This window comes from Nostoc sp. DedQUE07 (genome assembly GCF_034530975.2).
Lineage (GTDB): Bacteria > Cyanobacteriota > Cyanobacteriia > Cyanobacteriales > Nostocaceae > Nostoc.
On the sequence record NZ_JAVRCC020000039.1, the window covers coordinates 1 to 57,671 of the forward strand.

The 57,671-nt window shown below is 41.1% G+C and carries 48 protein-coding genes and 1 pseudogene (1 of these 49 running past the window's edge); 16 read left to right on the plus strand and 33 right to left on the minus strand.

Annotation, left to right across the window (positions count from 1 at the left end; genetic code table 11):
* Positions 1 to 134 precede the first annotated feature (134 nt).
* Together RMZ95_RS24500 and RMZ95_RS24505 are read right to left on the minus strand one after the other, a co-directional pair.
* The gene (locus RMZ95_RS24500; protein WP_322686892.1) at positions 135 to 470 is read right to left on the minus strand and encodes a XisI protein; all 336 of its coding nucleotides are present in this window, start codon (positions 468 to 470) and stop codon (positions 135 to 137) included.
* Positions 458 to 873 (minus strand): annotated as a pseudogene (locus tag RMZ95_RS24505) (XisH family protein). The gene RMZ95_RS24500 and the pseudogene RMZ95_RS24505 overlap by 13 nt, the downstream one beginning before the upstream one ends.
* 207 nt (positions 874 to 1,080) lie before the next feature.
* On the opposite strand from RMZ95_RS24505, the gene RMZ95_RS24510 reads away from it, so the two are divergent.
* Positions 1,081 to 2,442, plus strand: coding sequence for a DUF4157 domain-containing protein (locus tag RMZ95_RS24510; protein WP_409883688.1), 1,362 nt, complete (start codon positions 1,081 to 1,083; stop codon positions 2,440 to 2,442).
* A gap of 3 nt (positions 2,443 to 2,445) precedes the next feature.
* On the opposite strand, the gene RMZ95_RS24515 is transcribed toward RMZ95_RS24510, so the two are convergent.
* The gene (locus RMZ95_RS24515; protein ID WP_322686890.1) at positions 2,446 to 3,324 is read right to left on the minus strand and encodes an NAD(P)-dependent oxidoreductase; all 879 of its coding nucleotides are present in this window, start codon (positions 3,322 to 3,324) and stop codon (positions 2,446 to 2,448) included.
* Between the two features lie 79 nt (positions 3,325 to 3,403).
* Complete coding sequence (locus tag RMZ95_RS24520) at positions 3,404 to 4,147, minus strand: tetratricopeptide repeat protein (RefSeq protein ID WP_322686889.1); 744 nt, start codon at positions 4,145 to 4,147, stop codon at positions 3,404 to 3,406.
* Between the two features lie 641 nt (positions 4,148 to 4,788).
* On the opposite strand from RMZ95_RS24520, the gene RMZ95_RS24525 reads away from it, so the two are divergent.
* Complete coding sequence (locus tag RMZ95_RS24525; RefSeq protein ID WP_322686888.1) at positions 4,789 to 6,525, plus strand: trypsin-like serine protease; 1,737 nt, start codon at positions 4,789 to 4,791, stop codon at positions 6,523 to 6,525.
* Between the two features lie 85 nt (positions 6,526 to 6,610).
* Here RMZ95_RS24525 and crtO read toward each other — a convergent pair whose 3' ends face one another.
* The 4 genes from crtO to RMZ95_RS24545 form a co-directional block, all read right to left on the minus strand.
* Positions 6,611 to 8,305, minus strand: coding sequence for a beta-carotene ketolase CrtO (gene crtO, locus RMZ95_RS24530; protein WP_322686887.1), 1,695 nt, complete (start codon positions 8,303 to 8,305; stop codon positions 6,611 to 6,613).
* A gap of 104 nt (positions 8,306 to 8,409) precedes the next feature.
* Positions 8,410 to 9,171: a DUF2993 domain-containing protein gene (locus RMZ95_RS24535; RefSeq protein WP_322686886.1), complete on the minus strand. Its 762-nt coding sequence runs from the start codon at positions 9,169 to 9,171 to the stop codon at positions 8,410 to 8,412.
* Between the two features lie 102 nt (positions 9,172 to 9,273).
* Positions 9,274 to 10,650, minus strand: coding sequence for a cytochrome P450 (locus tag RMZ95_RS24540; protein ID WP_322686885.1), 1,377 nt, complete (start codon positions 10,648 to 10,650; stop codon positions 9,274 to 9,276).
* Between the two features lie 485 nt (positions 10,651 to 11,135).
* Entirely contained in the window at positions 11,136 to 12,518 is a 1,383-nt protein-coding gene (locus tag RMZ95_RS24545; RefSeq protein WP_322686884.1) for a cytochrome P450, read from the minus strand.
* A gap of 186 nt (positions 12,519 to 12,704) precedes the next feature.
* Between RMZ95_RS24545 and RMZ95_RS24550 the strand changes: the two genes are divergently transcribed.
* The 3 genes from RMZ95_RS24550 (at position 12,705) to RMZ95_RS24560 (ending at position 17,274) form a co-directional block, all read left to right on the plus strand.
* A complete protein-coding gene (locus tag RMZ95_RS24550; RefSeq protein ID WP_322686883.1) occupies positions 12,705 to 14,918 on the plus strand; it encodes a phosphoketolase in 2,214 nt (737 codons plus the stop codon).
* Positions 14,919 to 15,517: 599 nt separating this feature from the next.
* Positions 15,518 to 16,846, plus strand: a complete 1,329-nt coding sequence (locus tag RMZ95_RS24555; protein WP_322686882.1) for a GIY-YIG nuclease family protein — start codon at positions 15,518 to 15,520, stop codon at positions 16,844 to 16,846.
* A gap of 221 nt (positions 16,847 to 17,067) precedes the next feature.
* Positions 17,068 to 17,274 (plus strand): hypothetical protein, encoded by a 207-nt coding sequence (locus RMZ95_RS24560; RefSeq protein ID WP_322686881.1) that lies wholly within the window; start codon positions 17,068 to 17,070, stop codon positions 17,272 to 17,274.
* On the opposite strand, the gene treS is transcribed toward RMZ95_RS24560, so the two are convergent.
* Positions 17,243 to 20,629, minus strand: coding sequence for a maltose alpha-D-glucosyltransferase (gene treS, locus RMZ95_RS24565; protein ID WP_322686880.1), 3,387 nt, complete (start codon positions 20,627 to 20,629; stop codon positions 17,243 to 17,245). The two genes, RMZ95_RS24560 and treS, sit on opposite strands and share 32 nt — an antisense overlap.
* 356 nt (positions 20,630 to 20,985) lie before the next feature.
* On the opposite strand from treS, the gene RMZ95_RS24570 reads away from it, so the two are divergent.
* On the plus strand, positions 20,986 to 21,321 hold the full coding sequence (locus RMZ95_RS24570) for a PIN domain-containing protein (protein ID WP_409883711.1): 336 nt from the start codon (positions 20,986 to 20,988) through the stop codon (positions 21,319 to 21,321).
* Positions 21,322 to 21,326: 5 nt separating this feature from the next.
* On the opposite strand, the gene aroH is transcribed toward RMZ95_RS24570, so the two are convergent.
* The 3 genes from aroH to RMZ95_RS24585 form a co-directional block, all read right to left on the minus strand.
* Complete coding sequence (gene aroH / locus RMZ95_RS24575) at positions 21,327 to 21,737, minus strand: chorismate mutase (protein ID WP_322686879.1); 411 nt, start codon at positions 21,735 to 21,737, stop codon at positions 21,327 to 21,329.
* 103 nt (positions 21,738 to 21,840) lie between these two features.
* The gene (gene sppA / locus RMZ95_RS24580) at positions 21,841 to 22,662 is read right to left on the minus strand and encodes a signal peptide peptidase SppA (RefSeq protein ID WP_322686878.1); all 822 of its coding nucleotides are present in this window, start codon (positions 22,660 to 22,662) and stop codon (positions 21,841 to 21,843) included.
* Positions 22,663 to 23,207: 545 nt separating this feature from the next.
* Entirely contained in the window at positions 23,208 to 23,504 is a 297-nt protein-coding gene (locus RMZ95_RS24585; RefSeq protein ID WP_322671305.1) for a hypothetical protein, read from the minus strand.
* A gap of 436 nt (positions 23,505 to 23,940) precedes the next feature.
* On the opposite strand from RMZ95_RS24585, the gene RMZ95_RS24590 reads away from it, so the two are divergent.
* From RMZ95_RS24590 to plsY, 4 genes are all read left to right on the plus strand, one after another.
* Entirely contained in the window at positions 23,941 to 24,735 is a 795-nt protein-coding gene (locus RMZ95_RS24590; protein ID WP_322667978.1) for an MlaE family lipid ABC transporter permease subunit, read from the plus strand.
* A 139-nt stretch (positions 24,736 to 24,874) separates the two neighbouring features.
* Positions 24,875 to 25,261, plus strand: coding sequence for a DUF3119 family protein (locus RMZ95_RS24595; RefSeq protein ID WP_322671307.1), 387 nt, complete (start codon positions 24,875 to 24,877; stop codon positions 25,259 to 25,261).
* 140 nt (positions 25,262 to 25,401) lie between these two features.
* The gene (locus RMZ95_RS24600) at positions 25,402 to 26,679 is read left to right on the plus strand and encodes a DUF3086 domain-containing protein (RefSeq protein ID WP_322686877.1); all 1,278 of its coding nucleotides are present in this window, start codon (positions 25,402 to 25,404) and stop codon (positions 26,677 to 26,679) included.
* A 106-nt stretch (positions 26,680 to 26,785) separates the two neighbouring features.
* The gene (plsY, locus tag RMZ95_RS24605; RefSeq protein ID WP_322686876.1) at positions 26,786 to 27,469 is read left to right on the plus strand and encodes a glycerol-3-phosphate 1-O-acyltransferase PlsY; all 684 of its coding nucleotides are present in this window, start codon (positions 26,786 to 26,788) and stop codon (positions 27,467 to 27,469) included.
* A 79-nt stretch (positions 27,470 to 27,548) separates the two neighbouring features.
* Here the strand turns inward: plsY and RMZ95_RS24610 are convergent, their stop codons facing one another.
* From RMZ95_RS24610 to RMZ95_RS24665, 12 genes are all read right to left on the minus strand, one after another.
* Positions 27,549 to 27,806 (minus strand): hypothetical protein, encoded by a 258-nt coding sequence (locus RMZ95_RS24610; RefSeq protein ID WP_322686875.1) that lies wholly within the window; start codon positions 27,804 to 27,806, stop codon positions 27,549 to 27,551.
* Between the two features lie 63 nt (positions 27,807 to 27,869).
* Positions 27,870 to 28,109 (minus strand): hypothetical protein, encoded by a 240-nt coding sequence (locus tag RMZ95_RS24615; RefSeq protein WP_194043059.1) that lies wholly within the window; start codon positions 28,107 to 28,109, stop codon positions 27,870 to 27,872.
* 632 nt (positions 28,110 to 28,741) lie between these two features.
* Complete coding sequence (locus RMZ95_RS24620; protein ID WP_322671311.1) at positions 28,742 to 29,314, minus strand: hypothetical protein; 573 nt, start codon at positions 29,312 to 29,314, stop codon at positions 28,742 to 28,744.
* Positions 29,315 to 29,351: 37 nt separating this feature from the next.
* Positions 29,352 to 31,007 (minus strand): hypothetical protein, encoded by a 1,656-nt coding sequence (locus tag RMZ95_RS24625; RefSeq protein WP_322686874.1) that lies wholly within the window; start codon positions 31,005 to 31,007, stop codon positions 29,352 to 29,354.
* Positions 31,004 to 31,711, minus strand: coding sequence for a hypothetical protein (locus RMZ95_RS24630; RefSeq protein ID WP_322671313.1), 708 nt, complete (start codon positions 31,709 to 31,711; stop codon positions 31,004 to 31,006). Before RMZ95_RS24630 ends, RMZ95_RS24625 begins: the two co-directional genes overlap by 4 nt.
* Before the next feature lie 46 nt (positions 31,712 to 31,757).
* Positions 31,758 to 32,579 (minus strand): hypothetical protein, encoded by an 822-nt coding sequence (locus RMZ95_RS24635; RefSeq protein ID WP_322686873.1) that lies wholly within the window; start codon positions 32,577 to 32,579, stop codon positions 31,758 to 31,760.
* Positions 32,580 to 32,684: 105 nt separating this feature from the next.
* On the minus strand, positions 32,685 to 33,734 hold the full coding sequence (locus tag RMZ95_RS24640) for a hypothetical protein (protein ID WP_322671315.1): 1,050 nt from the start codon (positions 33,732 to 33,734) through the stop codon (positions 32,685 to 32,687).
* Between the two features lie 129 nt (positions 33,735 to 33,863).
* A complete protein-coding gene (locus RMZ95_RS24645; protein ID WP_322686872.1) occupies positions 33,864 to 34,715 on the minus strand; it encodes a hypothetical protein in 852 nt (283 codons plus the stop codon).
* Between the two features lie 264 nt (positions 34,716 to 34,979).
* A complete protein-coding gene (locus RMZ95_RS24650) occupies positions 34,980 to 37,727 on the minus strand; it encodes a hypothetical protein (RefSeq protein ID WP_322671317.1) in 2,748 nt (915 codons plus the stop codon).
* Positions 37,681 to 38,052 carry a hypothetical protein gene (locus RMZ95_RS24655; protein WP_322671318.1) on the minus strand — a complete coding sequence of 124 codons (372 nt, stop codon included), beginning with the start codon at positions 38,050 to 38,052 and terminating at the stop codon, positions 37,681 to 37,683. Before RMZ95_RS24655 ends, RMZ95_RS24650 begins: the two co-directional genes overlap by 47 nt.
* 14 nt (positions 38,053 to 38,066) lie before the next feature.
* Positions 38,067 to 38,687, minus strand: a complete 621-nt coding sequence (locus RMZ95_RS24660; RefSeq protein ID WP_322686871.1) for a hypothetical protein — start codon at positions 38,685 to 38,687, stop codon at positions 38,067 to 38,069.
* A gap of 572 nt (positions 38,688 to 39,259) precedes the next feature.
* Positions 39,260 to 40,450 carry a choice-of-anchor tandem repeat GloVer-containing protein gene (locus RMZ95_RS24665; protein WP_322686870.1) on the minus strand — a complete coding sequence of 397 codons (1,191 nt, stop codon included), beginning with the start codon at positions 40,448 to 40,450 and terminating at the stop codon, positions 39,260 to 39,262.
* Positions 40,451 to 41,386: 936 nt separating this feature from the next.
* Here RMZ95_RS24665 and RMZ95_RS24670 point away from each other — a divergent pair.
* From RMZ95_RS24670 to RMZ95_RS24680, 3 genes are all read left to right on the plus strand, one after another.
* Positions 41,387 to 41,521, plus strand: a complete 135-nt coding sequence (locus tag RMZ95_RS24670; RefSeq protein ID WP_322686869.1) for a hypothetical protein — start codon at positions 41,387 to 41,389, stop codon at positions 41,519 to 41,521.
* 258 nt (positions 41,522 to 41,779) lie between these two features.
* Complete coding sequence (locus RMZ95_RS24675; RefSeq protein ID WP_322671322.1) at positions 41,780 to 42,208, plus strand: hypothetical protein; 429 nt, start codon at positions 41,780 to 41,782, stop codon at positions 42,206 to 42,208.
* Between the two features lie 205 nt (positions 42,209 to 42,413).
* Positions 42,414 to 42,647, plus strand: coding sequence for a DUF3134 domain-containing protein (locus RMZ95_RS24680; RefSeq protein WP_322671323.1), 234 nt, complete (start codon positions 42,414 to 42,416; stop codon positions 42,645 to 42,647).
* A gap of 150 nt (positions 42,648 to 42,797) precedes the next feature.
* Here the strand turns inward: RMZ95_RS24680 and RMZ95_RS24685 are convergent, their stop codons facing one another.
* On the minus strand, positions 42,798 to 44,090 hold the full coding sequence (locus RMZ95_RS24685; protein ID WP_322686868.1) for a murein transglycosylase A: 1,293 nt from the start codon (positions 44,088 to 44,090) through the stop codon (positions 42,798 to 42,800).
* 135 nt (positions 44,091 to 44,225) lie between these two features.
* Entirely contained in the window at positions 44,226 to 45,581 is a 1,356-nt protein-coding gene (locus RMZ95_RS24690; RefSeq protein WP_322686867.1) for a proton extrusion protein PcxA, read from the minus strand.
* 78 nt (positions 45,582 to 45,659) lie between these two features.
* Here RMZ95_RS24690 and RMZ95_RS24695 point away from each other — a divergent pair, with 78 nt between their 5' ends.
* A complete protein-coding gene (locus tag RMZ95_RS24695; RefSeq protein ID WP_322686866.1) occupies positions 45,660 to 47,867 on the plus strand; it encodes a recombinase family protein in 2,208 nt (735 codons plus the stop codon).
* A gap of 312 nt (positions 47,868 to 48,179) precedes the next feature.
* Here the strand turns inward: RMZ95_RS24695 and RMZ95_RS24700 are convergent, their stop codons facing one another.
* The 7 genes from RMZ95_RS24700 to RMZ95_RS24730 form a co-directional block, all read right to left on the minus strand.
* Complete coding sequence (locus RMZ95_RS24700; RefSeq protein ID WP_322686865.1) at positions 48,180 to 50,153, minus strand: response regulator; 1,974 nt, start codon at positions 50,151 to 50,153, stop codon at positions 48,180 to 48,182.
* Positions 50,146 to 52,296 (minus strand): ATP-binding protein, encoded by a 2,151-nt coding sequence (locus tag RMZ95_RS24705; protein ID WP_322686864.1) that lies wholly within the window; start codon positions 52,294 to 52,296, stop codon positions 50,146 to 50,148. Before RMZ95_RS24705 ends, RMZ95_RS24700 begins: the two co-directional genes overlap by 8 nt.
* Positions 52,293 to 53,300, minus strand: a complete 1,008-nt coding sequence (locus RMZ95_RS24710) for an ATP-binding SpoIIE family protein phosphatase (RefSeq protein WP_322686863.1) — start codon at positions 53,298 to 53,300, stop codon at positions 52,293 to 52,295. The genes RMZ95_RS24705 and RMZ95_RS24710 overlap by 4 nt, the downstream gene beginning before the upstream one ends.
* Position 53,301: 1 nt before the next feature.
* A complete protein-coding gene (locus RMZ95_RS24715) occupies positions 53,302 to 53,700 on the minus strand; it encodes an anti-sigma regulatory factor (protein WP_322671330.1) in 399 nt (132 codons plus the stop codon).
* Positions 53,687 to 54,100, minus strand: coding sequence for an STAS domain-containing protein (locus tag RMZ95_RS24720; protein WP_322671331.1), 414 nt, complete (start codon positions 54,098 to 54,100; stop codon positions 53,687 to 53,689). Before RMZ95_RS24720 ends, RMZ95_RS24715 begins: the two co-directional genes overlap by 14 nt.
* A 10-nt stretch (positions 54,101 to 54,110) precedes the next feature.
* Positions 54,111 to 54,986 carry an STAS domain-containing protein gene (locus RMZ95_RS24725; RefSeq protein WP_322671332.1) on the minus strand — a complete coding sequence of 292 codons (876 nt, stop codon included), beginning with the start codon at positions 54,984 to 54,986 and terminating at the stop codon, positions 54,111 to 54,113.
* Between the two features lie 325 nt (positions 54,987 to 55,311).
* Positions 55,312 to 55,749 carry a YidH family protein gene (locus RMZ95_RS24730; RefSeq protein WP_322686862.1) on the minus strand — a complete coding sequence of 146 codons (438 nt, stop codon included), beginning with the start codon at positions 55,747 to 55,749 and terminating at the stop codon, positions 55,312 to 55,314.
* A gap of 128 nt (positions 55,750 to 55,877) precedes the next feature.
* Between RMZ95_RS24730 and RMZ95_RS24735 the strand changes: the two genes are divergently transcribed.
* Positions 55,878 to 57,320 (plus strand): hypothetical protein, encoded by a 1,443-nt coding sequence (locus RMZ95_RS24735; protein ID WP_322686861.1) that lies wholly within the window; start codon positions 55,878 to 55,880, stop codon positions 57,318 to 57,320.
* A 238-nt stretch (positions 57,321 to 57,558) separates the two neighbouring features.
* A protein-coding gene (gene msrA / locus RMZ95_RS24740; protein WP_322686860.1) for a peptide-methionine (S)-S-oxide reductase MsrA crosses the window boundary here: on the plus strand, positions 57,559 to 57,671 show its 5' end (the start). The gene runs 556 nt beyond the window's last position; only the first 113 of its 669 coding nucleotides appear in the window; its start codon is at positions 57,559 to 57,561; the stop codon falls past the right edge of the window.

Genomic DNA, 57,671 nt, shown 5'->3' on the forward strand with positions numbered 1-57,671 from the left:
AGTGCGCGAAACACCGAAACGTCTTGGCGGAAATTAATTCCGAGAAGGCAGAAGTGCAATCGCTCGATACTATAAAATGGGGTTCCCGAAAATTTAGACTTTCGACAAATTGTGTTACGAGTGCGATGTTGTCGTTAAAAAACTCCATAGCCCGTATATTCCCGCATTTCAGGAGATTGAAATCCTAAAACAATATCATCTTTTGGAACCCCTCGCTCTACAAGTTCTTGAGCCACTCTCATTTCCGTCATATTCTGCTCAATCGAAATTTTTCCCTGTTTAATATCCAAATGTAAAACACAATCATAGACTCGCCGATGACCATCCCATCCCACATTCATAACCATGTAATGGTCTTGTTTTGTATCAAAAACGGTGTAACAATCAATCTGACCATTTGCGATGGGGATAGCAGCATAAGCTGTCAACAAGGACTGAATGATATGGCGATTAGACTTTAGGATATCCATTGTACAATTACCTCTTGAATTGGGTCATAAATAATTTGTTTAATCTGATATCTGTCTATAGATATTTGGGCAAATTCCCGCTTAAAAAAAGCTTCATAAACACCTATAGGCACTGCCAAATAGAGAATGCGAGTTGGATCGCTGATTTCTAAGGCAAGCCGATAATTCAAAAACTGTCCTAACGCAGCATGATAATCTGTTAGTGGTAAATCACTCAGGAACGTTTTAATCTCAACTGCAATTTTTTCTTCACCCCGCTCTGCCGCTAACAGTTGTTCTGCACCTAAATCTATTTCAAACTTAGTTCCGCCAACTTCCAGTCGCAGAGGATCATCGGTTATCTTCCACTGCTCTTTTCTAAAGCAATTCTAACCACAGCATGAAATTTATCTTTAGCTGGCATCGTGAACTTTTTCTGATTTACTTAACATTTTAGTGCGATCGCCAATCTTATCGGTTGGGTTGAGTGCGATCGCCCGATACCATAGAATCAGGTTCCCGAAAATTTATACTTTCGATAAATTGTGTTACAAGTGCGATCGCAGTACTCTAGATATTATTAACAGTAAAATATTCATCTAGCTACTGCTTGGGCAATCTGGAGAAGAAAATGAGAGAACATGTCAGTCGGCAGAAAAAAACTACTACAGGCTTCTCAATTCCATCCCTGAAACAACCGATACGCGGCTTTGGTTTGGAGTCGTCGGCAATTTCACGCCAAGCAATTCCTAAAATACAACCACTCCATAAACCAGTTACTCACGATATCAGTCGCATACCACTGCGTACCCAAGCAAAACTCTCAATTAGCCAGCCTGGAGACAAATACGAACAGGAAGCTGATAGCGTTGCACAGCAAATAATGCAAACAATGGCGCAACCTGTAAATCGCCAGTCTATCCAACGAGAAACATTGCCAGAAGATGAAGAAGAATTGCAGATGAAACCTCTGGCAAATTCCATCACTCCTTTGGTGCAACGAGAAGAAGCGCCAGAGGATGAGGAAGAATTGCAGATGAAACCTCTGGACAATACACTGCAACGAGAAGAAGTGCCAGAGGATGAGGAAGAATTGCAAATGAAATCTCTGGACAATGGCACGCTGCAACGAGAAGAAGTGCCAGAGGATGAGGAAGAATTGCAAATGAAATCTCTGGACAATAGCACACTGCAACGAGAAGAAGTGCCAGAAGATGAGGAAGAATTACAGATGAAGCCGATGGTGCAGCGTCAGGCTAATGCTGGGATGGTTGGTGCGCCAGACCTGGAAGCGTCCATTAACCAAGCTAGGGGTGGTGGAGTGGCGATCGCAGACAATATCCGCAAACCGATGGAGGTGGCATTTGGCGCAGATTTCAGTAGGGTGAAGGTTCACACAGATGGTCAATCTGACCAGTTGAATCGGTCAATTCAGGCGCGTGCTTTTACGACGGGACAGGATGTGTTCTTTCGTTCGGGAGAATATAATCCTGGGAGTCGGGGAGGACAGGAGTTGTTGGCGCATGAGTTGACCCATGTTGTGCAGCAAAATGGGGGAGTATTAGATACCGCAAATGTGCAGCGAGTGTGGGGGAGTGGACTACCTGCTAGTGTAAAAGCACCCCCTACAGAAGACCAAAAAGCCAAGGCAAATGCCGAAGAGCAGGAGAAAAAAAAAGCCCAAGAGCAGGAGCAGCATCAACAAGAAGTACAGAGTTTCATCAATAAAATTGAAGACTTTATACTAAAGGATGATGGAACAGCTGATGGGACAAAGACGGGAAGATGGAATTATTTTCCAACCTTTAAGATTCCACAGAAAATTTGCGATGACGTGATTAACGTATGGAGGGGAAAAAGCGGACAGAACTACCATGTGCTTGACAGTCACAGAAATAATGAGGGTTATATAAATTTTTTAAGGAAAGATCCCAAAAAATCATCTTCTACAAAATCTGTAAACGCGAATATCCATGTATACATATCCAATTAACACCTAACCTTCACTGAATTGTATTGCCTCTAATTCTTCCCTTACAGATAAAGGCTGATACCCCAATGCAAAAGCTTTGGAACTATCCAAAGAAACATCAGTTGGTCTAGGTGCTGCCATTTTCACATCTTGTTGGCGGCAGGTTTTAAGTCTAGTGGCGGGAAGTTGCAATACTTCTACTAATATCTGTCCAAAATCATAACGTGAAATCCGCTCTTTGCCACCTAAATGAATGATGCCATTAACTTTTTCTAATGCTAGTAAGAGTCCTTTGGCGGCAGTTGTTCCACTTACTGGGGTGCGAAATTCATCAATAAATAAATTTAGTTCTTTTTCGGCTTGTAAAGTTTGAATAAATGGCTGAATAAAGCTTTTCGCTGTGGGTGTTGCTGCACCAAACATCAACGGCATTCGACACACTGCGGTCATGGGATACCTTTCTAGCATATCTGCTTCTGCGATCGCCTTTTGCTCGCCGTAAAGATTGACAGGACACACGGCATCTGTTTCTCGATATGGAGCATTTAAACCATCAAAAACTAAGTCGGTTGAAGTAAAAGCACAAGGAATAGAATTATCCGCGCAAAGTCCGGCAATATTGCAGGATGCTGTGACGTTAATTGCGTGCGATTCTTCAGGGTGGGTTTGACAAAAATTTGGTTGTGAATGTGCAGCAGTATGAATAACTGCTTCTGGTTTGACATCATTAAATATACGTTTCAATTCCTGAAAATTTGTTAAGTTTGCTTGTAAAATTTTCATACCAGGAATCTCTAAAGGATGGGATAAATAAGTGCCATAAATATCCCATTCTTGTTTTGCAAGCTGGCAAAGATGCCATCCTAAAAAACCGCTTGCCCCAGTGATTAACAATTTTTTCATGTATAATCGTAAACCGCTCAAGAAAAAATCCTTGTTACAGCAGGCTTATATTTTACACTGAGTAGTGGCGCATCAATTACTATTGCAGTAATTCCTGAAACTGCTTTTCACTACGCACTTTGCTAAAGTCTGGGTCAGTTTTTGCTAATTTCTTGTATTTATTAGGAACAAGCTTGATTGCTTTGTCTAGGTTCTCAATTGCTAATTCTAGATTGCTTTGTAAAGCATAAGAGCAAGCTTTGTTGTAATACGCTTGGTGCAAATCTTGCTTGATAGCGATCGCTCTATTATAAGATGCGATCGCATCTTGGTAGCGGTGCAGCTTTGTCAGAGCTATACCTCGGTTAATTAAAGCTTCATATTTGTCGGGTTTGATGGCGATCGCTTTGTTGTAAGATGTGACAGCATCTTTGTAGCGTTGCAACGATGTTAAGGCGATGCCACGATTATACCAAGCTTCATATTTGTCGGCTTTGATGGCGATCGCTCTATTATAAGATCCAAGAGCGTCTTGGTAGCGTTGCAATGATGTTAAGGCGATGCCACGGTTAATCAAGGCTTCAGGACTCTCAGCTTTGATGGCGATCGCTTTATCATAAGCTTTTATGGCATCTTCATAATTTTGTCTATCTAATAAATTATTACCTTGATGAAAGTAATCTTCTGCTTTTTGGGTAGCCTTCGCTTCTATGAAAAGTTGGGTTACATTGCTTTCTTGGACAACCTGTGTAGTATTTTCTACCGATGAGTTTCCCCCACCACTACAGCCAAATGTCAAGAAAGCTATCAAGCCAGATGCAACAAAGCAGTGCCGAAAAACCATGCTGTACCTACAAAAATTATTAGATAATGTTCAAATTTGTTAGTTTTTTGAGTATTATCAAAATACACTAGTTTTTACCCATTAATTTACTTATATTTATTTTGCCAGAAAATTTTATTGACGATGCATAAAACTTTATCAAAATCAAGCGTGTGTAATAATATCATATTAAGTACACATAAAGCAATCGCTTAGAACCTGCTTTACTCAAAAAACAATTTATTTGTGCTGCTATATATATTGCGTAGCTGTGACTCGTCGTAAACATCGCATTTGTGTAGTAATTCATCCTGATGAGAAGCTTCTTCAAACCGCCAATGCCGACGGTATAAATCAGCCAGGATCGCAGAGGTGAAGACAGAAGTAATATCAGAATAGTTAGTTTTTCCAACCTCTATCTCTATTAATTACTTTTATTTTATGCTTAAAAATAAAATTCAAAGTAAGCTCTAGATATTGATAAATCGTAGAAATAATTTATATTAAATATATGGCAATTTAAAGTTTTAATATTACTTAAAAACTTATTATCGGGAAAAATTCTCATAAAAATTGCTAGTGCATTCATAATGCCATGAAATAATTTTTGGCATTAAAATTGTATATTTTGTATTCATCATTTTTATTTAGGATATAAAAGTATGTCTCTTTTCTCCCCTGATGGTCGGACAAAAGTTAGCAACACGACAACTTCTCCATTTAGTGCTGTAGGAAAGATGAGAATAAGTTGGAAAGGCCCAGATGGGGTTATTAATACTGCTGATGATATTATCATTAACGGTTCTGGCGCCATGATTGATTCCTACCACTTTTTAACAGCAGGACATTGTGTATATGATACGAGATATGGAGGTTGGGCAGATAAAATTGAGGTGATGCTTGGTTCTAAAGGAAATATCATTGCTGGTACAAACCGGGCTGATTATGAATATTATAGTGAAGCAAAATCTGTTTATACACGTTCTTTTGATGGATGGACTCAAGGAGATCAAACTAAAAGCGAAACTTTTCAATACGATATAGGATTGGTTACTCTTGACCGCAATATTGGAAACTTCACTGGCTGGTTTAACTATGGATATGACGATAATCTCAGCAGTGGAACTTTAATGAATGTCACTGGATACCCTTCTGATAAATTTGATTCCAATAGCGATGGGAAATTTGACAACTATGATATGTGGACTCAGAGTGGAAAAATCACAAGTACAACTGACTCGATCTTGCGTAGTAATGAGCTAGATATCCTACCTGGAAATAGTGGAGGCCCTCTCTGGCTTAATAATTCCAACACAAATAAACCAACTATTTATGGAGTAGCTTCAAATGAGACAACCAGCAACAAAACTCCGCTTTACAATGAGTTCGCCCGAATTACAAGCACTCGATATAATGAGATTCAAAACTGGATCGACCAAGACAATACCGCGCGCCAACCCACTGACAAAGCTGATTTAGTAGATTCTGATGTGTGGTTTAACACCACTCTTGGAAGTTTTAATAATAAAACTATCAAATATGGGGAAAATTTCAGCATCACAGTCTATCCTCGCAACAATGGTACAGCCGCGACAGACACTTTCTCGGTTTCTTTTTATGCTTCCACTGATACCAATATCACTGATAATATTGGTTCTCATTACTTAATTGGTAATACAACTATTTCTTCGATTAATCCATTCAATTCGGGAACAGCGACTTGGAGCGGTGCGTTTCCTAATATCCCAATTGGAAATTACTATGTTATTTCATTTCTAGATCCAACTAATTCAATCCAAGAGTTTGATGAAAGTCTAAGCAGCAACCAAAAGGTATTTAAAACTTTACTCACTGTTACCAATAGTACGCCTACTTCGCCAGATATGACCGTTTCATCAACCGTTAGCTCTCCTTTATCAGCCAATGAAGAAAATCTTACCTTAACAGGTGCAGATGATATTAATGGGACTGGTAATACTAGTAATAACAATCTAAATGGTGGAAATGGCAATGACATCCTTATAGGGGGAAGTGGTAATGATACTTTCGTTGGAGGTTTAGGTAACGATACACTAACGGGAGGAACTGGATCTGATGTTTTTACTATTAATACCCCTGCTGAGGGTATTCATAACATTACAGGTTTTTCGTCCTTAGATGACACAATTTATGTTTCTAAAATCGGGTTTGGAGGTGGACTTAGTGAGGGTATACTTCAAGCCACGCAATTTTTTATCGGTTCAGTAGCAGAAGATAGTAGCGATCGCTTTATCTACAACAATAATACAGGAGGTTTATTCTTTGATGCTGATGGTACAGGCTCATTTAGTCAAATCCAAGTTGCTCAACTAGCAATAGGTCTAGCTATGACTAATACAAATATTTTCGTGATTGCCTAATAAGTAAAGACGCGATAAATCGCGTCTTTACATAAGGGTTTTGGGTTTATCTAAACTGTATTACTCTATTTTCTCTGTGCAAGGCTTAACTAATGCCAAACACTGACTCGACAGTTGACTTAATCGAATCCCGCGCATCTTTCAAAGTTTGGCTAATGGGATGTTTTGCTTGCAAAAATGCGCGCGCACAATTGCGTCCCGGCATTCCCGAAATTGAACCACCTGGATGAGTCCCTGCACCAGTCAAAAATAGATTATCAATTGGCGTTTTGTAGTTCGCTATTTCTGGCAAGGGACGGAAGAATACCATCTGATCTAGGGTCATGTCAACATGGTAATAATTCCCTTTGTACGCACCTAATCTTTCTCCTAGTTCGGCTGGACTTTCTACCCGACGGGCGATAGTTGCATTCTTGACATTGGGTGCATAGTCTGCCAATTTATCAATCACCCGATCTGCAACTTTGTTTTTCAATTCATCCGTCCAACCAGTACCTTTTAAACCAGTGCCTTCTGCACCAGCAATTTGATAAGGAGCAAAAAACTCAATCCATAGAGTGTGCTTACCTGGTGGTGCTAATGTGGGGTCTAAATAGCTAGGCATCACCAAGTACATTGATGGGTCAGCATCAGGAATTTCTCCCAAAGTACATTTACTATGAGCCTGTTCTACATGAGCCACAGAATCAGCAATCAAAATAGAACCAACCAGATATTCATCTTTGTGAGCGTGGTGAGGAAAGTGGAGTGGTTCGTCTAAAGCCAAATCTATTTTGAGGATGGTTTCGTTGTTGTTAACGATGCGGCGTTCTAATCTTTCCCATAAATTTGGGTCGGCTCCATCAATATCGCTTTTATCTGTCATTTGTAAGAACAACCGCTTGGCATCAATATTAGAAATAACCCCGTATTTAGCGCGATATTCTTTTCCACCAGCAACCCGCACACCTACAGCTTTGCCATCATCAATTAAAACTTTTTCAACGTGCTGATCTGTGAGAATAACGCCACCTTTACTTGTAACTAAATTCACCAAAGCTTGCACAAGTGCGCCAGTTCCGCCGCGAGGTCTGGCCATCCCTGGATTATGACGCATTGCCATCATAATTGCACCAATGGCAAGGGTTTTTTGTGATGGCGGCGCACCAAGTTCTGCTGATAGTCTGGCTAGTGGCGCTTTCAGAAATTCTTCATCAAACCACTCGTTAAGTAAATCCTCAGCGCTGGTCAACATCGTGCGAATAAAGTCCAGCGTTTTGTTTGGAGAACCAATAACAGAAAATAAATCTTTCAGTTTGGTGATGTCGTAGTTACCAAGGATGTCTATAACTGATTTTGGCGGTGCATTAAACATAGGAATCATTGCACCTAGCGCTCGCTGCCAAAAGTCTACAAATTCTGCATATTTTTTGGCATCACGTTGGTTGTAACGGGCGATTTCTGCACAAGTCTTTTCCAGCGACTTATGTCCTAAAAAATACTTCCCATCAGGATGAGGACAGAAAACAACTGGATCGCACTCCAAATAATGCAAGCCATATTTTTCTAGTTCTAATTCTTCAACAACTGGCCCTAAATGAATAAATTCATGGTCAATCGCACACAAATTGAATTTAAATCCAGGAGCTTCTTGCGGTAAGCATTCTTCAGTTGTTGCTGCGCCACCTGGTACAGAACGCTTTTCTAGTAACAGAACGCTATAACCAGCTTTTAGCAAATAAGCTGCGCAAACTAGTCCATTATGTCCAGCACCGATCAGCACAACATCATACTCTTGCATAGTTGGAATTTAGAAATAATAAGTAACTTTTCAAATGTTAGAAAATTTTTATGACATTGACATCATCCCTCAGTAACAAAATTTATCTTTATTAAAGATAAATTTTACTCAGGAGATGATAGACTTTCTGATGATGGTATTTGCCTCATTTGAGTTTCTACTAGAAGCACTAAACTACCAGTTTCTACTTTTACATCTTTAATATGAAATACCATATCTTCCCATTTAAAATATGGTATGTTCATTAATTCTTTGGCTTTTTGTATTAAAGCTGTAACTACTTCTAAGGATATTCCCCCTCCCTCAGTGCAGTTAAAACTCTCCAGCATCGCAGGTTGTGAATGAGTCCGTGGACGTGCGATCGCAGTATAAGCCAAAGGGCGAGTATTTCCCTTTTCCTTTAACAGTACTCTTCCCCTACATTCTATTTTGCCATCACCAGGTAAATATATTTCAATTTTTTGTGCTTCAAAACTTACAATTCTGCCATCTACATCCAAGTCAAAATCTTGCATCTTGCTGCGAACAAAGTCTGATGCCAAGGTACGGTTCATATCTACTTCTGTGAGTACAATACGAGCAATGGCATTTACTGGATCGTTAAGTTCTATTTGGCCAAAAAGGGCGCTTAAGGGATTAATGGTAATACTTTCTGTTTGCAGTTTTATTTCCTGTACGCGAACATCTTTTTCGATCGTTAATCCTTGGCCTGTAACCGAAACTCCATCCGCCTGTCCCTGAACTATTTTAAACAGATCGGTTTGTACATCTATTTCTATTTTTTCTACTTCATCTAGCTTTTCAGATATTCTTCTTTCAGCTTCTTGGGATAAAAATTGTTCCTCCAACCGATGCTCATCAGGCATGAATTAGTAAGCTCCTAAATTTTCTCTTACTATTTACTGTAAAGGCTGGATGCTAAGGAGCGGATCTATATTTGGATATATGCAAATTGGAGGATTGAGTAATTAAGTAGAAAGTATTGTTTGTCTTTTTAGTTTTGCTTTTTTAGTAACAACCATTTTTACACCGCCGCTAGGGACAATTGTAATGCCACGACGGACTGGATGCACAGGACGTTTATCAGTAAGGCTTAATTCAAAACGGGATAATATTATAGCTGTTACTAATTTTAGTTCGTACATGGAAAAGGCTGCACCAATACAACCGCGATAACCTCCACCAAAGGGTAAATATTCGTAAGGTGAAAATTTTTGGTTAAGGAATCTTTCTGGCCGAAACTGTTCTGGTTCTGGGTAAGTCTCGGCTCGGCGATGTGCTAAATAAATACAGGGAACTAAAACTGTTTCTGATGTAAATTTATGCCCCATAATTTCCACTCTATCTTTTACCATTCGCGGCGTGCAGATTAAAGCAATAGGGTGAATTCGCAGTGTTTCTTGACAAACGGCGGTGAGATAAGGTAATTGGGCAATTGTTTCAGGATTTGTGAGATTGTCCAAAGTATTTAGTTCTTGCATTAGCCGATGTTTAACCTTTGGGTGAGAGTGAATTAAATAAAATACCCAAGCTAATACACCAGATGTAGTTTCGTAACCCAATAGCAATAATGAAACTAGTTGATCGCGTAATTCCTCATCTGTCATTTGTTGCCCATTTACGTCATACGCTGACATCAGCAGACTAAGAATATCTGTACGCGCAGGATCATTTTGCCAACGCCTTTCAGAAATTTCTGCATAGATGAGTTTGTCAATTTGCTCTCGTCTTTTTAAGAAAATTCCCCAAGGACTCCATGCGCCTAAATCTTTTTGCAGCGAAGGAAAGAAAAACAAGCTGGAATACCAAGGTTTAGTTACGTCTTCTAATAAAGAACTCAATTGTTCTTTTAATTGTTGGTAACGCACACCATGAGTAATACCAAATACCACTTGTAAGATAATTTCTAAAGTGATATTTGACATTAATTTGTGTATACAAATATTTGTATCTGATGTCCAATGTTGTGTAATCTCTTCAGTTATTTGACAAATTGCTTGTCCATAAGATTTTAAATTATCGCCATGAAAAGCTGGGAGTAATAGCTGTCGCTGTTGTTGGTGCGATCGCGCCTCTTGAAATACAATAGAATTCTCACCAAACAAGGGTTTAAATACATGGGTTGCTTTTTTAAAATCTAACTTGTGTGCAGGGATGGCAAAACAATCGCTAATTGCTTGGGGATGGCTAAAAAATACTATCGGTGGTGACTTTAAACCCATTACCTGTACTGTGAAAACATCACCATATTTGGCAGCATTATTTTCTAAAAATTTTGTTGGTTCAGCAATTAATTGCAGAGTTTGTAACAACGCTGGTGTACTGATATTCTCAAATAGTTTCATTGTTTATTGAATAATTTTAGGATTTAACAAGGCGCAAATAATTCAATCTGCTTGGGTTAAGGCTTAATTCTCCCCAACGTTCCTTAAAAAAGATGCAATTAGAGCAAGCTTTTTTAATATTTTCAGGGGATAGTCGGGAGTTAATTAACACTAAGTAACCCGTAGTGGTAATTAATCACTATTAATTTTTACAAAGTTAATGATAATATTTTTTCTGAATTTTTAAAGCGATTTACAGAAAAAACTTACTCAATTATTTTGGGATACACATATTAAAGTTACGTCTTTTGGTGATATTAAAATGCCTTATTTTAATGTATAATCTCACTCTTAAAATTCATTCTTTTTACAGTTGTAATATATTAAAATCCCCTATAGTCCTCTTTTAAAGAGGACTATAGGGGATTGTTTAAAAGCATTGAAAATCTATCTAAATGTATAGATGATTGACAGTTTGCTGAACGCAACCATTAAACCTCGCAGCATCAAACAGAGGTTGTCTGGAGGATGGAAGACCTCACCTGACGTTGACTCGTGACAACCATCTCAATGGGACGATCTGGCCCTGTCACTAAACCACGGCGTTTAGGTCGCACTTCACCTTTATTAACTAGTTCTAATTCCTTGCTAGAAAGGATTTGAGCAAGTGCTAGCTTCATTTCCAACTGGGCAAACGCTAGCCCAATACAGCGTCTAGCACCAGCGCCAAAGGGCAAATATTCATAAGCAGAAAATTGCCGTTCTAAAAAGCGTTCTGGCTTAAACTGCTTAGGTTCTGGATAAATATCTTCCCGTTGGTGGGTCAGATAAATAGAACCAATTAGGACTGTACCCGGTTCTAGTTCGTAACCGCCCAGCGATATTGGGGTTCTAACTCTTCTGGGAAAAGTTAGCATACCTACTGGATAAATCCGCAATGTCTCGGAACAAACAGCGTTGAGATAAGGTAATTTGAAAACAGTGCCAGGATCTGGGTTATCGCCCAAGCTATCTAATTCTTGCAGTAGCTTTTGGCGCACTGATGGTATTTTATGAATCCAGTAGAATGCCCATGCTAAGGCTGTTGCTGTGGTTTCGTGACCAGCGACTAACAGAGTCATCAATTCATCGCGCAACTCTTCATCGGTCATGGGTTGACCGGCTTCATCTCTAGCAGCCATGAGTAAGCTAAGAATATCCGTGCGTGATGAATCTGGTTGTTCTCGACGTTCCCGAATTTCCTCGTAGAGGAGTTGGTCAGCTTCTTGCTGAAGGCGCATCTGATTTCCCCAGAAGTTAATCGGGCCAAAATCTCTTTGCAAAGCTGGAAAATAAAGCAAAGCTATACTTAAGCGAGAACTGGCCTTTTCTAAAAGATCGCCCAAAAAATGCTGTAGTTTTTCGGCGCGAGGCCCTTCATATAGACCAAATACAGCTTGCATAATCACCCGCAGGGTAATAGCTTGAGTTGCAGACCGAATATTAAAGGGTTTGCCTATCTGGTATTGGTTGATAACTTGCTTGGTGACATCGGTAATCACCTGACTATAATTCCGCATTCTTTCGCCGTGAAAGGGAGGCATTAACAACTGGCGTTGACGCTGGTGTTCTGCACCGCTAATGCTAATCACAGAATGCTTTCCCAGCAAAGGTTCAAACACCTTATTCAGATCGCCAGGGGCTTCTAATTCCTTGGTATCAGTTGTCAAAATTTGCTGTTGCGCTTGGGGGTTGCTGACAACCACCATAGGAGGCAGATTTTTGTCTAATCGGAGAGTAAAAATCTCGCCATAGGTTTTGGCACAATCCTGCATAAATAACATCGGATTAACAATCCAGCGCATCATCTGTACAACTGCTGGAGTTTGCGGCCCATTTGGGAATTTCATAAATTTTTTTCCGATTAAATATTTTTTGCTACTTCAACTAATTGAAATTTTGGTTGCCTGACCATTTAAAGTACTTATTCTAACGTTGCAAAAAAGCAATAAACTGTTACAACCTCGAAGATGTAAAATTTTGGTTAAATTCAACGAGCATCTACAGTTTCACTTCATCGTCAAAAGGTACTCAGCATGACTGCAATCTCCCCAAAGGCATCTTCAGCGCTTCCTAATTTTTCGGAAGGGATTCAATATTTTGGTGAAGCTTTACCAGATTTTGAAACTTATGGTGCAACACCTGCTATCGAATCGGGCAAAGTAGCGATCGCATCTCCCACAGAACCAAATGCAGTATATCAAACTTTACTTGCTGCCGATGCCCTGCGCTACCTAACTTTGCAAGTTACTGGTAGTAAAGCTTCTGGGCATCCCGGCGGATTCGCCAGCCAAGCAGAAGCTTACGCATCTCTTGTCATGCTGGGATACAAAAACATTATTACCGAAGTCGGACACCACGCCCCCGGATTTTATAGTGCCATGTTCTTGGATCGATCGCTAGAGGACATGGGAATTTTTACAGTCCAAGAATTGCGCGATCGCTTCCGAGAAAAGCACGGACTTTTAGGACACCTTTCTGGTTACATTCCCGGTATTCTCGCACCTGCGGGGCCTTTGGGACAAGGGCAACACTTTGCAATGGCGGCTGCGCTATTGCACAAAGATAAGTTGTTCCCCTTTACAGTTGGGGATGGTGGATTGGGTGAGCCTTATATTGTAAGTGCGATCGCACATTTTCATACTGCTTATCCTGCTGTCACCAACTTTTTGCCGATATTAGTGTGGAACGGTTACAGCCAAGAACATCACAGCATGGTTTCCCTGAAAACCAACCCAGAGATGCAAGCATATTGGCAAGGTAACGGTTTTGATGAAGTTGTGTTAGTTGATGCCAAGGATTTCGACGATCGAGATCAACCAGGGGATTACGTTGATAGCACTGCCTTTTCCTTTGAGAAGCGCCTAGAATTTACTCAAGCAGTACTTTCGGGTGTAGATAAAGCAGCGCGATCGGCACTGGGTGGTAAACTTACCGTCTTCATCATTAAACAACTCAAAGGTGCAGGAGTCCACGCGCGAGGTGCAAAATCCCACAACCTTTATCCTAAAGACACGCTAGATGCGCCTCATATTATTAGTGCATTGCAAACCCGTGCTTTGTCTGTGGAAGCTTGGCAATTAGTTAGAACAAATGCAGAACGTGCCGGTGGTGGCCCAGCAGGGAAAACTGTGGTGACAGAATTTGAATTTCCATTACCAGATTTAGGCGAATTACCTTTAGAAGAATATGCAGTTGGAGGTGAACCAAAAGTTTCCACAACTGCGATGGGACGATTAGTAGGAATAGTTGGAAATAAAGATCGAAATTTCCTTGTCACCAACGCCGATGGTAATGAAGCATCAGGAATTGCGAACATTAACCAAGCATTAAAGATTATCCACCCCACAACCGACGATTTATATAATCAAGCACCAAATGGACAAGTTTATGAACCATTGAGTGAAGATGCTTGTGCTGGTTTAGCTGCGGGTTTAGCGTTAATGGGTGCGAGAACTTTGTGGTGTTCTTACGAATCTTTTGCCATCAACGGATTACCAATTTGGCAAACTGTAACCCAATCAATGGCAGAATTGCGCCGTCCAACTCCCTCGACTATTACTTTATTCACAGCAGGCGCATTAGAACAAGGGCGCAACGGTTGGACTCACCAACGTCCCGAAATTGAAGCTTACTTTGCTTCATTGATGCGAAATGGCAATGTTTTTCCATTATTTCCGCCTGATGCTAATAGTATTCAAGCTTGTTATGATTGGGCATTGAAAACTAAAAATAAGGGGATTGTAATTACAGCAAGTAAATCGCCGTTACCAATTCGCACAACTTTAGAACAAACTCGTCAAGGGTTGCGCGATGGTGCGGTGTTATTACATGAAATTGCTGGCGATAAACAAGTTGTATTTGCTGTAATTGGCGATATGACATTAATGCCAGTATTTGAAGCTGCTGCTTTCTTAGAAACTGAAGGTATTGGTGCGAAGATTGTTTCTGTTATTAACCCCAGACGTTTGTATCGTCCCCACGATACAGCATGGGATATCTGTTCCGAACCTGATGGCGATTTCTTAGATGATGCGAAATTTGCCGAATTATTTGATGGCGATGCGCTAATTGCTGTTACAGGTGGCGCTGCGGGGATGCTAGAACCTATCTTGTTAAGGAGTACAGCCAAGCGCGACACCTTTGCATGGAAACGTGGCGAAACTACCGCGAGTGCTGGTGAGTTGATGGCGTTTAATGGATTAACTGCTGAAGCGTTAACAAAACGTGCGATCGCATTAGTGCATTAAAGCCGCGATTGTCTTTTATTTTATCGCAAATATACGTATGGGAATGCTGAAAAATTGCGTTTAATGCGTATATTTGCGTTTTTTTATGAGAATTTTTAAGGCATTGAGACTAGTTTATAAATAAATCTGGTTAGATTTGCTGAAATTCTTTAACGTTAACAGGTTTTTAAGTCACAAAAGCTACTTTTCAAGTCACAAAAGCTACTTTTCATCTCACAAAAGCTGCTTTTCATGTCGCAAAAGCTGCTTTTCATGTCGCAAAAGCTGCTTTTCATGTCACAAAAGCTACTTTTCATGTCGCAAAAGTTGCTTTTCATGTCGCAAAAGCTAGTTTACGAGTTCAAAACTTGATTCACAAGCCAGGATGAAACGCTATATTTTTATGGAAAACATTGCGTTTAATGGATTCACTGTGGAGGCTTGACGAAAAGTGCGATCGCATTAGTGCATTAAGAATTTTCAAACCGCAGAACGCAGTTAAACGCGGAGAGTTTGGCGTTTAATTGCGTAAATTTGCGGTTTTTATTTTGTAGCTTTTGATGTTTCTATAAAATATAATTCAAAATATATATTTTTGATTTATTTATGGGTGTCTCATTTTGCTAGAGAAAATCAAAATATCTGAATTACCATCAGTTTATTTATTGGACAAAGATCGTCTTCCTAATTGTGCAGCTATTTACTTTGTATTTGATAGTAAAGGTCAAATCATTTATATAGGTAGAACTATTAATTTAGTTGAAAGATGGAAAGCACATCATAGATTTAATCAGCTAAAAAGATTTAATCGGAAAAATCCTCTTAGTATTAGTTGGTTGACTTGTAGCCGTGATATAGAAAATTTATCAAATCTCGAAAATGAGTTTATCAAGTTATACAAACCACCCCTTAATTGGTCTAAAGTAGTAGTACCCATTAGAAAAATAACTCCAGCCGAAACTGCTTTGCAGCAAAGTCTTCAGCAGCTAGCCAAGTTCAATGTTATGATAGTTGGTTTTGATCCAATATCAGATGGAGAACCACCAACCATATATTTAGTATATCCTGTTTATGGGATGAAAGGATTATCTGGAAGTATTAGAACTGCATTAAAAAACATTAATAAAAAGGCTAGCTCCCTGAAGTGGACAGAATATAAAACTTATCCTAAATCTTCAGGTAAATTTGGTTTTTGGGAGACTGAATACAACGGGTTAAGAATAGATTTATCTCCATTTGATGGTTTAGTTTACTTCATGGAACATTCAAACCGTCAAACTATAGCTGGAATAGAACTTATGGTATTTAGTAAGGAACAGCTAGAATTAATTTTAGATAAAAAAGACGAAAATGATGAGAATACATCAGGTTTAGAAGCATTAGAAGATGATCCTATCCCAGTAGAAAATATTTATAAAAATCAATCTTTAAATAGTAATTATAAAAATCCAGTTGAAGTTGAACCTTGGGAGGAATTAGAACCAATGGCTGAAGGTGAAGTTAGAGTAATGACTCGTCAGTTTGTTTATGTAGATGATATAGAAATAGAAGTATGTACTAACGATAATGGAAAGCATTTTGTTAGACACAATGTTTATTGGTGGATAATGCACAATCAGAAAAATCCTAGTCCTGAGTATAACAGAATAATAGAAAATAGCAAAAATTCAGTTGATAGACTACCTACTATCAGATGGTCTGGTTATAAATTTAGATTTGAGGTAATTAGGTTTAGTGAAGATGATGTAGAAGTTGAGAGTATACTATTTCCACTAGCTATGTTTGAAGACCTCATGAAAGACAGATCAAGGTTTAATAGTCAAGTTTTAGAACAAATTTTAAGGGGTGAGTATAAATCAACTGACTCTAATGGAGGAAGTATAAAACTATTTGTATGGCTACAATCTAATTCTATATCTTCGCTGCTTCAAACTAATAACAATAAATAGGTTGAGTTGAGGAAACTCAACAATATAATGATTTATATTCCCAATTTATAAGATTAATTTTTTATGCGATTAATTACAGCAAGTAAAAGCCCTGTATATAGCCAGGAAAAAAGTCTCTATGAAAATTTTGATAAAATTGAATTAATTGGTTGTTGTTGTGTTGACAAAAATTTATCAACAACCTACTAAAGAAGTATTATCTAATACATTAGATAATAAATATGAACATCGTTGATACAGGATTTTGGTTAGCCCTTATTGATAAAAAAGACACTCACCACGAAAGAGCAAAACAAGCTTTAAAACTCTTGTGGGGTGGGCGTCTCGCCCGCCCGGAATTATGGGCGGGCAAGATGCCCACCCTACAATATTGGATAAATTATTTCTTGGAAATCCCTAAGCAGTTTCACTCACTAATCGCAGAATAAATTGGAGTGGAATTTCTAGCCGATCGGAGCGATTATTTAGTTCATAGCCTAGTGCATCAATCGCTTGTTCTAGAAGATAGGCAAAAAGCAGCACATCTAGTTCTTCTCTTGTGTTTGGAAGGAAAGATTCTTGATTAGCAGTTTCTAAATAAGAGTTCAAAAAGCTAGTACTGACCCAGGTATACCAAAACTGTCCCCATTGTTCTATAAGGGGTAAATTTTCAGGCCGGATCATTCCAGATTCTTCTTGATAGCCCAGAGCTTGGTTAACTGCATAGTTGAAAGATAGTAACATTCCTGCTACATCTTGTAGAGGCGATCGCTTTATGCGTCGTTCGCTGAAACTACGATCTGCTTTACCTTCAAAATCAGGAATAATAAAGTCTTTTCCTGTGTAAAATACTTGCGCTAAATGGTAGTTTCCATGATGACGAGTCCGCAATGCAGTAATTTTTTGCCCGACAACTAACTGAAAGCGTTCTAATATTTTATCTTGGCTATTAAGAACTTCTAATGCTAATGGTTGAGTATTGGTTGGCAAGTATTTTACTCGTTCTTTTAACAACCGAAATACTTGTCCAGTTAAGTTACGTGCACTTTGATATATCGAACGTTGATAAAGCGATGAAAAAGATTCTGGAGCAAAGTCTGAGCTATCTATATTTGTAGCCAGCGCTATATGGAATTCAGCTGTGGATTTACCCAACAGCTCAACACTTTGCAAGTAAGAAGTGATAGTTGCAATTGCCAATTCGGGAATCTCAATTCTCTGTAAATCCAACAAAGAACCTGATGGCAGAGGCACTTCGGCAATAGTAGCGTGTTCTGTGGTCACTAAATCAAAGTACTTTTGCAAACTATCAAGTGTGTAGTCCCAGCCACTACGGATATCTAAAATAAACTCTTGTAATATACCTATAGTCGTAGGTAGGGCAGTTTTATTGCCTGTTTTATTTGCACGGCGGTACTCTAAAGCACCAGCGAGGAAAACTGAGTTTTGCAAGCATTTTTTCTGGTATAGGAAACGCCGGATTTCTAAATCTGGGTGCAAACCCTCCTCGACTTTGCGGAAGAGTTTCAACAACAAGCGATCGCCATAAATTATATAAGTATTGGTTTGTTCTTCTTTATTCAGAACAGTCGGCTCATGATTGGTTAACTGTCGGCGCAATTCGGAGAATGAATCAGTAGTAGTGCCAAATAATTCTCCGGTTATCCCTTTATAAGAGTGATGATTAGCGATCGCATCATCTAGCAGTGAGGTGAGAAAGTTCTTGTCTGCTAAAGCATCAAATAAAATTCCAACTTCTTGAGTATTGGGTGGAGGAGCGTCTATTTTGCCTTGCACCTCAAGCCGTGCAATTATAGCTTGCGGCATTTCTGCCAAAAGATGCGTTGCTTGCTCACCTTCTGCATAGGCGAGAAATAACAGATAAGTTTCGTGGTTTCCCTGGCTATAATCTACCTGCAACCAAACAATTTGAGCTATCTGCTGGTTATAGGGTAAAGAAATCGCTTCAATGATTTGTACTGATTGTACAGTCTGAGTTTTGCCGCCAAACCAGCTACAGGTATAGAGGTAATCCCGCAGTGTTGATTCTAGAACGCTTTTTGACTCTCGTTGCCCAATCACATTTTGCCATGAACCATTTACCAGCAGAGTTACTAAATCTGCTTGGGGTTTAGGCTCTTGAGTTGAGCTAGGTTTACGTTGTAAGGTGAACCAGTAAAACCCGTAAGGACTTAAGCTGAGGAAATAGGGCGATTCTGTAATTGGTGGAAACTCAGTGGAACCAAAAATTTCTATTGGTATTAGTCCATTGAAGGCTGATAAATCTAACGCCACCGTTTGTACGTAACGAGATAAATTTGCTACTACTAAGACATCTTCTTCAGAGGTAATCCGGCTGAAGGCAAAAACTTTGCGATTATTAGACTGTACCAATTCAAAACGCCCTTCACCCAATGCCGCAAACCGTTTGCGAGTAGCGAGTAAACGTTTCATCCAATACCAAAGAGAATTGCTATTAGTCCGTTGTGCCTCGACGTTGAGTGCTTCGTAGTGATATTCTGAGTCAACGATGACGGGTAGATACAAGCGTTGCGGGTTGGCGCGACTAAAACCAGCGTTGCGGTCAGAACTCCACTGCATAGGTGTGCGAACACCATTGCGATCGCCTAGATAAACGTTATCTCCCATGCCAATTTCATCACCGTAGTAAAGTACGGGGGTTCCTGGCAGAGATAACAGTAAACTATTGAGTAACTCAATTTGGCGGCGATCGTTGCCCAAAAGCGGCGCTAATCGGCGGCGAATGCCTAAATTTACCCGCATCATTGGGTCTTGTGCATAGGCCCCATACATAAAATCGCGATCTTCATCTGTCACCATTTCTAGAGTCAGTTCGTCATGGTTGCGGAGGAACAATGCCCACTGACAGTTATCAGGAATCGATGGAGTTTGCTGAAGAATATCTACAATCGGGAAATTATCTTCCATCCGCACTGCCATAAACAAACGCGGCATTAGGGGAAAATGAAAGTTCATGTGACACTCATCCCCTGCACCGTAATACTCTGCTGCATCTTCAGGCCATTGGTTCGCCTCAGCTAGTAACATCCGGTTAGGAAATTTCGCGTCGATATGCGATCGCAACTCCTTCAAATACGCATGGGTTTCAGGTAAGTTTTCGCAGTTCGTTCCTTGCCGTTCGTAGAGATAAGGCACAGCATCCATACGTAGTCCATCTACACCCATCTCCAACCAAAAATCTAGAACATCAAATACTGCCTCGCGCACCAAGGGATTGTCATAATTCAAATCCGGCTGATGGGAATAGAAACGATGCCAGCAATAAGCTTTGGCAACTGAATCCCAAGCCCAGTTAGATGTCTCAAAATCTTGGAAGATAATTCGCGCTTCTTGGTATTTTTCAGGAGTATCACTCCAAACATAAAAATCTCGCTCCGGACTTCCTTTCGGGGCGCGACGTGCTCTTTGAAACCAAGGATGTTGGTCAGAGGTATGGTTAATAATTAATTCTATAATTACCCGAATACCGCGCTGATGAGCAGCGCTCAAAAACGCTTTAAAGTCTTCTAGCGTGCCATAGATAGGATTGATACTAGTATAATCGGCAATATCGTAACCATCATCTCTGAGTGGTGAAGGAAAAAAAGGTAACAACCAAATGGCAGTAATACCTAAATCTTGTAAATAGTCTAGTTTTTCTGTCAGCCCTGGAAAATCACCAATACCATCACCATTACTGTCAGCAAATGTGCGAACACCTAATTCGTAAATAATTGCATTTTTGAACCATAATGAGTCATCTTTCAAGTTGGAGTTTGGCATTATTTTAAGAAGATATGCGATCGCATATCCAATAGAACTATATTTTTACTTGATACAATCGCTGAGATTATCAGCTTATTTATCTTACACGAGTAATGTTTACGCTTTCTTACTTAAGTAATGAAACTACCAAAGGAGCTATATTTAGTCATAAATAATCATACCAACTGCGTATATACATATAGCAGTTTTCATTTGCATGAAGTACAAAGTTACGGGTTTTGAGGCAGGAGGCAGAAGCTTTTTATATCTGATGCTCCCGTACTGCATTTTTAATTTCACTTAAAAACCAACCTGCTGTATAATTTTTCTTTCCGGGTGGAAAAATGTAACAAAACTTATTGTAAACTATAGCAATCCTAAATGAGGAGCAAATTTATATTTGCAGCATCACTGTTGCTGAGTTATATTTTGATGCTTATAATTTTCAACGAGTAGTGGAAAATTTAACTCGTGCAGAAGAATTTATTCAAAACTTACCCGTTGTACCTTTAACCGATCCTGCTCTAAGAAAGTATGGTGAATTAAAAGCAGAACTTCGTAGAATAGGACAAACTATTGCTGAATTTGATTTACTAATTGCTAGTGTTGGAATTGGAGAAAATTATACTTTAGTAACAAACAATACTCGTCACTACAGCCGCATTTTTAATTTACAGTTGGAAGACTGGATTTCATCTGAAAAATATTAAGTACTTTACACTTTTGATTTAACTGCTTGCTGTGATGCTTGTATCTGAGGCAAACTCCAGTCGGGACGCAAGCTAGCGGCGTTGCGTAAATAAATATGATGAATTGAGGCGGAGGCTGGCAGATAGGCGTGGATTAAAAACCGAATACAGCGCTGTAAGCTGCCTTCGACGTGCATTTGCTGCACATCCAACATAGCCACATTATCCCAACTAGGACGCGCTCTTGCGATCGCAGCTGGAAAAACTGCATCCAAATCGCGTGTCACTGAGAAAGTCACACTAATGATGTCCGTTGGCTGGAATTGATTCCGATTTTCCAGTTCATCTAGTAGTTCTGTAACCACTTCTCGGATTGTCTCAACAGTATTTTCTGAAGCGGTTGTTGCTCCGCGAATAGCCCGCATTTGCCAGTCCACGCCAAAATCCTCCTTAAAACACAAAAGTGAGGAGTTAAGAGTTGAGAATGAAAAGTTAGGATTTTTAACTCATAACTCCTCACTCATAACTCCTAACTCATATTTAGGGTCGATATAACCACAGAGGTAAACCACTAGTAGACATTTCAAATTCGAGCCAATCAATACCAGCCCCAATTCCTGATGAAAACTGACGACTCCCTGGTATAAAGCGACTCAATAAGGGTTTACGTTCTTCTAGGGTATAGCAGAGAGTTTTTTCTGGATCGAGACCAACCAGTTCTGCTGTCCAACGACGGGCATCTTCTTCTGTGCCCAGGCGGTCTACAACACCCAAGGCTAGGGCTTGCTGTCCAGTAAAAATCCGACCATCAGCGAAACTTTTTACAGCTTCTACCGTTAAAGAACGGCCATCAGCTACCGTTTGGACAAACTGCTGATAACTTGTGTCAATCAACTCTTGCAGGATGTTTTCTTCTGGTTCGGTCAGTTCCCGGTCAAAAGCCAAAATGTCTTTGTAAGGGCCAGACTTAATTACCTGGAAGGAAACACCAATTTTTTCTAGCAAGCGTTCCAAGTTATTCCCACGCAGAATCACACCAATGCTACCCGTAATTGTACCTGGGTTGGCAACGATGTGTTCGGCTCCCATACCGATGTATACTCCTCCAGAAGCCGAAATATTGCCAAAGCTAGCGACAATTTTGATTTTCTCGCGTAAACGCTTCAGGGCACTGTAGATTTCTTGGGAATCTCCGACTGTACCGCCAGGACTATCGATACGTAGCAATAATGCCGGAAACTTTTTTTCTTCTACAGTTTTCAGGGCTTCTAGGACGCGTTTGCGAGTAGCACTGGCGATCGCACCAGTAATTTCAATCCGCGCAATTTGTTTTCTAAACTTGGGCTTAAACGGCCAAACCATGAGCTGTCAACATACCTCGTAATAAATTCAATATAATATCCCCAACGGTCAGACGACCTGCTTTCCTCTGTTAAGAAACATGAGCAGGCATTGTGTTCATCAGAATTTTAAGGAAATTTTTATATTTTTCAGTGAGTTTTATTTGATATTCTCGATTAATACTAATCAAATCCTCAAAGATTGCAGCTAGCATAAAATGCCAAACTCTAGTTTAGCGTTAACCTGATGATTTAGAAAGGCTATTTTAGCTATTTTGCAAAATTAAAACTTCTCAATGCCTTGTTATTCCGGCTTTTTGAATGTTTGAGGACTGGTTTTACTTGCGTTCGCGCACGTTTACTAGTTGTCAGTAATTAATAACTAATAACTAATGAATATATAAATATTTAATCAATTACTTCAACACTCAATTTAATTAATCCAAATTCATTCAGCAACACTAATCTCTATTTAGGTTATAGACTAGTAGTACTTTCACTCTGGGAAATATCACTTTTTCCTGTCTTCTACAGCCCAATAATCTCCTGATGAAGCGATTTCACTACTTAAGAATCTATTCGTAATATTTGATACCGATAATAGACAAACATATCAAACAGTGCCCCAACGAAACTACAGGTTAAGCTAATTACAAATAATCCGCATAGGGGAGTTCCACTGCCGAAGGTGGCGAGAAAATGGATAATCTGAGTTGCGATCGCCTCAGTGAAATCTTGTAAGCCAGGGAAGTGCCCAATGAGGGATAGAACGAGCAATCCGCCGCCAACGAAAAACATGGGAAGGACAAAACTAAAAATGATTGTGAGTAGTAGGGAGCGGAGAAAGTTAGTGAAAATAGTCATTTAAGACAAACTCCGTGAGTAGAGATGACAAGAGCAAGATAGCGGTTTGTCATTTTCTACAATACGAGCGATCGCTCCAGAGCAGCGAATCTGTCAAAAATCTTAAGTTTTCATTAAAATAAAAGGCTAGCAGTTACAGCCCATGCTGGGGATAAAAAAAGCGGCTGAAATCTACAAAACCCTTGCAAAATGGAGATTATAACCAAGAGTACTACTTATTTATTGCTTTGCAGCACGTTTAAGAACAGCTTTATTTTCTGAGAACATCTTTAATCTAAGTTAATATTCAGTCTTTTTGGGGGAGCAAGGGAGCAGGGGAGCAGAGGGGCAGAGGATAATAAATGATCAATTCCCCATTCCCCATTCCCCATTCCCCATTCCCCATTCCCATGACTTCCGCTATTCTTAAGGCAGTTACCGAGTTAGCTACAGAACATTGAACCAGACTACATCCAAATCCAGTTTAGGGGAATGGAGTCAGCGGCTGCTGGCGGCGATTTTTCTGGGTGGGCAAGTACTAGTTCACCTATTGAGAGGCAAAATCCATCGGCGCAATACCTTAGAACAAATGGCAGCAGTTGGGCCAGATTCCTTATTTATTGCCTTATTGACGGCTATTTTCGTTGGTGCGGTGTTTACCATTCAGGTGGCGCGAGAATTCATTAACTTTGGTGCCGGAAACATTATCGGCGGAGTCCTTTCTGTAGCGTTGACACGAGAACTCACTCCTGTGTTGACAGCAGTGATTTTGGCCGGACGAGTTGGTTCTGCTTTTGCAGCAGAAATCGGTACCATGCGAGTCTCAGAACAAATCGATGCCATGTTGATGTTGAGAACAGATCCAATTGATTATCTGGTTATCCCCCGCGTTCTTGCTTGCTGTTTCATGCTACCAATTTTAACCCTTCTGTCTTTGGTGACAGGGATGTTCGGAGGATTTTTAGTTGCGACAAATATCTACAACCTGTCTGATACGGTATTTCTCGACTCAGCCCGTAACTTTCTTGGCATCTGGGATATTTTTAGCGCCATGATTAAAGCTTGTTGTTTTGGCATTTTAATTGCTGTAATTGGTTGCAGTTGGGGGTTGACGACAACAGGAGGTGCCAAAGGTGTAGGACAGTCAACTACAACAGCTGTTGTGACTGCCTTACTGATTATATTTGTGAGCAACTTCTTTCTTTCTTGGTTAATGTTTCAGGGGACTGGCAGTGCATTCATAGGGCTATAAAAGTTAGAAGGGAGGAGTGAGGAGTTATGAGTATGAGTTATGAGTTAAAATTCCTCACTCTTAACTCTTAACTCTAACTTCTAACTCCTGACTCCTAAAATAGGAGAGATGCCTAATAAACAAAGCAGGATTTAAGACTGTGACCAGTTCATTTGCTTCTAACTCCACATCAACTGTGGAACTCAAGCCTAGTTACAACATACCGATAGTGTTAGTGATTGCCGCGATTCCACTATTGTTGGTACAACCTTGGGTAGGCTCCGTTCTCACGCTGTTTGGTTTGTTTCTCATGTTTCAGGCGTTAACGCTGCGTTTGCAATTTACCGCTACTGACTTAGATATTTATAGAGGCGAAAAATTGATTCGACGCTTTCCCTACCAAGAATGGCAAAACTGGCGGATCTTTTGGAATAGAGTCCCCATTTTGTTTTACTTTAAAGAAATTAAAAGTATTCACTTTTTGCCAATTTTATTTGACCCCAACACCTTGAAAACTTGTTTAGAACAACGTTGTCCGCGTATTTAGTGCTGAGTGCCATCTGTGCTGAGTCGTTTTGATATAGACTCAGACAGAACTCAGCACTCATGCTCAGGACTTTTATGGCAGGTCAATTGTAATATTTCTGAAAGCTATTTATTCGCGTCATAGGAATTACACTATTGTTTATGAACCCAGAGGCATCTCAAACCCCAGAACCAATTGATGAGCGGTTGGCAGAAAAACCAGAAGAGAACAATGCAATTGAACATCCAGTAAATCCATCAGTTGAGTCAGTGGTAGACACAAAAGCCATTAGCTCATCATCAGAGGACTACACAAATTTTGAGCCACTCATTTCCAGTGCAGAAGTGGTAGATTCTACAGTAGAGCTAACAGAAAATTCAAATGGCGAGTTTGTAGCGCAGTTAGAAGGAGAAAATGTCGCTCTGGGGTCTGAAATAGGATCGGGAAATCATTCATTATATGTAGAAGCAGAGCAGCGGATAGCAGAGTTGCAGAGTGCTGAAGCAGTTCTCAAGTCAGAAATAGCCAAGCTGCAAGCTTCTTACGAAAACCTTCAGACACAAGTGAGTGAAACTCAAACCTCACTGGGGCGAATCGTGCAAGAGTCGCTAGTCCAGTTAGAACAACGCAAACAAACCCTGCAAATTTCTGTAGAACAACTAGAACGCCGTCAAGAACGTATCCGCAATGAGATGCGAACCACTTTTGCTGGTACATCCCAAGACTTGGCAATTCGGGTGCAAGGTTTTAAAGACTATCTCACGGGTAGCTTACAGGATTTGGCCTCTGCTGCTGAACAGCTGCAACTAACGCCAAGTGTAGTGGAACGAGAAAAACCAGCTGTAAAAGAGCCTAAACCAGCTGAACCCCAACCTGGAATACCCCAATTTGCCCAACAGCAGTTTCAAGATACGACAAAGCAAATTCGCCGCCTCATTGACCAATACCGCAATAAACCAGATTACTACGGGCCACCGTGGCAACTACGCCGTACCTTTGAACCAATCCACGCTGAACGAATCTCCAACTGGTTTTTTACCCAAGGAGGACGGGGTGGTTTGCGGACAATGGGTAGCCGCTTACAAAATATTCTGATTGCCTCAGCTGCAATTTCGATATTACACAAGCTGTATGGCGATCGCGTCCGTACTTTAGTCTTAGCTAATACACCGGAGCGATTAGGTGAATGGCGGCGCGGCTTGCAAGATTGTCTAGGAATCGGTCGCCCAGATTTCGGCCCAGACCGGGGTGTGGTATTATTTGAGGCGTCTGATGCTCTCGCTCAAAAAGCAGACCGATTGACGAAAGCCAATCAATTGCCTTTAATTATCATTGACGATTCAGAAGAGCAAATCAGTTTGTCACTGCTGCAATTTCCCTTGTGGTTAGCTTTTGCTCCTGACCCCAAAACCATGAGAAACTATGATGATGACTTTTAAATGAGTCATTAGTCATTAGTCATTAGTCATTAGTCATTGGTCATTGGTCAAGAGATATTACTCTTGACTTTTTTGAATTTTGAATGCGTGAATTTTGAATTGTATTATGGCTATTTGGTTAACTCTGTGCGGAGCAATTGTGGTCATAGCTTACCTGCTGGGTTCTTTTCCCACTGGCTACATTGCTGTGAAGCAGTTAAAAGGTATTGATATTCGGCAAGTTGGTTCCGGTTCCACTGGCGCAACTAATGTATTAAGAACTTTGGGTAAAGGGCCAGGAGCATTGGTTTTAGTACTTGATTCCTTAAAGGGAGTATTAGCGATCGCTCTAGTTTATTGGTTATTCAACTTTGAACCAATTAAAAATTATATCCCTCCAACGGTAGATGTACAACTATGGCAACCGTGGTTAGTCACAATATCTGGGTTAGCTGCCATTCTGGGACATAGTAAATCAATTTTTTTAGGCTTTACTGGTGGTAAATCCGTTGCTATCAGCTTGGGAATTTTGTTGGCAATGAGTTGGCAGATAGGTTTAGCAACAGCGGGTGTGTTTGCCGTCGTTGTGGCAATATCGCGGATTGTTTCTTTAAGTTCAATTGTAGGTGCGATCGCAGTTTCCATTTTCATGGTAATTTTGCATCAACCCTTACCCTATATTCTGTTTGGGATTGCCGGCGGGTTGTATGTGATTTTGCGCCATCGCACTAATATCGAACGACTGTTTGCGGGAACGGAGCCAAAAATTGGGCAACCTGTAGCGACAGAACCCGAACAAAGTGCATCATAGGTAAATGAGAGCCAAACTCAAAACTCATCTCTCAGAAGGATAGAGCTTCTTTCAAAATTACTGTATCGATATTTTAGGCTTACGAACGAACATTGCCTTTAATTAAACGGTGGAAAAGGCGGCAAGGCCACAAAAAAGCTCCACAAATACTCACTGAGGCGATGGCGGCCAGAACTCGCCAACTTGAACTAAACTCAGTGTCAGACTCTGAAGGATGAGCTTGTGTGTTTTTAGCTAGTTCTGGCATTGAATGAGATAGCTGACTGGCTGTACTCACCCCTTCAATCGCTGCTCCAATTAGATAAGCTACTAGGGCAATTACTAGCCAGTTATTCATAATATTCCACTGTTTCAACTCTGAGCGTATGCTTGGTAGCGAGCAATCATTTGATTTTTCGGACTAATGATTGCCGCCTTGCCCTAAAGATAATCGACCTTCAGCCGTATCACGAATTAGAGGCAGTTTAGATTTTATGTAAGTATTGAGCGTGCTATCTGCCTGGGAATCAAGCCCCTGCTTCGCTTTTAACTGCTGGAGAAGCAATTGTACTAAAGCAGCATCGTCAAACTGGAGCAGGGTGTTGACCTGGGTAGACTCGATTACAGCCCAAAGCTGTTGCATCATTTTCGCTGTCACCATGAGTCTGTAACCTCTTAAGCTTTTCTTTATATTTACACGGATTTGGAAATTGTGGTTAGTTTTTGTCTGAAGATTTATAAAGATGTCGGCTAAAACTGCCTGAGTCAGTTAAATCTGTTAAGTTATAGCGTCTTTTCAATTGATTGCACTACAAGATTAGCTCACACGTCATCTTAACCGTGCTACGTAAAGAAAGAAAACTGCCCAAAGACTTAAATTTTTCCTAATACCGTTTTTTTATAAAGCAGCGCCAAATCATAGATTTTTTTCAACGCATAGGCGCTTTTCTACGAGACGCTACGCGTAGCTTGCTTCCACGAAGTGGTACGCCTTCCCGCAGGGTAGGTACGCGGAGGTTAGCGCATAGGCGCTTATCTACGAGACGCTACGCGTAGCTTGCTTCCACGAAGTGGTACGCTTTCTTGCAGGGTAGGTACGCAAAGGTTTTCTTAAGATAATTCGCTATCTCCCAAAATAATTAGGCGCATTTTCTTAGAGAATTGGTATAACCGTTTTTTAGAAGCAGGGAATTATAACAGGGCTTTCGATCGGCCACAATGCAGATATACGTAGATATTAATGCTTTTTTTGAGGCGAAACTTCTGTGGCTATCAGGTAATTTTGCTATAACTTTATTGTAAAACTCTCGAACAAGCTCCTTCCTGTCCAGAAGGATCGGGAAAAATTGCTAAGGTGTGATATTCAGGATTATCTGTTTTATATATCACTTTAAAAGTATACAACTTGTTTTTACCTTGCGCTTCGGTAACAACTGTTAAAAGTGTATTGCTAGTGGGAGGAAGTCCAGGTATGTCCAGTTTTTGAATTCGTCTGAGTTGAATTACATTTGCTGCGGAGTTTTTACAATCTCCTGAATTATTATTAGCTTCTTGACCGAACTGCATACATACTGGCCCATCAAAATCCATACTTACCTGTGATGGGTCATTTAACCAAACTTTTTTAATTACTTCTCCAGCCGGAATAAAACTTAAGTTTGTTCCTTGTTGATACCAGACATCAACCGTAGGTACAAGTCCCCCTAAACCTTGTGCTTGACAGGAAAAGATGGAACGCAGAACGGCGTTATTAGCTACAGCACGACCTACCAACCAGAACATAGCAACCGAGAAAATTAAGGAAGCTATAGGTAGGAAATAAGAACGTTTTGGGTTATCTCCTGACAATTTAATATTCTTTTTCATGGTTGCAAATATCTAAAATTGCTATAAATATTAACCCTTAAAATTGAGTTGGTTGATTAACGTATATTTCAATATTTGTGCCTGCTGCTAAAAACCACACACCACCTTGCTGTTGCATTTGGGCGATCGCCTGTTGATTGCGTTGGGCAATTTGGGGTACTACAGAGTTCATACCACCTTCTAAAACCCCGGCTGCAAGGTTGCGTTTATTCTCAGTGATAGTAGTATAACCAGTAACGTAGCCGTTGTTGTTGCCGTTGTTGCCGTTGTTGCCGTTGTTGTCGTTCTCGATAGGATTGCCGTTAGAGTCGATGTTGCTGAGGTTACCGCCATATAAAGGCAGAACTCTGGTATCAGGACGATTTACTAGCTCTGCTGCTTTAGCAATACCTCCCAAAACAAATAGTCCTGCATCCATCGAGGCTATTGATGAACTTTGACCGGGATATTTATTTGCGATTAAAGGTTTACCTTGAGTACCGCGAAGAATAATTGCATTGTTGGGTAAGCTTCGTTCTACAGGGTTGCCATTATTTTGCGAGATAACCTTGACTACGTTCATCTGCAAAAGACCTTGTTCGGAAAGCGAACCAATTTCAGCTAAAAATTCGGTGTTTGCAGGTAGAGCGATCGCACCATCAGTAGATTTTAGTGGTTCTTTCAATCGGATCACAAATACGTTTTTCGCTTCATCTGCATCACCACCACCGCCTGATTTATTAGTAGTTTCTCCAAATATTGCTGTCGCTAACACAGCTTTAGCACTACTCCCAACTGCTACAGATTTTTCTCCCTGCGGTTGAGCTTGGCTTACCGCAGAATTTTCCGGTTGTGGGGTGTTTTGTTCGGGATTGGGATTTGTTGCCTCTTGCTGTGGCGGCGCATTGGTTGCAGGTTCCAAAGTAGCTATGTTACTAGTAGGTTGATTGCTAGGATTTACTTGACCGTAGCTACCTAACTTTGCTAACCTTGCCCACTCTGCAAATGGGCTTGGTGGAGATGGTGGAGTTACTGGAGTTACATTAACTACTGGTTGAGTGGGGTTCACAACTGGTGGCTGAGGCGATCGCGAAGGTTGAGAAGTAGGTACTCTAATGATGCGCTCAACTGTCACTGTCCGAGGGACGTAAGCTGTTGGTGGGGGTGTTGGGATCGCTTTTTGGCTAACTGAGGGTTGTCGTAAAGCTACTATCGGCGTTGATTTGGCAATTCTCAGCTGTTGTTGGGCATCTTTCACCATCTGTGCTTGTTCTGTCAGAGCTAATTTCGTTTTGAGAGTATCTACTTGGGCTTCCATCTGTTGAGATATGGATTCATCAGTAGGCTGCTCTTGCACTGGTGGAGAAACAATAGTTTTTGGCTTTTGATTGCTACCACTGAACAACTGAGACAAAAACACACCACCTACCAAAACGATCGCTAAGGTAGCAGCCCCTACCAAGCCTAACTTGGCAAAGGGATTAGATGAGAGTGCTTGCTTAGTCTGAACTTCTTGTGGAAGAGATAGCGACTCTGGCGGCGTTGCAGAGTCTTCTGATTTTTCAGTGTCACTAGAAGATTCTTCTTCAAAACCGACCAACTTTGACATCCGCGATTCCCAATCTACAGATTCTACTTCTGGTTGGCGATCGTCGGTAGTTAGAGTAAATCCATTTTGGGGAGGCGTTTCGGCAGGAATTGAGTATCGGGTCATGGTAGAGCCTTGTTTGGATTTCCAGAACAATTATTATCTTTAATTTCACATATATTATAAATTTCTAATCTGGCTTCCCCAAGGCGGTAAGCTGCAAACTGCGACGGTAGTGCTGCATTTGGTAGTGAAGTTACAGGTCGATCTATTGCTCTAACTAAAATTTGTTTATTAAAGGAAACTGATTTCCCTAATTTATCATAACTGTTAAAAATTAATTGATTGGCAAGTATCTCTACTTTCCAGCTTCCATTACTTATTTCTTGAGGTTGAGAAACTTTTTGGATTACTAAAACATTCTCAGCTCCTCGATTAACATTTTCAAATTGGCTATCTGGATTTAAATTAGTAATTTCTGACTTCATTTTATCTTTAAAATCATCAGCTACCAGTTGTGAAGTAATTTCCCAGACTTGTGTTGGCGGCTGTTGTTGTGACCAGGTAAGCATTAAACTCATAGTTTCACCCACAAAGCGCCGAATCGTCTCTGGTTGCCGCTCTAAATTGGGTTGGGGGTCTACCGTTATCGCATGACCATCAACAAGTTGCACTAAACTTTGAGGTGTGAGTTGTCGGCCTAACTGTTGTAACATAGACCAGTGAAATATTAGTAACAGTAAGGTAAATACATGTAAACCAAAGGTTCCTACTGCCAACAACGGTAAAGGGCTATTTTTTTTATTATTTTCTGGTTTGAGTAATTGCATTAATAATGAATCGTATAAATTGAACTATCTTAATGTAAAAAATCGATTATCTGATAAAACTATCAGATGTTTGTCCAGTTATACATTGTTGTGATTGATTTTTGTTCGGATTGTAGTTATCTAGCAAACATAAATTCCGAATTTCATAAATTTCTAGTCTATCAGCACGGACACTATAAATTGCTTTTTGCAAGTCGGTGCTATTGTCGGCTTGGGGATTAGCAAAATAATCTGCTGCACGTACAAGCAAATCTTTATTAAAAGGAGTTATAAGTCTTGCACCACCAACTCGATTTTTTTGAACTAAGTCGGCTACCATACCCACTTGCCACTTACCTGGTGCAATTTGTTTTGGCGGATAAACTCTTTTAATTACTAGTTGTGAAGTCATCGCTTGGTTGGGATTTTCCGAGAAAACTTCTGGCGGTGTCATTTCTGCAACTGTGCTTAAAAAACCTTTGCGAAAGTCTTCTGATAAAGCAAAACTAGCTACCCAACTACTGGTACTAATTTTTTGACTACCACCTTGAGGTGTGTTAATCAGTATTCCTAAATCTGGTTTGGGGCTTGCGAATTCTTCAATATTTTGTGGTGGTAAGGTTCCAGACCAGCTAAACATTGAGATCATCGTTTTGCTGATAAATTGGCGAATTGCTTCTGGTTCTCTTGCTAAATCATCAATATTAGCTACTGGTTTACCATTAATTAATTGCACAAAGTTAGGAGGTTTTCTCAGACTGAGTTGGCGGATATTTAGCCCTTGTAATAAGAATAAAAATAAAACTAATATATGTAAACTGAAGGTTGCGATCGCAAAAAACGTCAAAACACTTGCCGGTTTTTGTCTTTTTTCTAGTAAACGCACCATTTCCTCACCTCCTACTGCAAAAACTTCAGCTATTATATATGATGTTTTGCATATACTTACTATTTACAACACTTGCAGCATTATTCATTTTTAGTTTTTAATTTCCTATATCCTCTCTTTAACTAAAGAAGCCGTACTGTTAATTGCGCTGAAGACTGCAAAACCACCAGCAGCAGCCACAATTAAAGATAAAATTGGTGCTAAAATTCCCAGAAAAATTATGAACCACATTAAATCTGGATCGACACTAGCATTTTGACCTGGGCCATTGACAATCACTGCGGCAGTTAGCACAGCAATAATATTGAATGAAATTTTGGCGATTCCAATAGATAAAAATCCAGTCAGCCATGCAAAAATCGGTTTGCCAGCTACAGGTAGCAAAGATCCACCTACAGCTATTGGCCCTAAAGCTGCTATTAACAACATAGTAGCCTCTATCAAATTTTGGAAGGCATATTGTAAGGAAACTAAAAAGTTTTTGATGCTCGTTTGCACTGTAGAACCTAACAGAGAATTAAAAGATGTTTCTGATACAATGCCAGTGCCATATCTGATATTATCTACCTTAGTCTGTAGTCTATCGATCCAGCTTTTATTTCCATAAATCTCTCTATATTTCTGCCAGAGAACGTTAACTTTTTCAGCAGCTTTCACAAAACATTGACTTTGTTGTTCGCCAGTAAGAGATTGACAAGGACGTAGTAAAGAACCAGCTACTTCTTCAGCAACACTCATATTCAGTGCTTGCTGGTAGATTTTATCTGCATCTGCTGAAACCACTACTTGCTGATTCACACCGTTTAAAAAATTCCGCACTCCCAGCGTCAGATTAGACAGTATACTTCCATTGCCTGAATTACTTAAAAGTACTACCACAATAAAAGGCCAAATTAAAGCTGATATGGGACGGGTATATTCGTAGGATATTAAGTCTTTGAGGAATTGTATCATAAAAAATAACAACGTTCCTACAGCGAAAAAAATACCCAGATTTGTCAGCGCTCCATACAAGTTATTACTGGTGTTATTTTGTAATAAATCCAGCCATTGTTTGTCCCAACCTTCGGCAATACTTTGGGAAGTTGCGGCACCACTATCGAGAATCTGATCGATACCTACTTGGGCAAAAATTAGTTTAATAGCAAATTGCATTTTGAGTTTATAGGCTGTTTTCTGAGATTTAGTAGGGTACGTTAGGAAGGTAACGCATTCTACCAAACTTTTTTTAGAGTTTCTGTTGGCTTGTTATAGGTTAAAGGATTTTAAAAGTTCTCTGGAAAGTTAAAGTTTTTTTAGCTTCAAATCCTTATTATTAACGTTTCTGCCAAACAAATCTAGTTGAGAAGTCGCTCGTAAAAGTCTCGCTGCTTCTGTAGATGTTTCTACTCTTCGAGCGCGATTAGCTTCTTCTGCTTGCTGAGAAATATTTGCTAAATTTAAGTTGGAATATTGCAAAGCCTGATTATTTTGTAATGTCTGACCAAATGTTTCAGCTACAATTTTTATTTGTTCCTGTTGAATTTTCAGAATTTGCACTTGACTCAAACCTAGCAATTCTGCCAAACTTGAAAGAGCTTTCGTTTCACCCGTTGCATTACTTGCATTAGCAAAGCCTTTAATTGTATTGATCAATGTACTATTATTATCGTCTGTTTGCTGAGCAAGTCCCTCAATATCTTCCAGACTTTTCTCGGTATTTTCTAATTTCGTTTTTGTCCGAATTTGTCCATTTTTACCGAGAACACCTACCGCTACTCCACGGGTAATTATACGATTAAGTTCATTACTAACTAAATTTCCCCGTACTGCTGCATTATTCTCAAAGCGACTTGATTTAGCATCTGAATTATAAGAGTAGTTAATTGAATCATCACGAATTTTTTGTCCCGCAGCAACGGGGTTAGGTATCTTCAAATCTCCTTTGGCACTGTCAATAGCAATTTGACTCTGGGCTTGTTCTAAAGGATTTAAGGTATTTTTCAAATTATTATGTTGAAAGTAATCTTGCATATCTTGGGAATATGATTGAAAGTCACTCCAAACCTGGCCTAATCCGCCCGTCTGAATTTGTGCAACTGCTGGTAATATTGCTAGAGATAGCAAGGTAAAAGTAAAAATGGTAGTTTTTTGCATACATCTGTGCCTGAGAAAGGTAGACTACATTATGTAGTGAGGTAAAAATTTAGCTTTTGAACCGTTCTGATTTTGGATTTTGGATAATAGAATTAGTTTTTCGGTTCAATCCCCGACGCTATTCTAAAATCTAAAATTCCTAAGCTACAACCCAAGAATGGGTGCAGTAAATCTAAAATACATTGGTAACTCACTAATACTACACTATCAGAAATATAAAATCCAAATTTGTTTGACTCACTATTAACTACTTATATAATTCAATTAACTACTACGTAGATTCGCCACTAACTGACGTGCAAACGCAGAAATTGCTTCATATTTATCGCTGTGAAGTTGCATCATTTGACTACGTGCAGTTTGTTCATAAGGGTTATTAGCAACTGCTGCCAATTGCTCGTAACCTGGATAGTAACGACAGAATGTATAAGTACCGTTATCATCTAATAACCATTGGCTATAAACGCCTTCTTTGCGGGGAAAAAAGCTTTCTGAGGCATTACGAGAAATAACTTGGCGGGGATATTTCAAGATGTCTGCAAAACTATCTACTGCAACTGGCTGAATGCGTCCAATCAACCGTGTTGTCAGGTTTTGCAATATTTTCGATGCAGCTTTAGATTTAGCAATGGTGTCAGGATCTTGTCCTGATAAGATGACTCTGATACCGGCTTTAGCACCGTTCGCACAAATTCTACCAACTAAATCAGAAATTTGCTCGAACTCAAATAAAATTGGTGCTTCGTCAATAAAGAATATGGAAGCTGGACTACTTAATGCGCGTCGGAGTGCGGCTGAATAAGCACTCAAGGATAGTACGGCTGCATCTTCACTATCTGATAGGTTTCTGAGAGCAAAAACTAAAAGTTGTGCATCAGTAGGAAAGCTGGATGGTGCAGAAATGGCTTGTCCCACGCGGCTAGAAAGCCAAAAGCGTAAGCGCAACTGAATTTGACTCAGAGCATCTTCTACTCTGCCAGTTAAAGAACTTAGCTGCAAGTGTTCTGGCGAGCAGAAAAAGAGAAAATCTTTTAAAGTGGGGGTTTTCTGCCAAGCAAGAGTGCCAAATCCTCCTTCCATCGCCTGTCGATATCGCTCTTTGATGCCCTCATCTCTAAAAAAGGCTTCTAAAGCTAAGTTGAGCAGCGATCGCACGGTTTGCGATAAAATTTGACTTTCAGTTGACGATCCTAAAACCATTGTCATTAACGCTGATTCGAGGAAGGCGGTATAATCGTTAAAGCGATCGCGCTGTTGTTCTGCTTCTAGCGATCGTAAATCTGGCTGTTCAAATAAGTTATTCGATTGTTTGGAAATATCAAAATAGGCTCCATTTCCCTCCATAAACTCTGTGTAGTCAGTGAAAGTAGATGTGCCATCAGGTTTAGGGAAATCTAACGCCACAACCGGAATCCCATGCGCCAAAGCCTGAGTTAAAATTCCTGATACCAACACCGATTTACCAGCACGAGTTGTCGCAAATAAAGCTAAATTTTTGTGTTGATTAAATAAATCTAAATGTATGGGTGTTCCGCCTTCTTCAGCAATCAACTCAAAGCCTTGTCTATCACCTTTTTTACTTAAAACTAGCGGCATTAATCCCGGAACTTCACTGGTTAAATATAGCTGGCGACGGTTAAAGGGTGTTGCTAACAAACCTTCCCAAACTATCGGTAGAGTTTGCAGCCAAATTTTCCAGGCATATTCAGTTTCCCTAATTACCCTGGCTGGACGTTGAAAACAGTTTTCAATATATCTTGTCGCCTCATCTAATTTTTCTAAAGTCGGACGATGCACTAAAATAGCAATACTCGTATAAATCGGGACTGCACCTTCAAATAACTGTTCTTGTGCTGCTACCGATTTCTTCAACTTTAATTGAGCGTTGACATCAATAGTTTTACTTTTTTCTTGAGCCAAAATCGTTGTCATGTTTGACTGCTTCAGTACTCGTTGGAGAGTCGTTTTTACCAATGCTGGATTAGCAGCAGTCAATTCACAAAAAATTTCTGTATCTATTACTGTTTCTCTAGCCAACAGTTCCCATAAATAGCGCAGTTGAGCCGATTTATTCGGCCAACCGCCAGGTTTTTCCAAAAATGACAGTGTGCCGATATAACGATTGTTAACATTAACCCAGCGGCGATCGGCGCAAGGTACACTAGATTCCATCAGCAAAGTTGTGCCGTGGATATTATCTAGAAGTAACTTAGTACTAGCTAAATCTGAATTAACTTGTTCGTGTAATCCTTGTTCATCTAAAGTCATTAATTGGGGAATATCTATTGGCTGCGTATCATTAAACCTTTTCCAGATTTCTCCCCAGAGTTCATTAGCAGTCAAAGGTTTGACATCCAATCCCATTTTGTTAGATAAGATTTGTTCCCACCGCAGAAAACCCTGGTTGTAAGCATTTGTAATCAGGGTTTCGATGCGTTGATTTTCTACTTCTAAAAGATCGCCTTTAAATTTCAACCACCAGGATTCAGCTTTGACTAAAAGCTTTTCTATCCAATCATCTGCGTGTTGCGAGTTAGATTCAATGGTGTAAGTTACATAAATCCGCAAAAATTTAGGTTTACGAATCCCAGAAACAGTCAGTTCTTTAATTCTGGCTCTCTCCGCCATTAACAAATATTTGATATCTCGCGATGATGCATTTTTGATTAATGTTGCTAACTCTTTTTGGCGCTCTTTATCTGAACTAAAAGAACCCAAGTGCAGCGTCATCCTTTCACCACTAGGAATGTCTTTTAATCCGGCTTCAATGTTATTAAAAAGTGTATCAATTTGTTCAGGTCTTAAGGTGGTATGAATTCCCTTACAATCAAAACCAAAAACAAAGCAGAACCGATCTTTTTGAGTACCTTTTGTCAACAGGTAAGCGCCAATATCACGTCCATTCATTGCAACACGCAGCATTGTTGCCAAGTGCAAGGCATCTTCAAATGGTGTTAATCTACTTTCATTTCCGGCGACGCTGACGCTTTGTTTTCCGATTTTTTGCTTCATGGTTAACTTCCAATAAGCTTTGATAACGAGCAAAGCCTCTTGTCCAAGTGGGAACCCCGATAAATTTACTTAAAAAACTCCAACTCCTACCACCAGTTAATATCCACCAAGTTCCGATTCCCCAACCAGTCATTAGTACTGTCCACAACCATTTTTGAAATTCTTCTTGGAAAAACCCCCCGAAAATTCCATTGATAGTAAAATAGGAGGCTAAAGCAATTACCGTCCAAGGAAGAATTTGATCGGCAGGAATTGGCCCTAGTGAAGGTTGGCTTCCTAGAACCTGATTGACTGGACGAAATTCTTGTTCCTGCTCTTGAGGCATTTGAAATATCTGAATTATTTATTAGGGCCAGTGCCAATTACAAAGCCTGTGAGTACATCAGCAATGGTAACAGCAACAACCACTAATAGGGGAGTTCTGGCGATACTTTGCCAATCTTCATCTTTACGCACTGCGTTAATCACACCAACTAAGGAAATTGCAATATAGAGTAAGTAAATCGCCCGCAACACATTAAATATCAAACTTATTGCGAAGTTGGGATCGTTACCATTGGTTATTGAACCACGGAAGCTGTCTTTGAAAAAAGTTTCAGCTTTTCCAAAAAATTGAGCTTGTGCAGGGGCTGCAAACCAGTCTAACCAATATAAACTTAGAACGATCGCTGCTGCTAAAATTTGTAATAATATTAGCGATCGCCTTGGTAAATTCACTTGCTGCCCAATTTGCTGGGTGATGAGAGCAATTAAACTACCAACCAGTAAACAAAAGAGCAAGATAGGACTTTTGAGGCTGATAACGCTAACCAATACAGCACAAGCAATCAAAAAAGGTACAGATTCAAACAGAATAGTCAGACATGATTTAAATGCCTGTCTTAACTTGTGAGATTCTTTCGCCGCACTACCAGTTAAAGCTTTGAAAAAGTTTCTCTTGTGAGAACTTTGTCTAAACATTTGCTAATTTTCCTATGGTGTACTATGATTTATCCTTGCTTGTATCAAATTTTACAACTATTACAATTCAACATACTTTAACATCATTTCATTATTAATCAAATTATAAACCTGTAGTAAAGTTCTATATTCTACATCAGTATTCTGAAGTTAAGTTAACATGATATTAAGATTTATCTAAAACGAAATTTCTCCGATTTGAGAAGCTGGATTGCAAGTATCGAGATTAAACTGGTAGATTCCTCTCGACTTTGAGAATTTTTTCAATCTTCTCATACAGATAGCTTCGATCGACCAACTTCCAAGCCTTGACTTTCTCCACCTCATAGGTATCTGAGCGAAGCGTTATAAATGTTTCAGACTTGTATGTACACCATAGGCTTGCTCTTAGGGCAGACCAAGCGTAGCTTTGGCTGTTTAGGGTTCTTCGGAGGAACATAATATGAAACAATATTGAGTCACCAAAATTAAAATATCTGTCTTGAAAAGTTTAGATCGATTGTAGAAAAATGGTAGAGGTAGACGTTCAAATCTACGTTTTACCATTTTCTACCCGCCGATTAGATTTGAAACTAGATTACAAACTTAAACACAGTTCCTAGATTAGAACTACCGCCAAAAGAGGCAGTACCGTAAAAGGCACCATTTGAGAGTTGAATTAGCGTGGACTCTGGCGTTGCCCCATTAGTGCCATTAAAACTAATTAAGCCAGTGATGGTTGCTCCAGTCAGCTGATAGATAACTCCTTTGTTACTTGCCCCACCAGCAGAAGCTGTGCCATAGAAGTTACCATTGCTTGCTTTTATGAGTGCAGCCGTTGGGTTGGCCCCATTGGTGCCATTAAAACTGGCAACTAAAACGGGTGTACCGCCACCGACCGGAACCTTGAAGATAGCTCCTTTATTGCTGGCTCCACCCAGTTTAGCGGTGCCATACAGGAATCCACTAACTTCAATTAATCCAGACTGTGGATTTGCTCCATTAGTGCCACTAAAGCTATATGAAGTCAGTATTCCTGCGGGAGTTAACTTGAATACAACTCCTTTCGCACTTGCTCCACCGGCAGAGGCGCTGCCATAGTAGTTTCCATCGGTAGCCAGTTGCAATCTTGCTAGTGGAGTTGCTCCATCAGTACCGCTGAAGCTTCTGATGGTGGTAAGTGCCCCGGTAGTTGGCGAAACCTTGAATATAGTTCCTTTATTATTAGCCCCACCTGTAGAGCTTGTCCCCCACAAATTGCCATCAGCACCTGTAATCAGTCGGCCTGCTGGGTTAGCCCCATTAGTGCTTGTGAAATTTGTCAGAGTTGTCAGGGTTGTAAAAGCCGTTTTCGCCAACTTAAACACACTGCCGAGGTCACTTGTACCACCTGTAAAGGTTGCCCCATATAAATTACCATCGGCTGCTTGAAATAATCTAGCGACTGGATTAGTCCCTTTGTTGATTCCAGAGGTTCCGGTGAAGTTTATCAGTGTGGTCAGAGTAGTGAAAGCAGTAGGAGTTAACTTGAATGCAGTTCCTTTACCAGAAGTGCCACCAGCAGAAGTAGTTCCATAAAGATTGTCATCAGTACCGTTGCCTTTAAGTACACCAGCTCTTGGTGTAGCTCCGTTGGTGCCGTTGAAATTTACAACAGTAGTCAATGTTGCAGCAAAGGCTTGTTGGAAGGGTAGTACTAATGAAGAAGCCAAAACAGTCAAAGAAGTAAAAATCAATACCTTATTTTTGCTCTGGCGTTGTTTGTACAGATTAATCTTGTTCATTGAATACCTCAAAAAAAGTTAATGAAAACGGAATTTTAGCTAGTTCTAACGGATTTTGTGATGGCTGCTACTCATGACTAATACCAATTTGAAAAATGATTGCTATACATATAGGTTTGAAAACCACAGATTTAGAAGGATTTTCCGACTTTTCTGGTGGAGTTACAGCAGTAGAGGCGCAAGGCATTGCGCCCCTACCTTAAAGGGAGAAGCAAATGGCGTTTGAAGAACAAAATCCAAGGCCCCAACATCTGGTATGTGTTGGTTTTTACTCCTTAACCTACGAGATATTGCTACGCATTAACCTATATGTTGAGCGCTTTTTTATCTAAGATTGGTATAGCTTGTTAGCTTAAACACTAGTAAAAAAATGCCTAAGATATTGGTATAGCTTTATTGAAAAAAGACTCAGAAAGCCTGTTTTTCTACACCACAAAAACCGTATTAGAAGTGAGTCAATAACGTGAATGGCAGGCACGATTAATGATTCCGTTAGGTAGCATAAACCACTAATTATTTTTTTGGATGTCGTGAAAAACACAAAAATCGGTGAGAAATCCAGAATTTTGACAGAAATAGTCACAAACTCTAGATTGAAAATAAGTTTTAATAGTGTGTAGTTTGTCAAGTAATTAGTAAAGTCTATTAAATACTGATTAAAACCTCTAAAAAAATCTTAATAAGCAAAACTACATATTAAGTGAAGACTACTGATTTTTCTCTGAATAAATAAAAAATTGTCATCAAAACTATTATTTAAACATTATGCCCCAGAATTATAAATATAATCCTGATAATCCTGGGGTTTTATTTAGGGGGTGATTTTTATGTAAATAATTCATTAATCTGCCCTGAATAATTACGAAATATAGGGCATTTACAACAGTACATAGCTAAATTTTTAGCAGTCGCTCTAATTCAAGGAGAGATTGTAAATTGAGTACCATTGAAGTTTATAAGTTGATGGGTATAAATAAATATTCAGATAGTTTGCGATCGCGATCGCTTTTAGGTATTCACCGATGCTCTCAGGTGATGCGATCGCAGGGTTTGGCGTCAACTATGTTATGATTTTATTTGTTGAGAAATATTTTCGGTCATGTGACTGATTATATAGACTCCTCTTTGAATCTAAATCTCTACACCCTTTGATTCTGAAGGTGTTTGATGTCATAAGTATTCCAAAAATTGAAATTTTAGTTAGCCGCAATGTATTGTAATACCTCGCGTGACACTGATACACCTAACTGTCAAAGAAAATGTGCTAATAAGAACGGACAAGTCTAGTGTGTCATACACGCAGACAACATACGGATACTACTGGAACTTATGCCCACGGATATAATTACTCGTCCTGAGTCCCTCACAGAAGATTGCTTTTTTACTTACGCCCTTGGGACTAATTTGCACGATCCTAATTCAACAGCCAAATATTTACGCCGAATCAGAAAAGAAGATAAACCATATATCGACATAGCTGTTTCTCCCAGACCTGGCTATCGGTTTGAGGTTTGCCTTATCCCTGTTGAAGGGTTCGCTCAAGAAAGAATATTGACAAAAGACGGGTTCGCCAAAGCTTTAGCAATTATTTGTGCTGTAGCTAATAAAGCTAGGAAACGATTTCCTTCAGGAAATGGACAAGAGATAGTCCGGTGTCAATTTAGTAACTTAGCTGATGCAGTCGCTGTAGCGAATAGACTGTCTGCATTACCCTCTGATATGTATGAAACTCTCGTCAAGGTACCAAATGCTTTGTAATATATATTGCATCCGCTGAAATATTTGTTATTAAAACTGACATCTGGACATTTTAATGGTAAGTAGCTAAATAGACTTGAGACAAAACTTCAATGGGTCATATTTTGTCTGTTGAGAAAAGACTTGTCATCCAAGACTTTTAAGCTTAATGTACAATTTTGACATTTTTGTAAGCTAACCTGTAAATTGAAAGTGAGTTTTTTTTATGCCTATAAGTCCTCTGCGTGAAGAACCTCGTAACCAGCGAGCGCCTGTAATTCGTACAAGTAATGAATTTATTCTCTTGGAATGGCTGAAGTCAACTGGTCGTCTAATCGAACGCGAACATCAAGAATCTGAGTATCTAACTGAAGTAGAAGAAATTTCCGAAATGATAGACCTTGACGATATCCCTTACGATCATGACGATGATGATAGTGACATGGATTTAGAAGCCTAGTAGCGTAATTCGTAATTCGTAATTCGTAATTCGTAATTCGTAATTCGTAATGACGCTCCTGCGTCAGGGGTGTTTCATTTACGCCAAAAGCCTAAAATTCCTGACTTATCTAAAAAAGTCGGGAATTTTAGTATTAAAATGCGAGTGTGTTTAATTTTTGGACTTAAGTAAGAGATAAAATAATTGTCCATTGCTGACTGTAACACCAGCGCGATCGCCTGCGATTTTCCCAGTACCTAAAAAATAATCCACTCTACCTGCACCTTTAATTGCACCTCCGGTATCTTGATCGAGAACATAGCGGCTAATAATGCGCTCCTGCATTTTTCCGGTAGGATTAACAAAGGGAATAGAAGCGCGAATCAACGCTAAAGCCCCAGGAGGCATAAGAGATTTATCTGTAGCAATAGAACGCTCTGCTGTTAATGGTACATTGATAGAACCTTGGGCTGGCTCACCGTGATTTTCTTGAAAAAAAACAAAGCTGCGATCGCGCGGAATATAAATATTTAATTCTTGGGGATGCTTTTGGAAATAATCGAGAATAATTGGCATAGTTACACCTTCTTGCGGTAATTTGCCATCATCTATTAATTCTCGCCCAATACTTTTGTAGTTATAAGCAGTATTACCCGCATAGCCGATTGTGGTTTGAGTCCCATCGGGAAGCTGAAGTTTCGCTGAACCTTGAATTTGAGCTAGATATGGTTCGAGGCGATCGCGAAACCAAAACAACTCTAATCCTCGCAATTTCCCTTTTGCAGCTTGTAAACCATCTGCTCCTTCTAACTCTTCGCGTGTGGGATGAGGCTTAGTCCAAGAGTTGAAATCGGGAGGTAAGCGATAAACGGGATAGCGATATTCTGCTGTGGGGACGCGACTGGCTGCGTAAAGTGGCTCATAATAGGCGGTGAATAAAACGGAACCTTGGTTATCTTTACCGACTGACTGGTAAAGAACAAATTCTTGCTGAATGGCTTGATGTAATTCTGTTGCAGAATTGGTTTTTAATAGAAGTTCGCGGAATCTTTGCAAACTTTTGATGACGCGATCGCGGGTAATCCCAGCCACCGGATAGTTTTGATAAGCAGCCGCAGCATTAGCTGTTTGCAGATATTGGAGACTGCGAGCGATCGCACCGATCAGTGCCTTTTTCTCTGGTATTTTGCCATAAATGACTTCATCCAGACAAGAGGTATCACTTTGACAACAAGTAATTGGTAGTCTCTGGATTAATGGTAATTTTTGTTTTTGCAAAAATGCATCTTGATTTTCAGCAGTCAAGGACACTGGTAGATCCCACTTTTTCACCTGACATTCTGGCGAAATGAGTTCCTGATGCGTGAAAGATTGCATCCGCACCAGGAAAATCGACAAAATCACAGGTAGGCTGATAGCGATAGTTTTGTTAAACTTTCCTAACCCAGTAAATGTTTTTTTCATCAAGATTCAAGATTTTTAAAATTTTCCCACCTCGCTCAAATTCTAAAATCAAAAGCCAAAAATTTTTCCCAATTCCCAATGCCCAATGCCCACTTGCCCTGAGCGTAGCCGAAGGGATGCCCAATGCCCTATTCGCTATTCATTCATATTACGGTAAGTCGCAACAGCAGAGGGCGATATCCGGTTCAAATATCGGAAGATCCAATACTTAAAGATAGTATCTAAAATCACCGGAAATGTAGCGATAAATAAGAAGATAAAATCTCTATTTGCCGGTAATCCCCAATGGCGCGATACTCCTTCTAGCAGTACTTCCCAGCCATGAGGAGAGTGGAATCCGACAAAGATATCAGTAAACAAAATAATGATAAATGCCTTGGCGCTATCGCTAAGTCCATAGACAATATTATCAAAGAAATCTTTTAGCACAGCAATAGAAGACTTACTGACTAGCAAAAGCCAGATAACAGCAACCACCGAGAACATATCTGCAAAAACATTTTTGATCGCACCAGAGCTTTCATGACGAAATTCTTCAGCAAGCTCTTTCGCCTTCTTTTTCATTTCAGTCTCCATCTGCTCAGGTAACAGTGGAGGAGCTTTGACAATGAGATTTTCAAACTTGAGCTTTTCTTCAAATCTTTCTAATTCTAAAAGGGCTTCCTCTTCCATTTCCGAATTGAGAAATATCTGTATTTCCTCACTGCTTCTAAATCTCTCAATAATTGGCCCAACTACAAAAGCTTTTGCTATCTGATGCGTTAAAAGTGGTACAATAATTAATAGTAAAATAAACCTAATAGATATTATTGTTCTTTTTTGAGTTTGACGAAAACTCTGAATTACTTCTTGTTCCGAATTAGGGTCTAATTCAACTTGCAGACGACTGATAGTACTTAAAATAGAGCGAGGTAAAACACCTGTTGTATCGGTTTTGCTCTTGGCTTTTGGTTTATTGTTTAAGTCTCGATTTGGTATTTTGGGTGGTAATGTTGGAGTGTTGACGAGCAGCGATTTGTCGTCAGATGCCACAGAATTAACTGGTAGATTTGGAGGTTGTACTACTAAAGCGTTAGAAGTTGTTTTATCGGAACTTGTTGTGTATTTAGAAAGAACTCGATCGATAAAATTGAGCTTTTCCAAAACTAAAGAAGGACTTAGATACTCTATACCTGCTTTATCGGCAGCTTTTTGATTCTCTTCATTTAGAAACCAACGGCTTCCTCTAAACTCCGTCAGCCGCATCCTGGCAATTTTTAATAGCTTGTTGAGGTCTGACTCAAAGTAATCCATCACACTGTTACTGTACATGGCTGAGTCAATGTCTATTTTATTACCATTGAAATGCTTATCTTCTATCTCCTGAATTTTTAATGCTGCATTGTAAGCTTCATCTAAAGAACGTTCAGGAGTCTGTAAGTACCATCGAAAAGCAGCAAGCAAGAAAGAATAGATTTTTTGACTAAAAGCAGAATTTTTCATTGCAGACAATCATTCAGCATTGTTTGATGACTATTAACCTTAAGTTAACGCACGAGGTATACTAACAAATCTACAAGGAGAAAGTTTGTGGTTTCTCATTCGGTTTGGATTGTTGGCACTAGCCGTAGTGGTAAGACGGCTCGCTTAGTAGAGCAATTTTGTAATTGGGTAACATCAGAAAAACAATATACTGAATCATTTTATACAAAAAAAACAGGGCGTAAAAAAACAGGCGATGTACCTGAATTTTTATATCTTAAACAAACAGAGCCAGGAGTTTTAGTTTTAGCTGCCAATGATGATAATCGTCGAGAGTTAGGAGATATAATTGTCACATCTACATTAGGTAAATATCCGGTTCGTGCCAAGACGCCACTAGGTTTTTTTCAGGATGAAGTTATTTTATTTTGGCCCTTGCTGATTAACTCGTTGAACCTGAAAGCACAGTTTCCGGTAAGATTGCGACCGGAAACCGAACAAGAGTTAGCAACCAAACTTTGGCGTCCGCAATTAGACGAAGAAATTTTACGTCTGGCGGGAGTGAATGAATCTCGCTTGGTGCGTCGCATCTTAGACTTATTACAATTAGCAGCTAACAGTGGTATCCCTTGCGAAAATATTGCCCAGATTTTGTCCAAGGGTTTTGGGGAAAATAGCACAACTTTAGAGCCGGAATTTTTGGCATCTTTGCTGTTAGATTGGCGTAACTGGTGTTTAGAGAGGGGGTTACTGACTTATGGGATTATTACAGAACTTTATAGTCAGCACTTATTAAGCGATCGCAATTACCAGCAGCATCTAACGAAACGCTATCAAGCAGTACTGGCGGATGATGTTGATGATTATCCTAGCGTAGCGCGTCTTTTGTTTGAGTTGCTATTAGATCGAGGCGCAGTTGGCGCGTTCAGCTACAATCCTGACGGTGCGGTGCGATTGGGATTGGGAGCAGATCCCAACTATTTAGAAGGGTTAGCAGAGCGTTGTCGGGTAGAAATATTGAACGGGCCGCCTCCAGAGTCTCTGAGCGAGCAACTGACTAAACAGATGGTGGAATTAGTCACTTCCCCGATGGTACTGTTGAGTTTACCAAAAACAGTGCATTCAATTCAAACCACCTCCCGCGCCCAATTATTGCGGCAAACAGCAGAGGTAATTGCTAATGCCATCCAATCACAGCAAGTGCAACCAGAAGAAGTAGCAATTATTGCACCGGGTTTAGATGCGATCGCTCGTTATACTCTAGTAGAAATCCTCGTCAAGCAAAATATCCCAGTAGAATCGCTCAATGACCAACGTCCCCTAATTAGTTCGCCCGTGATTCGCGCCTTACTCACCATGCTGGCACTAGTTTATCCCGGCTTAGGCCGCCTGGTAGATCGGGATGCGGTGGCAGAAATGCTGGTTGTATTGAGCAGGAAACAACAACCACCAGAAAACTCTACAGACGCGATGAATCGGGTATCTACAACAGACACGATGAATCGCGTCTCTACAAATATTGATCCGGTACGTGCTGGTTTGATTGCAGATTACTGCTTTGTACCCCATCCCGATCGCCCCAACTTGCTACCAGTATCAGCCTTCGAGCGCTGGGATCGAATCGGCTATGCAGCTACTACAGCCTATGGTGAGATATTACAGTGGTTAGAACAGCAGCGATCGCAACAAGAATTGCGGTTAATTCCCAGTCCCATTTCTCTGTTAGACAGAGCAATTCAGCGCTTTTTGTGGAATGGGAGCAATCTCCCCTACGAACAACTAGCAGCATTGCGGGAATTATTAGAAACCGCCCAACACTACTGGGAAATTGACACCAGATTACGACAAATTGCCCCAGTTGAGACAACGCCTCACACAACTATTATTGAATTCATTCAATTACTGCGACGCGGTACAATCACTGCCAATGCTTACCCGGTGCGCCCCATTGGTGGAGCAAGAAAGGCTGTCACCTTAGCAACTATATTTCAATATCGATCTAGTAGGCGATCGCACCAGTGGCATTTTTGGCTGGATGCTGGTTCGCCACTATGGGCCAAAGGTGGTGCAGCAACTCTGTTCGGTGCGCCGTTTTTCTTGCGAGACAGGTTGGGCGAACCTTGGACAGCAGAAGATGAGAAATTGGCAGAAGAAGAACGACTGCAAAGGATTTTGACAGATTTGCTCTCTCGTGTATCCGAGAGAGTTTATTTGTGTCATAGCGATTTAGCAGTGAATGGACAAGAGCAAATAGGGCCATTGTTACCCTTAGTGAATGCCTGTGTAACGGTTATTTCTGAATCTACTGTTAATTGAACGTGAGTTCGATGAACCTTCACCCCAGCCCTCTCCCACTGGGAAAGGGAGGAGCAACGAGAAATTAGGGTTTTGGCTCCCCTCTGGGTGTCCAAGAGGGGTTGGGGGAGAGGTCAAAAAAAGGCTTGTCGAACTCACGTTAATTGAATGGCTCAAGCTCAGATCCCCGACTTCTTCAAGAAGTCGGGGATCTAGTTATTCACGAATGATTAAGTCAGGCTATAGCCTTTGGATTGTTATACAGTCTGATTGACGGATATTTATAAATCAATACACTTTCAGTTATCGCCAAAAACCTTAAAATTCAGGTTTCTAGACCTTTACTATAGTCAAAATAGCCTGTATTAATAATTCTTGCTCAATTGGTTTAGAAATATGTTGTTGAAATCCGGCAGCTAGTGCTTGTTGTCGATCGATTTCTCCGGCATAAGCAGTCACGGCGATCGCAGGAATTTCTCCGCCTTGTTCGGGTGACTGCTTTCTAATTTGACGAATAAGGGTGTAGCCATCCATATCGGGCATACCAATATCACTAATTAACAAATCAAATTTTGCTTGCATCAAATTGTTTAGAGCATCATGTGCTGAGTCCGCTTCAGTCACTTGTACTCCGTACTGTTCTAGCACGAAGGCAATGAACTCCCGTGAATCTTTGTTATCGTCTACCAGCAGTGCTTGCAATCCATTGAGATTAAAATCTGAGCGATCGCGATCGGCGGTATTAACTTGATTCAATTTTGAAGCAGCGATCGGTGGCAGTTTGACTGTAAACACTGCTCCTTGCCCTTCTCCAGGACTCGCTGCCTGAACGGTTCCGCCGTGCAATTCAACCAAATGACGCACGATCGCTAACCCTAACCCCAACCCACCAAATTTTCGCGTCGTTGTCCCATCGGCTTGGCGAAAGTAGTCAAAGACGTAGGGTAGAAAGTCACCAGAGATCCCCCTACCATTATCGCTGACAGTGATTTGAGTGTATTTCGCAGCACGACTATCTACTTCATCCTCGATCGTTTCTAACCGCACCTCTACTCGACCACCCTGTGAGGTAAATTTAATCGCGTTAGAAAGTAGATTCCAAACAACTTGTTGCAAGCGACCAGAATCACCCAACACTTGCCCAACATTCGGTTCAAATATTGTTTGAATCTGAATAGATTTAGCTTCAGCAGCAAGGCGCACGGTTTCAAGTGCAGCTTTGATAGTAAAAGTCAAACCGACTGGAACTGTGTTTAAAGCCAACTTACCTTGGAGAATACGCGACACATCGAGCAAATCTTCGATTAATTGTGCTTGCAGTTTCGCGTTGCGCTCGATCGTTTCTAGGGCGTACTGAGTTTTGGCTGCATCCTGGTGACTTTTTTGCAAAATTTTTGCCCAGCCCAGAATTGGATTCAAGGGCGATCGCAATTCATGAGACAGCACTGCCAAAAACTCATCTTTGATGCGGTTGGCTTGTTGCGCTTGTTCGGTCTGTTGCTGCAAAGAAATCATTAGTTGATTGAGGCGATCGTTTTGCTCTTGCAGCAATGCTTCTGCTCGTTTACGTTCGGTGATATCAGACAGAATGAAAACGGCGCCTGTAAGATTCCCATCCCGATCGAGTACCGGATCGATGGTTTTGGCAAACCACCGTTCTTGAGACTGAAATTCGAGAACTTGCCGTTGGTGGGTTTGTTTCGCACGGCGAAAACAAGTGCCATCGCCGATTCCCAATTTTGCGCCCATCAGCTCGTGGTGGGCATAACCTAAGATTTCGTGGGAGGGCTTGTTAAAAAGCTGCATCATCGCTCGATTACAGCGCATAATTCTACCTTCTTGGTCTACCAGAGATACGCCGTCGTTCATGGAATCAAAGGTGGTTTGCCACTCCCGCGCTGAGGACAAAGCAGCTTCCTCCGCCCGACGAATTCGCAGCAGCGATCGCAAAGTGGCAAGCAGTTCAATCGGTTCAACGGGTTGCACCAGATAAGCATCAGCACCACTATCTAAGCCTTCTGCTTTATCCTGGCTTTGGACAAAACTTGCAGAAAGGTGTAGCACAGGAATAAAAGCCGTTTCTGGATTTGCCTTAATTTGGCGACAGACTTCAAAGCCGCTGATATCTGGTAATTGGACGTCTAAAATTATTAAGTCAGGCTGAAAGTTAACAATAGCTTCTAATCCTGCCGCTCCAGTTGCCGCTTCCACCACACTAAAGCCTGCATTTTGCAAGATACGGGTAACAACGTAACGATTGGCTTCGTTATCGTCAACATGCAGGATCGTAACTCGTGGCTCAGACATGACTTTTCCCTGAAACCTCTAAAACAAGTCCGGCTTTGACGAGCGCATCTTGAAGTTGAGCGATCGTCGTGGTTTGAGAGCCTATTTCTTTGGAAACAATGGCTATGCTTTGCGCCGCTAATCGGCTTTGCGCTTCAGCATCCAGTTGGGCAGATGAGTGAATAATCACAGGAATCGCCTGAGTGACGGAATTGTTCTTAAGTTGCTTGAGTACATCAAACCCGCCGAGTTCTGGCATCTCCAAGTCCAGCACGATCGCGTTTGGCTGCTCTCGTTGTGCCAAATTTAATCCTTCTTTTCCATTTGCGGCTTCTAAAATACTCAATGGTGTATTTATCAACAACTGTTTCACAAGATACCGATAGGCGGGGTCATCGTCAATTAACAAGATTTTTTGAGGCTTGTTCTCAGTAATTAGCGTATTAAGTTTGTTCAATAGCGGCAATCTGTCTACTGGCTTAATTAGAAAACCGTTTGCTCCTAACGCCAATGCTTGCTTCTCGTTATCAATGATGGTAATCACGAGTACAGGGATAGTGCGGGTTGTTTCATCCCCTTTGATTTCTCGCAAGAACGTCCAGCCGTTTTGCCCCTCCAGCAAAATATCTAGCATAATTGCCGCCGGTCGAAATTGTTGTAAGGCAAGCCTTGCTTGAGCTAAGGTGCGGGTAGCAATTAATTGATAGATTGATTGCTGAAGATGCTTTTCGTAAATAAATAGAGTTTCTGGATGATCTTCAACCACCAGAATCGGCAGGCGAGTTGGCTCAACTGATGTGATTGGTTGCAGTACGGTGGTCAATTCGCTGGTATCTGGGTAGACGATGGGAATCAAGGCTGTAAAGGTAGAGCCTTCACCTGGCTGACTTTTCATCGAAATGCTACCGCCAATTAGCTCCGCTAGCTTGCGCGATAACGGCAATCCTAAACCGGTTCCCTTCACTTGCTTTTGCAGAGGGGACTCAATTTGCATAAAATCCTCAAAAATCCGCTCTCGATCGGCGGGAGCAATGCCGATACCCGTATCAGATACAGAGAAGGTGACGGTATGACCCGTTTGCACAGCGTTGACGCGCACCTCTCCCCGCTCGGTAAATTTGAGCGCATTCGAGACAAAGTTTCTCAGAATTTGAGCGACTTTCCCCTCATCGGTATAGAGTGGCGAAATACCTTCAGGTTCCTCGACAATCAGCGTCACGGAGGAGCCTTGAACCAATAATGGGCGCAGCATCCCCCGTAGCGTGCCAAACAAGTCACTCACTTCAAAAGAACTGGGATGCACTTCAATTTTTCCAGCTTCCACCTTTGCCAAATCTAGCAAGTCGTTGACCAATTCTGATAATCCGCTTGCTGCCTTTTGGATGAATGTCACCTGCTTTTCTTGCTCAATGGTCAAATCGCCATCTATCCGGGCTAGCAGCATTCGAGAGAGGGAGAGAATCGAGTTGAGCGGCGTACGAAACTCGTGGCTCATGTTCGAGAGAAAGCGGGTTTTTAACTCGTTTACCTGTTGCAGGGAGCTGGCTTTTTCATCCAGTTCTGCATAGAGGGCAACCACACCGCGATTGGTTTCTTCCAATTCCTGATTCAGTTGGCTTAATTCTTCCTCACGCTTGCGTAGCTCTGCCATTGCCTGGAGTAATTCCTGGTTTTGCTGCTGGATTTCTTGATAGGGATTTTCGGGCGATCGCCCAATTACGGTTTCTCGAATCTGCTGCAATTGGGAATCGCTGAAAGTAGGTGTGCGCTTCGACAACCTTTTGCCGATTGTCACGGTTGTTCCCTGTCCCGGCAGCGATTCAATCTCAAAAAAATCCATCAATCTACGAGTACCCACGATGCCTAGCCCCGCTCCCGTATCAGAGGTGTGGCGTCCGGCCAAAACGTCTGCTAAATCAGGAATGCCTCCACCCCGATCTTGAATCCGAATCAGAAACGCTTGCGGCTCTCCCACCACAGAAAATTCAACCGTTCCGTCTTGGGCATATTGAAAGGCGTTGCGGGCAATTTCGGAAACTGCCGTCGCCAACCGCGCCCGATCTTGAGCATCAAAGCCCAACTGCTCGGCAATCTCACGAGTTCGTTGGCGAGCTTGCACAACATCCTGTTCGTACTGGATGGCGATCGTGAAAACCTTTGTCATCTGCCCATTCCTTTCGCGACTAACACCGTCACATCGTCTCGCTCTCGGTTAAAGTCTCGGTATAGCACACCTGCAATCAAGCTGGGATGTTTTTGCATTAAGCCTGGATAGCGATCGATTTGCCACTTAGCGCCTAATCCGTCAGAATGCATAATTAAAAGTCCGTTGGCATACCAGGGATAAGTAAACTCTTGAATTTTGTGGATTTCATGTCCGACCGTGCCGTTATGAGATAGCAAATTGCGGTGCTCAGTAAAGGAGAAAATGCTAGCAGCGATGTTGCCAATGCCAGCAAAGCGGACAGACTGTTGTTCAAAGTCGATTTCGGCAATGGCCAGTGCTGCTCCTCGCGTACTTCGCAAGGCGGCGTGGGCAGCTTCGACGATCGCCCCAGGAGAACAATGAAGATGTTCTTGAAACATTCTCACGGCTGCTTCTGCTGCTGAGGCAGCCGCAGGCCCATGCCCTAAACCATCGGCTACTAGCAACAGACTACGGCAACAATCGACTTCACAGACCCAGGTATCTCCAGAAACCTCTTCTCCTCGTTTGGGCAAACAGATCGCTCCAATTTCTAAAACCTTCTCAGGCAGATGAGGTGCTGGGCCTAGCCACAGGTGAGCGAGGAGCGCTGTTCCTTGGTTGGGAATCGAGTAAATTTCAAATAAACCAGAAAGGCGACGAATTGCACCCATACCATTGCCCAAGGTTCCGGCTGTGGAAAAGCCATCTTGCAAACACTCATCCACATCGACCATTCCCTCTCCTTTATCTAGCGATAAAATTTCAATGCCAATTTTGGAATCTTGCCTGAGCGATCGCATTAGCACAACTCCGCCGTGGGCGTGTTGCACCAGATTGTTCGCAATTTCTGTCACCACAATCCCAACCTTGCCCCGTTCTGTTTCCTGAAAACCCAGCCGAGTTGCTAAAGCCATCGCCGCCCGTCTGGCTTCCCCGATCTGGCTAGATTCAGTAATTGTGACGGCGACAGATTCTCTCATTTTATTTCCATCGTACAATTATTATCCGTGTCCCTTCTCCCACCACAGACTGAATATCAAACTCGTCGGCAAGTCGTTTAGCACCACCTAGCCCCATACCTAAGCCGTTGCCCGTTGTGAACCCATCCTTTAGTGCCAGTTCGATATCGGAAATTCCCGGCCCCCGATCTTCAAAGGTTAGCCGAAGTCCTCGTCGTCGCCCTTCCTGAAGCGTTTCTAGCTTGACTGTGCCGCCTCCCCCGTAGTCTAGGGTATTGCGGGCTAACTCACTGGCGGCAGTAACAATTTTAGTTTGGTCTACTAAGCCAAAGCCAATCTCTACGGCAAGGTTGCGCACAGCCTGCCGAACTAAAATTACATCTGTAGAAGATTGAATGTTAATCGTTTCAGTCTTCTGCATGATCATCTGCACGCCATTTAGTGGCAGTGATTTGATTTGTGGTTTCATTGAGTGACGATCGCAACAATGCCATACCCTTTTCGACGTTTAGGGCAGTGCGAATCCCCGTCAGCGACAGCCCCAATTCCACTAAGGTGATTGCCACAGCAGGCTGCATCCCAACGACAACTGTCTCAGCATCTAGCACCCGTGACATTCTGGCAATGTTGGCTAAAACCCTACCAATGAAGGAATCAACAATCTCTAATCCCGAAATATCGATCAGCACACCGCGAGCGTGAGTTTGGGCGATCCGGTTGGTCAAGTCTTCTTGTAGCGTTGTGGCGAGGCGATCGTGCATATCTACCTGAATCGTCACAAGCAGGAAATTGCCCATTTTAAGTATAGGAATGCGTTCCATTGCTTCCTACCTATTTAGATTGAGGGCGGGTAATGGTCGTTCCTAAACGTTTTAGCGCCGTGAGAAAGGCATCGGCTAACGTTGCTTTGGTGACTATATTTGTCAAATCAATGCCGAGATAAACGATTGTTTGGGCAATTTGAGGACGAATGCCACTGATCATACAATCAGCTCCCATGAGACGGGCAGCAGTAACGGTTTTGAGCAAATGTTGAGCGGTCAGGGTATCGACAGTAGGAACCCCGGTAATGTCAATGATGGCAACTTCGGAACTAGTTTCGACAATCTTCTGCAATAACGATTCCATCATCAGTTGAGTCCGGGCACTATCCAGGGTACCGATTATCGGCAATGCCAAAATTCCCTCCCAGAGTTTAACGACGGGGGTAGACAGCTCCATCAACTCTTCTTGCTGCCGTAAAATCACTTCTTCTCGCGTCTTTTGATAGACTTCAATTGTCAGCAATCCTAGCCGATCCAATAAGTTTGTGGCTAACCAGATATTTTCACCCAATTCAATCGGGTCTTTGAATTGCTGACGCATTCGTTTGAAGAGGGGTTTCTTGAACGAAAAGACGAATGTAGCCGTTTCTGAGGGTGTGAAACCATTTTGCGATCGCGATCGAGAAATGCTGTTGAGCATCTCCCGCATCTCCTGCCACTCCCCTGCCTGAATATTGGTATTGCCCCGCCCAACGGCAATCCGAAACAAACTCAGGAATTCCCGGCACTCCTCTTTTAGATGGGCTTCTTTAATCAAGCCTCTGCGAATATTGACAATAGCTAGTTCCTGAGTCCACTCCGACAGCAAGTCTGCCTCGAAGGTTTCTAATATTTCTGATATCTTACTTTCGCTCATCGTTTCTTTGAGGGCAACCGGTTTCATTAGTTCAAAATCAGTGTATGACGATTCAGCCCAAGGTGAAAGCGACGATTACAAAAAGCCTAAAAGCTTGCTAGATATGAAGTGCGATAAATTGGGCAGACATAGAGCGATACCTGGGTTGGGCTACGCCTACCTAAGATTATTGAGAATCGGCAAAAAAGTTACATAAAATGCCTCCATATAAAAAGTTTAAGTAAGTCGGTGCAAAAAAACCAAACTGTGTAAAGAAAAGTAAAGAAGCCTCAAACTCTTTCTCCCCCTGCCCTTTACCTTATCCCAACAATAATTATTTACACCGATCTACTTATTCTGACTCCTGCTGTATTTAATGCAAATTTCGGGACTGTGGTTGAATGGGAAGCGGAGAACGAGAAGGTACTTTATCCCGCCATAAAAGCAAAGGAATACAGAAAAATCCCAAAATAATTACAACTCCAGCCATGATCCAAACCATTAACCTATTTGGTCTATAGTTCCCTGTTTCAATTTGCCAGAAAACTTGGTTGTATCGCCATGCAGCTAAGGCAATAGTCGAAATTCCAAAAATTACCAAAGCAATACCCAAATTTTCCGAGCTAGATAATGGACTTACTGGAGGTTCTTGTTGAGTAATAGTAATATTCAACTGACGCAGAAATATACCAAATCGCGCGATCGCAAAACCAAAGCCAATCAATGCAATCGAAGTGCGTAGCCAAGCCAGAAATGTACGTTCGTTCGCTTGATGCTCCCTTTGGCGGTCAATTTTCGGTATTTTATTCATGAGTAGTTTTTAACACCAAGTTCCTCTTGAAAAGTATTCGTAATATTGATGAAGTTTCGTAAAAGTCTAATCTAAAAGTGTCCTTAGATTTTGGGAAAACTCATTCTATATCTAGAAAATTCTTGACTATGCTTGATGACAACGATTTTGCATTAGCCTCGGCTGTTGACACTTCGGTTGTGGTGCTTGAGGAGCTATCTTTACATCCTCAGCCAGAAGTTCGTGAGGCTGTAGCTAAAAATCCGAATACGCCCACGAAAGTGTTGCTGAAATTAGGTAAGGAGTTTCCAGACGCAATTACGGCGAACCCGATTTTTAATCTTTTGCTGTTGGAAAATCCTGAGAGTCATTTCGTTAGACTCTCTTTAGCGCGTAGCACAACAACTAGTGAAAGTGCGATCGCTCAGTTATCTAAAATCGAGGATAAGGAAATTCTTCTTGCTGTGGCTAGAAATCCAAAGACATCTCTTGAGATTCTGGAAGAACTTGTAGAAAACCCGCCTCTTTTCTGCGATGACGAGAATGCTGATGAATCTGATTTCGATGAACTTTTTACCGCGATCGCTCAAAATCCCAACACTTCTGAATCGTTATTGCTTCAACTAGCCGAGGATGGAAGCAGTTATGTGAAAATGGCGATCGCTGAGAACCCCAAAACACCCTTATCCCTGCTAAATAAGTTTGCAGATTGGAGAAGTATGCATGAAGCAATTGCTCGAAATCCTCAAGCATCAAGCGCAATCTTGGAAAAACTAGCGGGAGAAAATGAGAAAGAAATTCGCGATCTGGTCAAGAACCATCCAAATGTTTCCGAAACTGCGATCGCCATCATCAATTTTATCGAGGGAAAACCTGGAACATCCATCGACTTGCTAGAGCAGTTAGCCAGCGATCGACGAGCCTCTGTCCGGCGATTGGTTGCTGCTCATCCCTTAACTCCTGCAAAGGTTTTAGAAAAACTCGCGCAGGATACAGATGAAGATGTACCCTTCAAAGCCGCAAACCATCCCAATGCAAACTCTACCGTTCTAGAGTTTTTTGCAGAGTTCTTGGTTAAGCAACATCAACGAGTCTCGCCATCAAATCGAGCCAGGTATGAAGAAAGTGCAGTTCGATTGGTGAGACGTTCTGACATTACTCCAAAAGTGTTAGAAAATCTGTTGCAAATGAATAAATATGATGTAGTAAGCGCGATCGCATCGTCTTTGAAAACACCACCCACTATCCTGCTTGCACTTACAGACTATCAAAACCAATCTAGCTCACACATTCACTTTCTCATAAATCTCGCTAAAAACCCCAATACACCTTCAGATGCGCTGGAGAAGCTTTATCTAAAAATCAACCAAACGCAGCATCCAAATACGATCGATGGTCTACATGATATTGCTTCTCATCCCAATACTCCTGTCCATTTGCTAGAACAATTCGCAGTTCATTCACGCACCGATCTTCGTGCAAAAATTGCCAAAAACGTCAATATACCGATTTCAATTTTGGAGCGGTTAAGCAATGATTCTGACTCTAGGGTTAGTAGTATTGCAAAACAGGCGCTGAAGGCAAGAGCTTGATTTCAGAACTGTTTTTGTAAAGGTCAACACCTTGCAGAGAGACTCTGAGAAAACCCAAGCGATGCCAGAATCTTTACAATACAGGACTTACGCACTGAAAACTTGAAAGCTTGATCCCCCCTAGCCCCCCTTAAAAAGGGGGGAATCTTAAAAGCCCCCTTTTTAAGGGGGTTGGGGGATCTCTTCTGCGTAAGTCCTACAATAGTAAATAAGGTAAAGATATATATCATCAAAATCAATGGCACTATTCGGATTTGGCAAAAAGGCAGTTATGCCCACACCTGAAGAAGCTTTGTCAGGAAGGGCACAATCTATGTCAGTACCCGCAGCTCATTATGTCAACAAGAATCC

Coding starts and splice junctions, on each gene's coding strand:
- RMZ95_RS24500 (WP_322686892.1), bottom strand. CDS start 470: ATGGATATCCTAAAGTCTAATCGCCATATCATTCAGTCCTTGTTGACA.
- sppA (WP_322686878.1), bottom strand. CDS start 22,662: ATGGTTTGGCCGTTTAAGCCCAAGTTTAGAAAACAAATTGCGCGGATT.
- RMZ95_RS24660 (WP_322686871.1), bottom strand. CDS start 38,687: ATGTTTAGACAAAGTTCTCACAAGAGAAACTTTTTCAAAGCTTTAACT.
- RMZ95_RS24640 (WP_322671315.1), bottom strand. CDS start 33,734: ATGCAATTTGCTATTAAACTAATTTTTGCCCAAGTAGGTATCGATCAG.
- RMZ95_RS24630 (WP_322671313.1), bottom strand. CDS start 31,711: ATGCAATTACTCAAACCAGAAAATAATAAAAAAAATAGCCCTTTACCG.
- RMZ95_RS24705 (WP_322686864.1), bottom strand. CDS start 52,296: ATGACAAAGGTTTTCACGATCGCCATCCAGTACGAACAGGATGTTGTG.
- RMZ95_RS24540 (WP_322686885.1), bottom strand. CDS start 10,650: ATGAAACTATTTGAGAATATCAGTACACCAGCGTTGTTACAAACTCTG.
- RMZ95_RS24715 (WP_322671330.1), bottom strand. CDS start 53,700: ATGCAGAAGACTGAAACGATTAACATTCAATCTTCTACAGATGTAATT.
- RMZ95_RS24645 (WP_322686872.1), bottom strand. CDS start 34,715: ATGCAAAAAACTACCATTTTTACTTTTACCTTGCTATCTCTAGCAATA.
- RMZ95_RS24735 (WP_322686861.1), top strand. CDS start 55,878: ATGCTTGATGACAACGATTTTGCATTAGCCTCGGCTGTTGACACTTCG.
- RMZ95_RS24535 (WP_322686886.1), bottom strand. CDS start 9,171: ATGCCTGATGAGCATCGGTTGGAGGAACAATTTTTATCCCAAGAAGCT.
- RMZ95_RS24720 (WP_322671331.1), bottom strand. CDS start 54,100: ATGGAACGCATTCCTATACTTAAAATGGGCAATTTCCTGCTTGTGACG.
- RMZ95_RS24710 (WP_322686863.1), bottom strand. CDS start 53,300: ATGAGAGAATCTGTCGCCGTCACAATTACTGAATCTAGCCAGATCGGG.
- plsY (WP_322686876.1), top strand. CDS start 26,786: ATGGCTATTTGGTTAACTCTGTGCGGAGCAATTGTGGTCATAGCTTAC.
- RMZ95_RS24725 (WP_322671332.1), bottom strand. CDS start 54,986: ATGAAACCGGTTGCCCTCAAAGAAACGATGAGCGAAAGTAAGATATCA.
- RMZ95_RS24510 (WP_409883688.1), top strand. CDS start 1,081: ATGAGAGAACATGTCAGTCGGCAGAAAAAAACTACTACAGGCTTCTCA.
- RMZ95_RS24610 (WP_322686875.1), bottom strand. CDS start 27,806: ATGAATAACTGGCTAGTAATTGCCCTAGTAGCTTATCTAATTGGAGCA.
- crtO (WP_322686887.1), bottom strand. CDS start 8,305: ATGCAAGAGTATGATGTTGTGCTGATCGGTGCTGGACATAATGGACTA.
- RMZ95_RS24515 (WP_322686890.1), bottom strand. CDS start 3,324: ATGAAAAAATTGTTAATCACTGGGGCAAGCGGTTTTTTAGGATGGCAT.
- RMZ95_RS24585 (WP_322671305.1), bottom strand. CDS start 23,504: ATGACTATTTTCACTAACTTTCTCCGCTCCCTACTACTCACAATCATT.
- RMZ95_RS24655 (WP_322671318.1), bottom strand. CDS start 38,052: ATGCCTCAAGAGCAGGAACAAGAATTTCGTCCAGTCAATCAGGTTCTA.
- RMZ95_RS24620 (WP_322671311.1), bottom strand. CDS start 29,314: ATGAAAAAGAATATTAAATTGTCAGGAGATAACCCAAAACGTTCTTAT.
- RMZ95_RS24675 (WP_322671322.1), top strand. CDS start 41,780: ATGCCCACGGATATAATTACTCGTCCTGAGTCCCTCACAGAAGATTGC.
- RMZ95_RS24650 (WP_322671317.1), bottom strand. CDS start 37,727: ATGAAGCAAAAAATCGGAAAACAAAGCGTCAGCGTCGCCGGAAATGAA.
- RMZ95_RS24685 (WP_322686868.1), bottom strand. CDS start 44,090: ATGAAAAAAACATTTACTGGGTTAGGAAAGTTTAACAAAACTATCGCT.
- RMZ95_RS24520 (WP_322686889.1), bottom strand. CDS start 4,147: ATGGTTTTTCGGCACTGCTTTGTTGCATCTGGCTTGATAGCTTTCTTG.
- RMZ95_RS24680 (WP_322671323.1), top strand. CDS start 42,414: ATGCCTATAAGTCCTCTGCGTGAAGAACCTCGTAACCAGCGAGCGCCT.
- RMZ95_RS24600 (WP_322686877.1), top strand. CDS start 25,402: ATGAACCCAGAGGCATCTCAAACCCCAGAACCAATTGATGAGCGGTTG.
- RMZ95_RS24545 (WP_322686884.1), bottom strand. CDS start 12,518: ATGAAATTCCCAAATGGGCCGCAAACTCCAGCAGTTGTACAGATGATG.
- RMZ95_RS24730 (WP_322686862.1), bottom strand. CDS start 55,749: ATGAATAAAATACCGAAAATTGACCGCCAAAGGGAGCATCAAGCGAAC.
- RMZ95_RS24665 (WP_322686870.1), bottom strand. CDS start 40,450: ATGAACAAGATTAATCTGTACAAACAACGCCAGAGCAAAAATAAGGTA.
- RMZ95_RS24560 (WP_322686881.1), top strand. CDS start 17,068: ATGAACATCGTTGATACAGGATTTTGGTTAGCCCTTATTGATAAAAAA.
- RMZ95_RS24525 (WP_322686888.1), top strand. CDS start 4,789: ATGTCTCTTTTCTCCCCTGATGGTCGGACAAAAGTTAGCAACACGACA.
- RMZ95_RS24615 (WP_194043059.1), bottom strand. CDS start 28,109: ATGGTGACAGCGAAAATGATGCAACAGCTTTGGGCTGTAATCGAGTCT.
- RMZ95_RS24550 (WP_322686883.1), top strand. CDS start 12,705: ATGACTGCAATCTCCCCAAAGGCATCTTCAGCGCTTCCTAATTTTTCG.
- RMZ95_RS24635 (WP_322686873.1), bottom strand. CDS start 32,579: ATGGTGCGTTTACTAGAAAAAAGACAAAAACCGGCAAGTGTTTTGACG.
- treS (WP_322686880.1), bottom strand. CDS start 20,629: ATGCCAAACTCCAACTTGAAAGATGACTCATTATGGTTCAAAAATGCA.
- RMZ95_RS24625 (WP_322686874.1), bottom strand. CDS start 31,007: ATGACCCGATACTCAATTCCTGCCGAAACGCCTCCCCAAAATGGATTT.
- RMZ95_RS24700 (WP_322686865.1), bottom strand. CDS start 50,153: ATGTCTGAGCCACGAGTTACGATCCTGCATGTTGACGATAACGAAGCC.